Annotated in this window: 51 protein-coding genes, 1 tRNA gene and 1 pseudogene; 31 read left to right on the top strand and 22 right to left on the bottom strand. The window is 67.2% G+C overall.

Going from position 1 to position 57,513, the window contains the following annotated elements; translation table 11 throughout:
* The first annotated feature begins 179 nt into the window (after positions 1–179).
* The gene (locus IWX75_RS14975) at positions 180–1,253 is read left to right on the top strand and encodes a lipid II:glycine glycyltransferase FemX (protein WP_196823053.1); all 1,074 of its coding nucleotides are present in this window, start codon (positions 180–182) and stop codon (positions 1,251–1,253) included.
* A 43-nt stretch (positions 1,254–1,296) separates the two neighbouring features.
* Positions 1,297–2,988 carry a threonine/serine ThrE exporter family protein gene (locus IWX75_RS14970; protein WP_196823052.1) on the top strand — a complete coding sequence of 564 codons (1,692 nt, stop codon included), beginning with the start codon at positions 1,297–1,299 and terminating at the stop codon, positions 2,986–2,988.
* A gap of 23 nt (positions 2,989–3,011) precedes the next feature.
* Here the strand turns inward: IWX75_RS14970 and IWX75_RS14965 are convergent, their stop codons facing one another.
* The gene (locus IWX75_RS14965; RefSeq protein ID WP_196823051.1) at positions 3,012–3,731 is read right to left on the bottom strand and encodes a uracil-DNA glycosylase; all 720 of its coding nucleotides are present in this window, start codon (positions 3,729–3,731) and stop codon (positions 3,012–3,014) included.
* Between the two features lie 137 nt (positions 3,732–3,868).
* On the opposite strand from IWX75_RS14965, the gene IWX75_RS14960 reads away from it, so the two are divergent.
* The gene (locus IWX75_RS14960) at positions 3,869–4,171 is read left to right on the top strand and encodes a DUF3263 domain-containing protein (protein ID WP_196823050.1); all 303 of its coding nucleotides are present in this window, start codon (positions 3,869–3,871) and stop codon (positions 4,169–4,171) included.
* Positions 4,172–4,197: 26 nt separating this feature from the next.
* Positions 4,198–4,770 carry a LytR C-terminal domain-containing protein gene (locus tag IWX75_RS14955; protein ID WP_196823049.1) on the top strand — a complete coding sequence of 191 codons (573 nt, stop codon included), beginning with the start codon at positions 4,198–4,200 and terminating at the stop codon, positions 4,768–4,770.
* 74 nt (positions 4,771–4,844) lie between these two features.
* On the opposite strand, the gene IWX75_RS14950 is transcribed toward IWX75_RS14955, so the two are convergent.
* Positions 4,845–5,393, bottom strand: a complete 549-nt coding sequence (locus IWX75_RS14950; RefSeq protein ID WP_196823048.1) for a TM2 domain-containing protein — start codon at positions 5,391–5,393, stop codon at positions 4,845–4,847.
* 352 nt (positions 5,394–5,745) lie between these two features.
* On the opposite strand from IWX75_RS14950, the gene groL reads away from it, so the two are divergent.
* On the top strand, positions 5,746–7,383 hold the full coding sequence (groL, locus tag IWX75_RS14945; protein WP_196823047.1) for a chaperonin GroEL: 1,638 nt from the start codon (positions 5,746–5,748) through the stop codon (positions 7,381–7,383).
* Positions 7,384–7,456: 73 nt separating this feature from the next.
* On the opposite strand, the gene IWX75_RS14940 is transcribed toward groL, so the two are convergent.
* From IWX75_RS14940 to IWX75_RS14915, 6 genes are all read right to left on the bottom strand, one after another.
* Positions 7,457–7,747: a WXG100 family type VII secretion target gene (locus tag IWX75_RS14940; protein WP_196823046.1), complete on the bottom strand. Its 291-nt coding sequence runs from the start codon at positions 7,745–7,747 to the stop codon at positions 7,457–7,459.
* A gap of 102 nt (positions 7,748–7,849) precedes the next feature.
* On the bottom strand, positions 7,850–9,319 hold the full coding sequence (locus IWX75_RS14935) for a sensor histidine kinase (protein ID WP_334684383.1): 1,470 nt from the start codon (positions 9,317–9,319) through the stop codon (positions 7,850–7,852).
* 12 nt (positions 9,320–9,331) lie between these two features.
* The gene (locus IWX75_RS14930) at positions 9,332–10,051 is read right to left on the bottom strand and encodes a response regulator transcription factor (protein WP_196823045.1); all 720 of its coding nucleotides are present in this window, start codon (positions 10,049–10,051) and stop codon (positions 9,332–9,334) included.
* Positions 10,052–10,113: 62 nt separating this feature from the next.
* Positions 10,114–11,754 (bottom strand): DNA repair helicase XPB, encoded by a 1,641-nt coding sequence (locus tag IWX75_RS14925; protein WP_196823044.1) that lies wholly within the window; start codon positions 11,752–11,754, stop codon positions 10,114–10,116.
* Positions 11,747–14,248 carry a helicase-associated domain-containing protein gene (locus IWX75_RS14920; RefSeq protein ID WP_334684382.1) on the bottom strand — a complete coding sequence of 834 codons (2,502 nt, stop codon included), beginning with the start codon at positions 14,246–14,248 and terminating at the stop codon, positions 11,747–11,749. The genes IWX75_RS14925 and IWX75_RS14920 overlap by 8 nt, the downstream gene beginning before the upstream one ends.
* Before the next feature lie 29 nt (positions 14,249–14,277).
* Positions 14,278–14,571, bottom strand: coding sequence for a hypothetical protein (locus IWX75_RS14915; protein WP_196823042.1), 294 nt, complete (start codon positions 14,569–14,571; stop codon positions 14,278–14,280).
* A 190-nt stretch (positions 14,572–14,761) separates the two neighbouring features.
* Between IWX75_RS14915 and IWX75_RS14910 the strand changes: the two genes are divergently transcribed.
* Genes IWX75_RS14910 through IWX75_RS14900 form a run of 3 tightly spaced genes read left to right on the top strand, consistent with a single transcriptional unit; the run spans position 14,762 to position 17,041 of the window.
* Positions 14,762–15,145, top strand: coding sequence for a cold-shock protein (locus IWX75_RS14910; RefSeq protein ID WP_196823041.1), 384 nt, complete (start codon positions 14,762–14,764; stop codon positions 15,143–15,145).
* A gap of 7 nt (positions 15,146–15,152) precedes the next feature.
* Positions 15,153–15,734 carry a DUF3027 domain-containing protein gene (locus tag IWX75_RS14905; protein ID WP_196823040.1) on the top strand — a complete coding sequence of 194 codons (582 nt, stop codon included), beginning with the start codon at positions 15,153–15,155 and terminating at the stop codon, positions 15,732–15,734.
* Positions 15,735–15,772: 38 nt separating this feature from the next.
* Positions 15,773–17,041 (top strand): MFS transporter, encoded by a 1,269-nt coding sequence (locus IWX75_RS14900; protein ID WP_196823039.1) that lies wholly within the window; start codon positions 15,773–15,775, stop codon positions 17,039–17,041.
* Positions 17,042–17,124: 83 nt separating this feature from the next.
* Here the strand turns inward: IWX75_RS14900 and serC are convergent, their stop codons facing one another.
* The gene (serC, locus tag IWX75_RS14895; RefSeq protein ID WP_196823038.1) at positions 17,125–18,252 is read right to left on the bottom strand and encodes a phosphoserine transaminase; all 1,128 of its coding nucleotides are present in this window, start codon (positions 18,250–18,252) and stop codon (positions 17,125–17,127) included.
* Positions 18,253–18,468: 216 nt separating this feature from the next.
* On the opposite strand from serC, the gene IWX75_RS14890 reads away from it, so the two are divergent.
* The 7 genes and pseudogenes from IWX75_RS14890 to IWX75_RS14865 all read left to right on the top strand — a co-directional run bounded on the left by IWX75_RS14890 (position 18,469) and on the right by IWX75_RS14865 (position 23,251).
* Complete coding sequence (locus IWX75_RS14890) at positions 18,469–19,173, top strand: metal-dependent transcriptional regulator (protein ID WP_196823037.1); 705 nt, start codon at positions 18,469–18,471, stop codon at positions 19,171–19,173.
* Positions 19,174–19,194: 21 nt separating this feature from the next.
* Entirely contained in the window at positions 19,195–19,608 is a 414-nt protein-coding gene (locus IWX75_RS14885; protein ID WP_334684381.1) for a hypothetical protein, read from the top strand.
* A gap of 2 nt (positions 19,609–19,610) precedes the next feature.
* Positions 19,611–20,428: pseudogene (locus tag IWX75_RS14880) on the top strand (nitroreductase family protein).
* A gap of 130 nt (positions 20,429–20,558) precedes the next feature.
* Positions 20,559–21,056 (top strand): HNH endonuclease, encoded by a 498-nt coding sequence (locus IWX75_RS14875; protein WP_196823036.1) that lies wholly within the window; start codon positions 20,559–20,561, stop codon positions 21,054–21,056.
* Complete coding sequence (gene mobA, locus IWX75_RS14870) at positions 21,053–21,772, top strand: molybdenum cofactor guanylyltransferase (protein ID WP_334684380.1); 720 nt, start codon at positions 21,053–21,055, stop codon at positions 21,770–21,772. The genes IWX75_RS14875 and mobA overlap by 4 nt, the downstream gene beginning before the upstream one ends.
* Positions 21,735–21,995, top strand: coding sequence for a DUF6457 domain-containing protein (locus tag IWX75_RS17770; protein ID WP_334684379.1), 261 nt, complete (start codon positions 21,735–21,737; stop codon positions 21,993–21,995). The genes mobA and IWX75_RS17770 overlap by 38 nt, the downstream gene beginning before the upstream one ends.
* A complete protein-coding gene (locus IWX75_RS14865) occupies positions 21,992–23,251 on the top strand; it encodes a molybdopterin molybdotransferase MoeA (protein WP_196823035.1) in 1,260 nt (419 codons plus the stop codon). The genes IWX75_RS17770 and IWX75_RS14865 overlap by 4 nt, the downstream gene beginning before the upstream one ends.
* 9 nt (positions 23,252–23,260) lie before the next feature.
* Here the strand turns inward: IWX75_RS14865 and IWX75_RS14860 are convergent, their stop codons facing one another.
* Complete coding sequence (locus tag IWX75_RS14860; protein ID WP_334684378.1) at positions 23,261–23,386, bottom strand: hypothetical protein; 126 nt, start codon at positions 23,384–23,386, stop codon at positions 23,261–23,263.
* Between the two features lie 32 nt (positions 23,387–23,418).
* Positions 23,419–25,794 carry an FdhF/YdeP family oxidoreductase gene (locus IWX75_RS14855; RefSeq protein WP_196823033.1) on the bottom strand — a complete coding sequence of 792 codons (2,376 nt, stop codon included), beginning with the start codon at positions 25,792–25,794 and terminating at the stop codon, positions 23,419–23,421.
* Between the two features lie 81 nt (positions 25,795–25,875).
* Here IWX75_RS14855 and fdhD point away from each other — a divergent pair, with 81 nt between their 5' ends.
* Entirely contained in the window at positions 25,876–26,703 is an 828-nt protein-coding gene (fdhD, locus tag IWX75_RS14850) for a formate dehydrogenase accessory sulfurtransferase FdhD (protein ID WP_196823032.1), read from the top strand.
* A gap of 108 nt (positions 26,704–26,811) precedes the next feature.
* On the opposite strand, the gene IWX75_RS14845 is transcribed toward fdhD, so the two are convergent.
* The 3 genes from IWX75_RS14845 to IWX75_RS14835 are packed head-to-tail and all read right to left on the bottom strand — an operon-like array spanning position 26,812 to position 29,102.
* Positions 26,812–27,588: an amino acid ABC transporter ATP-binding protein gene (locus tag IWX75_RS14845; protein WP_196823031.1), complete on the bottom strand. Its 777-nt coding sequence runs from the start codon at positions 27,586–27,588 to the stop codon at positions 26,812–26,814.
* A complete protein-coding gene (locus tag IWX75_RS14840; RefSeq protein WP_196823030.1) occupies positions 27,575–28,234 on the bottom strand; it encodes an amino acid ABC transporter permease in 660 nt (219 codons plus the stop codon). The genes IWX75_RS14845 and IWX75_RS14840 overlap by 14 nt, the downstream gene beginning before the upstream one ends.
* A 40-nt stretch (positions 28,235–28,274) precedes the next feature.
* Entirely contained in the window at positions 28,275–29,102 is an 828-nt protein-coding gene (locus tag IWX75_RS14835; RefSeq protein ID WP_196823029.1) for an amino acid ABC transporter substrate-binding protein, read from the bottom strand.
* A 148-nt stretch (positions 29,103–29,250) separates the two neighbouring features.
* Between IWX75_RS14835 and IWX75_RS14830 the strand changes: the two genes are divergently transcribed.
* On the top strand, positions 29,251–31,158 hold the full coding sequence (locus IWX75_RS14830; protein ID WP_196823028.1) for an ABC transporter ATP-binding protein: 1,908 nt from the start codon (positions 29,251–29,253) through the stop codon (positions 31,156–31,158).
* Between the two features lie 34 nt (positions 31,159–31,192).
* Here the strand turns inward: IWX75_RS14830 and IWX75_RS14825 are convergent.
* A tRNA-Arg gene (locus IWX75_RS14825) sits at positions 31,193–31,266 on the bottom strand.
* Positions 31,267–31,497: 231 nt separating this feature from the next.
* Between IWX75_RS14825 and IWX75_RS14820 the strand changes: the two genes are divergently transcribed.
* The 7 genes from IWX75_RS14820 to IWX75_RS14790 all read left to right on the top strand — a co-directional run bounded on the left by IWX75_RS14820 (position 31,498) and on the right by IWX75_RS14790 (position 41,312).
* A complete protein-coding gene (locus tag IWX75_RS14820; protein ID WP_334684377.1) occupies positions 31,498–33,054 on the top strand; it encodes an alanine/glycine:cation symporter family protein in 1,557 nt (518 codons plus the stop codon).
* Positions 33,055–33,175: 121 nt separating this feature from the next.
* Positions 33,176–35,632, top strand: coding sequence for a DNA helicase PcrA (gene pcrA, locus IWX75_RS14815; protein WP_196823027.1), 2,457 nt, complete (start codon positions 33,176–33,178; stop codon positions 35,630–35,632).
* A gap of 144 nt (positions 35,633–35,776) precedes the next feature.
* Positions 35,777–36,943, top strand: coding sequence for an ADP-forming succinate--CoA ligase subunit beta (gene sucC, locus IWX75_RS14810; protein WP_196823026.1), 1,167 nt, complete (start codon positions 35,777–35,779; stop codon positions 36,941–36,943).
* Positions 36,944–36,955: 12 nt separating this feature from the next.
* A complete protein-coding gene (sucD, locus tag IWX75_RS14805; protein WP_196823025.1) occupies positions 36,956–37,858 on the top strand; it encodes a succinate--CoA ligase subunit alpha in 903 nt (300 codons plus the stop codon).
* A gap of 165 nt (positions 37,859–38,023) precedes the next feature.
* Positions 38,024–39,079, top strand: coding sequence for a zinc-dependent alcohol dehydrogenase family protein (locus tag IWX75_RS14800; RefSeq protein ID WP_196823024.1), 1,056 nt, complete (start codon positions 38,024–38,026; stop codon positions 39,077–39,079).
* Positions 39,080–39,208: 129 nt separating this feature from the next.
* Positions 39,209–40,816 (top strand): MDR family MFS transporter, encoded by a 1,608-nt coding sequence (locus tag IWX75_RS14795; protein ID WP_442858992.1) that lies wholly within the window; start codon positions 39,209–39,211, stop codon positions 40,814–40,816.
* A 37-nt stretch (positions 40,817–40,853) separates the two neighbouring features.
* Positions 40,854–41,312, top strand: coding sequence for an SRPBCC family protein (locus IWX75_RS14790; RefSeq protein WP_196823023.1), 459 nt, complete (start codon positions 40,854–40,856; stop codon positions 41,310–41,312).
* 92 nt (positions 41,313–41,404) lie between these two features.
* Here the strand turns inward: IWX75_RS14790 and IWX75_RS14785 are convergent, their stop codons facing one another.
* Complete coding sequence (locus tag IWX75_RS14785; RefSeq protein WP_196823022.1) at positions 41,405–42,502, bottom strand: VIT1/CCC1 transporter family protein; 1,098 nt, start codon at positions 42,500–42,502, stop codon at positions 41,405–41,407.
* Positions 42,503–42,653: 151 nt separating this feature from the next.
* Between IWX75_RS14785 and IWX75_RS14780 the strand changes: the two genes are divergently transcribed.
* Complete coding sequence (locus IWX75_RS14780) at positions 42,654–44,420, top strand: long-chain-fatty-acid--CoA ligase (RefSeq protein ID WP_196823021.1); 1,767 nt, start codon at positions 42,654–42,656, stop codon at positions 44,418–44,420.
* The gene (locus tag IWX75_RS14775; protein WP_334684376.1) at positions 44,417–45,754 is read left to right on the top strand and encodes an AI-2E family transporter; all 1,338 of its coding nucleotides are present in this window, start codon (positions 44,417–44,419) and stop codon (positions 45,752–45,754) included. The genes IWX75_RS14780 and IWX75_RS14775 overlap by 4 nt, the downstream gene beginning before the upstream one ends.
* 91 nt (positions 45,755–45,845) lie before the next feature.
* Here IWX75_RS14775 and IWX75_RS14770 read toward each other — a convergent pair whose 3' ends face one another.
* Complete coding sequence (locus IWX75_RS14770; protein ID WP_196823020.1) at positions 45,846–47,405, bottom strand: sodium:solute symporter; 1,560 nt, start codon at positions 47,403–47,405, stop codon at positions 45,846–45,848.
* A 160-nt stretch (positions 47,406–47,565) separates the two neighbouring features.
* On the opposite strand from IWX75_RS14770, the gene IWX75_RS14765 reads away from it, so the two are divergent.
* Entirely contained in the window at positions 47,566–48,144 is a 579-nt protein-coding gene (locus IWX75_RS14765) for a cupin domain-containing protein (RefSeq protein ID WP_196823019.1), read from the top strand.
* On the opposite strand, the gene uvrA is transcribed toward IWX75_RS14765, so the two are convergent.
* A complete protein-coding gene (gene uvrA, locus IWX75_RS14760; protein WP_196823018.1) occupies positions 48,133–50,712 on the bottom strand; it encodes an excinuclease ABC subunit UvrA in 2,580 nt (859 codons plus the stop codon). The two genes, IWX75_RS14765 and uvrA, sit on opposite strands and share 12 nt — an antisense overlap.
* Positions 50,713–50,876: 164 nt before the next feature.
* On the opposite strand from uvrA, the gene speB reads away from it, so the two are divergent.
* The 3 genes from speB (at position 50,877) to IWX75_RS14745 (ending at position 53,843) form a co-directional block, all read left to right on the top strand.
* Entirely contained in the window at positions 50,877–51,866 is a 990-nt protein-coding gene (gene speB, locus IWX75_RS14755) for an agmatinase (protein ID WP_196823017.1), read from the top strand.
* A complete protein-coding gene (locus IWX75_RS14750; protein WP_196823016.1) occupies positions 51,867–53,558 on the top strand; it encodes a thiamine pyrophosphate-binding protein in 1,692 nt (563 codons plus the stop codon).
* Between the two features lie 81 nt (positions 53,559–53,639).
* A complete protein-coding gene (locus tag IWX75_RS14745) occupies positions 53,640–53,843 on the top strand; it encodes a DUF2945 domain-containing protein (protein ID WP_196823015.1) in 204 nt (67 codons plus the stop codon).
* A gap of 24 nt (positions 53,844–53,867) precedes the next feature.
* Here the strand turns inward: IWX75_RS14745 and IWX75_RS14740 are convergent, their stop codons facing one another.
* Positions 53,868–54,215: a DUF3140 domain-containing protein gene (locus IWX75_RS14740; protein WP_196823014.1), complete on the bottom strand. Its 348-nt coding sequence runs from the start codon at positions 54,213–54,215 to the stop codon at positions 53,868–53,870.
* 140 nt (positions 54,216–54,355) lie between these two features.
* On the opposite strand from IWX75_RS14740, the gene IWX75_RS14735 reads away from it, so the two are divergent.
* Positions 54,356–54,892: a hypothetical protein gene (locus IWX75_RS14735; RefSeq protein ID WP_196823013.1), complete on the top strand. Its 537-nt coding sequence runs from the start codon at positions 54,356–54,358 to the stop codon at positions 54,890–54,892.
* Between the two features lie 197 nt (positions 54,893–55,089).
* Here the strand turns inward: IWX75_RS14735 and IWX75_RS14730 are convergent, their stop codons facing one another.
* The 3 genes from IWX75_RS14730 to IWX75_RS14720 all read right to left on the bottom strand — a co-directional run.
* Positions 55,090–56,226 (bottom strand): FAD-dependent oxidoreductase, encoded by a 1,137-nt coding sequence (locus IWX75_RS14730; protein ID WP_196823012.1) that lies wholly within the window; start codon positions 56,224–56,226, stop codon positions 55,090–55,092.
* Positions 56,219–56,944 (bottom strand): class I SAM-dependent methyltransferase, encoded by a 726-nt coding sequence (locus IWX75_RS14725; RefSeq protein WP_196823011.1) that lies wholly within the window; start codon positions 56,942–56,944, stop codon positions 56,219–56,221. Before IWX75_RS14725 ends, IWX75_RS14730 begins: the two co-directional genes overlap by 8 nt.
* On the bottom strand, positions 56,941–57,513 hold a 573-nt coding region (locus IWX75_RS14720; RefSeq protein ID WP_334684375.1), incomplete at its 5' end, for a 3-oxoacyl-[acyl-carrier-protein] synthase III C-terminal domain-containing protein. The genes IWX75_RS14725 and IWX75_RS14720, both read right to left, overlap by 4 nt.

Below are 57,513 nucleotides of genomic sequence, written 5' to 3'. Positions count from 1 at the left end.
CAGGCGCACCCCGCATAGCGCGCGGAAGGGAGCCGGACCTCCCCGAAAACCGTGGTACACCGGAGCGGCAATGAGGTTTGCCGGCCCGTACCCGGTACAGTTGACTGCGTCATTCCCGCTGGTACCCCGCCATTGATCGTCCCGCGCGTTCCAGGCCGCACCCCACTGATAGAGGAAATTTGGTCAACTTCACGGCGCGGTTCGCCACGGACGCAGAGCGCGAGAACTGGGACTCCCATGTGACGGCCAACCCGGCCGGCGGCAACGTCCTGCAGTCCGCCTCCTTCGCCGAGGTGAAGTCCCACCATGGGTGGAAGCCGCTGTTCCTGGTGCTCCGGTCGGAAGGCTATTCGAGCTACAACCTCGTGCTGGAGAAGTCGTTCCCCGCGCTGGGGCGGCTCTGGTACCTCATCAAGGGGCCGGCGGTGGAGACGGCCGACCAGATGCCCGCAGCGGTTGACGCCATCCGGGACTTCATCGCCCGCTCGAAGCTCCCGGTCTTCGCGGTGAAGATCGAGCCGGACATCGAGGACACCCCGGAAGCCCGGGACATCTTCCGGGGAGCAGGTCTCCAGAAGACCTTCGACCTGCAGCCCAACGACCACACCGCCATCCTCGACACCACGGCGGAGCCGAACCAGCTGCTGCGCAACCTTCATTCGCGGGGGAGGAATGCCGTGCGGCGGGCCATCCGTGAGGGCGTCGAAGTGCACCGGGTGGAGCCCACCGAGGAGAATTTCCGCATCATGTACGGCCTGATGTCCCATATCGAGGACCGGTCGAGTGCGCGGCTGCGTTCCTTCGAGTACTACAGCAGGTTCTGGAACAACTTCGTGAAGGCGGGCCAGGGCCGGTTGTACTTCGTGTACGAGGACGGTGAGGCATCAGTGGGTGCCTTCGTGCTCAACTATGGAACCAAGGGAACCTACAAGGACGGCGGGTCGAAGCCCGGGCGCTCACAGTACGGCGATTCCCATCTGCTGCAGTGGACCGCGATCAACGATCTCCGGACCGAGCACGGCATCGTGGAGTACGACTTCTGCGGGACGCCCCCCAGCGACAGGCTCAAGGACCCGTCCCACCCCCACCATGGCCTCGGGCTGTTCAAGACGAGCTTCACCAAGACCGTGACCGATTTCATCGGGTGCTACGACGCCGTGATCAGTCCCCGGAAGTACCGCCTCTGGAACATCGTCGGGGAACGCGTTGCACGGCAGATCTACTGGCGGCGGCACCACCAGCCGTTCTACTGAGCAGGCAGCCCCGAGGGGAGAAACACGCACAAGGGGTTTAACCATGAAAGACGGCACCGAGCCCGGAAACGGCCATTCGCCCACCACCAATCCTTCGCCGATGGCGGAGTCGTTGCCGGTCATCCAGCGGCCCTTCGACCCGTCCGACGCCGAGAAGGAGAAGTTGTCGGCAACTCCGCGCACGGAGGTGAAACCGACGATCCAGCCCGCCTCGCGACCGCCAAGGGCGCCGAAGGTGCAGCAGAAAGCAGCACCGAAGGCTCGGCAGCGGCAGCCGGGCTCCCGCCCTACCGATGCGTTGCCGACCACGCCGCGGGCCGTCCGTCCGGACCGGTCCAACGCCGCTGCGCGCAGCATGCTGAGGCGGCTCGTCCAGGGGGAGGCGCCTCCTACCCAGGCGATGAGCATTGTGGAGCGGCTTGCCGGAAGCCCCTATGCGAACCCGATGGTCCAGGCCGCCGGGCCCGACGCGAGCGTCCGCAAAACCCTCGATTTCGCCCTGAGCCTCGCCGAGACGATGTTCCGGTACGGGGCCGGTGCCCTCGAAGTCGAAACGAGCATCATCGCGGTCACGGCAGCTTTCGGCGTGGACCACGTGGAAGTGGACATCACCAACCAGTCGGTGATCCTCAACTACTCGGCCAAGGACCAGACGCCCACCACCGTGCTGCGCGTGGTGCGTTCGTGGACCAACAACTACGCCGGTCTCACCGCCATCCACCAGCTGGTCTCCGATATTGCCGACGGCGGAGTGTCACGTCCGGAAGCGAGCCAGCGGCTCGAGAACATCACCAGGCGACCCAAGCCCTTCCCCCGCTGGATGGTCACGGCGGCTTTCGGTATCTTCGCAGCCGCGATCGTCGGATTCATCGGTGGAGGGCCGCTCGGTTCCCTCCTGGGGCTGGGGAGCTGCATCCTCGTGGACCTGCTGTCCCGCCAGCTCGGCAAGTGGCGCGTTCCGGAGTTCTTCGCCGTGGCGACGTCGGCCGGAATGGTCACCCTGATCGCCATGCTCTTCTGGTGGCTGGAGCTGCCCATCGCGCCGTCGCTGGTGGTGGTGGGCGGAATCCTGCTCCTCCTTCCCACCGGGCGCCTGGTGTCCGCCACACAGGACGCCATCAACGGTTTCCCCGTGACCGCCGCGGGCCGCTATCTCTCAGCCGTCCTGGTGTTCGGTGGAGTGGTCTCGGGCATCGCCGTCGCCCTGGTCGTCGGTTCCATGATCGGCATTCCGCCACTCGACCTCCTGCAATCCCCTGAAACCGTCTATCCATGGCCGGTGGTGGCGGTCCTCGTCTTCATCGCCGTGGCGATGATCTGCATCTCCGAGCAGACCGACATCAAGCTCGTGGTCCCGACATCCCTTGTCGGTGTTGCCGGGTACCTGTTGTGGATCTCCCTCATCAACGCGGGGGTGGGATACCGCCTGGGGCCTGCGCTCGCCGCGGTGCTGATCGGAGGGCTCGCGCGCGTCGTGGCGTTACGGATGGGGGCTCCGCAACTGGTGGTCGCGGTGCCCGCGGTCATGTTCCTCTACCCGGGGCTGACGATCTTCCGTTCGATGTACTCCCTCACCCTCGATCCCGCGATGGTGGACGACGGCGCGATCGGGCTCTTCAATGCACTCACCGTGATCCTCGCCATCGCGGGTGGAGTGGTGCTCGGCGACAACCTCGCTCGGCCTTTCACCCAGGGACTCAGCAGCAACGAGCGACAGCGGAGCCGTCGGCGCTGAGCTGACTCGCGACGGTTCCTGGTTCAGCTGCCGAGCCAGTCGACCGGTTCCGCGCCCTGCAGCCGTAATAGTTCGTTCACCCTGCTGAACGGCCGGGATCCGAAGAACCCCCGTGACGCCGACAACGGGCTGGGGTGGGCAGATTCCACCGTCGGGGTATCGCCGAGCAGGGGCTTCATCTTCAATGCATCCCTGCCCCACAGGACGGCCACGAGCGGCCCGCTCCGGGCCGCGAGGGCCGTCAGCGCAGCATCGGTCAATTCTTCCCAACCCAGGTTCCGATGTGAGGCCGACTCGCCGGCCCGCACGGTCAGCACCCGGTTCAGCAGCAGGACACCCTGCTCCGACCAGAGGGAGAGGTCACCCGAGGCCGGTACGGTTCGGCCGAGGTCCGATGACAGCTCCCGGTAGATGTTGACGAGACTCCGCGGCAGGGGCCTCGTCCCGGGATCGACGGCGAACGCGAGTCCCACCGAATGGCCCACGGTGGGATAGGGGTCCTGCCCCACGATGACCACCTTGACCTTCGCCAGTGGGTAGCTGAAGGCGCGGAGGATGTTCGCGGGCTCCGGAAGGATCCGCTGCCCGGCGCGGGCGTCCCTCGTGAGGATTCCGGCGAGGCGGTGCAGCGCGGGCTCCACAGGAGAAAGAGCCTCAGCCCAGTCAGGGGCCATCAACTCCCTGATGGGAGTCGGAGCGGCGAAGGTGAAAGGGCTGCCGCCATGGCCATCGTCGGAATCCATGGTTCCATTCTTGCCGATCGGATGTGTGTCGACCCTCCAAATGACACTGTTGAAATTCGCAACTACCATGGATAGGTGGTCCTGCCATAGGCAGTGACCGGAATTTCTGGAATGGACGGATCGGGGCGGTGGAGTCGATGGGTGAAGCACTGGGTGCAGCGGGCAACCCGCCTTCCCCTACCGACGCACTCGTTCTCGAGGACCGCGACCGGCGCATGCTCGCACTCGAACGTGAATGGTGGAAGTACTCGGGAGCGAAGGAACAGGTGATCCGGGAGCTTTTCAACATGTCAGCCACCCACTACTACCAGATCCTCAATGCGCTGATCGACACGGAGGCGGCGCTCGCCCACGATCCGATGCTTGTCAAAAGGCTGCGTAGACTTCGTTCAACCCGGCAGCGTGCCCGCTCGGCACGCCGGCTCGGCGTCGACATCTGACCAGCAGCCAAGGACCGCACACGCATATGACGAAATATCCCGCGGACGAGTTCGACGACATTCCGATCAGCGTCGATCGGCAGGGAGTCCACCGTGAGCGGTTGATGCCCGATCGTTCCAATGGACTCGCCCTGAAAATCCTCGTGGGAGTGCTGGCGTTGCTCGTAGGACTCGCCGCCTACTTTCTGCTTCCGAGGCTCGGGCTGGAGGCGGTGCCCAGCGGCAGCACCGCTTCGGCAGCGGATGCCTCCGGGGTCCCTACCCCGGATCCGGATCCTGCAGAGGCGGGCTCCGGGGAGTCGGCGTCGACCTCCCCGGCTGTGGTCGACAGGAGCCAGGCCCTCAACGTGCTCAACGCCACCGGAACGGCAGGGCTCGCCACGACCGCGGCCGGCCGCCTGGCGGCGGAGGGCTGGTCTGGAGCGATTGCCGGCAACTGGGCCGGGCCGCCGGTCCAGGCGTCCACGGTTCTCTACGGCGACGCCGACCAGCAGCCCGCCGCCCAGGAACTCGCCGCTGACCTCGGCATCGCAACCGTGATGGCCAGCCCCGACGTCGCGCCGCTGATCACGGCGGTGCTTGGACCGGATTTCGAATAGGAACCCTCGCCCGGTCGGCCGGCTAAGGTTCCATACGGCGCGCTACTCCTTCGGCGGATTACTCCTTGAGCGGATTACTCCTTGAGCGGGATGCCGCGCGCGTCCCTGCTGAACGTCTGCGCTCCCACGAGGATCAGAATGCCCTCGATGAACCCCCAGAGCGCTCCGAATCCGAAGGTCACGAAGGTGACGATGATCTGCACGACACCGATGGTGGTATAGCCCAGGTAGAAACGGTGGATACCGAGCGATCCCAGGAGGATACCGAGCAGCCCTGCAACGAGCCGTGATTTCTGTTCGGGGTACCCCTGGCCGTAGGGGCCCTGCTGGAACTGGCCCTGCTGGTACGGATTGGGCTGGTACGGGCCCTGCTGGTATTGATTCGGCGGGTACCCATTCGGCTGTTCGGGGTACCCCTGACCGTAGGGACCCTGCTGCTGGTAGGAATCGGGTTGTTGCGGAGCTGACCCGTACGAGCCGGACTGGTGGACGCCGGACGGGTCGAAGCCGGACGGATATTGTTCGGGGGGCCGACCGGTGTCCGGTGACGCCCCGGGTCCGGGCTGGTTCTTCCCGTCCGGATCCGAAAAGGGATCCGGCTGGTGCTCTGGGTTCGTTGACACTGCGCTCCTCCTGTTGTGCTGTCCGACCCCAACCTATGCCTCCTTTCCGCCGCACGCCATCGGGTAGGTCCCTGTCTTTTTCCGGACCGGCTCAGGGACGGCCCGGGGGCGTCACCACGGGAATCCCGGCTTGCACTCGCCCTGCCGGAGTGCTAATTATTGAGTTAGCACTCGGGCCGGTTGACTGCTAAGCAGCGGGTACCGGGTGAAGCAGGCAGACCTCTGTGGTGAGGGTGAACGCCAGGACGTAAAGAGATCGTTCCCGGCCCAGCCCGTCCGTCGCGGGCATCGCAGATCGGTAGGCATTCGTATGCTGACATGCACAACCGTCCCCGAAAGGACCTAAGCCGTTATGGCCAAGATCATTTCTTTTGATGAAGAGGCCCGTCGCGGCCTCGAGCGTGGATTGAACATCCTCGCTGACGCCGTCAAGGTAACGCTCGGCCCACGCGGCCGCAACGTCGTCCTCGAGAAAAAGTGGGGCGCCCCCACGATCACCAACGATGGTGTTTCCATCGCCAAGGAGATCGAACTCGACGACCCGTTCGAGAAGATCGGCGCCGAGCTGGTCAAGGAAGTTGCGAAGAAGACCGACGACGTGGCCGGCGACGGCACCACGACCGCCACCGTCCTCGCGCAGGCCCTCGTCAAGGAAGGCCTCCGCAACGTAGCCGCCGGTGCGGATCCCCTGAGCCTCAAGCGCGGTATCGAGAAGGCAGTTGCCGCCGTCACCCGGGAGCTCCTGGCTTCCGCCAAGGAGATCGAGACCAAGGAGGAAATCGCGGCCACGGCTTCCATTTCCGCCGGTGACACGCAGATCGGTGACCTCATCGCTGAAGCACTCGACAAGGTGGGCAAGGAAGGCGTCATCACCGTCGAGGAATCCAACACCTTCGGCCTCGAGCTCGAGCTGACCGAAGGAATGCGCTTCGACAAGGGCTACATCTCCGGTTACTTCGTCACCGACGCAGAGCGCCAGGAGACGGTCCTCGAGGATCCCTACATCCTGATCGTCAACTCGAAGATCTCGAACGTCAAGGACCTCGTTGCCGTCCTCGAGAAGATCATGCAGTCCGGCAAGCCGCTGCTGATCATCGCCGAGGACGTCGAGGGTGAGGCTCTCGCCACGCTCGTCGTGAACAAGATCCGCGGCACGTTCAAGTCCGTTGCCGTCAAGGCACCCGGCTTCGGCGACCGCCGCAAGGCCCAGCTGGCCGACATCGCCATCCTCACCGGTGGCCAGGTCATCGCCGAGGAAGTCGGCCTCAAGCTCGAGAACGCCACGCTCGACCTGCTCGGCACTGCCCGCAAGGTGGTTGTCACCAAGGACGAGACCACGATCGTCGAAGGTGCCGGCGACGCCGACGCCATCGCCGGCCGTGTGGCCCAGATCCGTGCCGAGATCGACAACTCCGACTCCGACTACGACCGCGAGAAGCTGCAGGAGCGCCTGGCCAAGCTGGCCGGCGGCGTCGCAGTCATCAAGGCCGGAGCCGCAACCGAGGTCGAGCTCAAGGAGCGCAAGCACCGCATCGAAGATGCAGTGCGTAACGCCAAGGCAGCCGTCGAAGAGGGCATCGTTGCCGGTGGCGGCGTGGCACTGATCCAGGCCGGTGCGAAGGCATTCGCCACGCTCGACCTGACAGGTGACGAGGCAACCGGAGCGAACATCGTCCGTGTCGCCATCGACGCCCCGCTGAAGCAGATCGCCTTCAACGCCGGCCTCGAGCCTGGCGTCGTGGTGGACAAGGTCCGCGGACTGCCTGCGGGCCATGGCCTCAACGCTGCAACCGGCGTGTACGAGGACCTCCTGGCCGCCGGTGTCAACGACCCGGTGAAGGTCACGCGCTCCGCGCTGCAGAACGCGGCCTCCATCGCCGGGTTGTTCCTGACCACCGAAGCTGTCGTCGCGGACAAGCCCGAAAAGGCTGCTCCCGCCGGCGGCGGCGGCGATGACATGGGCGGCATGGGCGGAATGGGCGGCTTCTAGCCCCTGCTCCCAGCCGTTTTGCGCTGATCCGACAAAGGCGGCACCCCGAAACGGGTGCCGCCTTTGTCGTGTCTCAGCGCAGGAACAACCTCGCGTTACTCAATTCTGCCTCCGCATACTGGGTCGTGGCGACGGCCAGGGCTTCATTGATGCCCACCAGGGATTCCTCCACCTGTGCCTGGGTGCCGCGCCACTGCGTGATGAGCTGCTGGAAGTTCGCCGAGGCCTGTCCTCCCCACAGCGCCTCGAGTTCACGAAGTCCCGCCTGCATACTGTTCACCTCGGACTGCAGGCGGAGAATAGTGCCCTGCACCTGGCTGCTTTTCGCCGCCAGGCTGTCGGTGTCCACAGTGAAGAATGCCATCGGTCCGCTCCCGGTTCGCTAGGGAAATGTCTTGTCATCCGACGGTAGGCAGTGGAGCGCCGCGGCAGGGGACTCAGCGGGTGGATGTGGACAAAGCGTCGCTCACGCGTCAGCGGCAGAGGGGGATTCCGACGCCGTCGACGGCAGGCCGTCCGCGTGCGGAAAGCGGACCGATAGTGTGGCTCCGCCGCCGGGAGTCTCCTCGAGCCGCACCGTCCCGTCATGTTGCGCGACAAGAGCCGCCACGATAGCCAGGCCGAGGCCGGTGCCGCCGGTCTCCCGGTGTCGGGAGGAGTCCGCGCGGTAGAAGCGCTCGAAGACGCGGGCGGCGTCCTCCTCGGAGATGCCCGGTCCATGGTCCCGCACTTCGAGCACCGAGTTGCTGTGCCCGGACAGCACGGGTGCCACGCCGACCGCGATCTCGATGGGCGTGCCGTCGGGGGTGTATCTCAGAGCATTGGTGATCAGGTTGGCCACGACCTGCCGGATCCGTGACTCGTCCCCGATGGTCGGTGCGGGCTGGGGTCTGCCGCCGTCGAGCCCGATCACGGTGATCCGCCGGTCGGGGGCGATGGCGCGGGCGTCGAGGGCGGCGTCATTGCCCAGCACCATGAGGTCGACCGGCTTGGCGTCGAGAGGCCGCTGCTCGTCGATCCGCGCGAGCGTCAAGAGGTCCTCCACGAGCTGGCCCATGCGGATCGCTTCGCTCTCGATCCGGCCCATCGCGGCTGCCACGTCCTCGTCCTTCTCCAGGGCGCCGTGTCGGTAGAGCTCGGAGAAGCCGCGGATCGTGACCAGCGGGGTCCGGAGCTCGTGGGACGCGTCTGCGACGAAACGGCGCATTTTACGCTCCGACGCGGTCCGGGCGGCGAAGGCCGTCTCGATATGGGCGAGCATCGCGTTGAGTGACCGGGAGAGCCTGCCGATCTCGGTGGTGGGCCGCTCCACCTTGACGCGCCGGGAAAGATCACCGGCGGCGATCGCCGCTGCAGTCCGCTCGACCCTCGCCAGGGGCCGGAATTGGCGGGTGACGGCGGCGAACGCGATCAGTGAGGCGACCACGGTGGTCAGGAGCCCCGACGTGAAGATGATCTCCGCCGCCTCCTGGACCGAGTCGTTGACCGTCGAGAGCGGGGACGCAACGGCGAGGTGCCCTTCCTGGTTGTTGAAAGGAACCAGCTTCACCCGCCAGCCCTGGCTCGTCGAGTGGGTGCCCGGAACCTCGAACCCACTTCGGTCGACCTGCCGGATGCGCTCCTCGGACAGGCCGTCGAGGTCCGGGGCGTCGGCGTTGTCGGGCAACTGGGTTTCCCCGATCACCTCGCCCTCCGAGTCGAGGATCGCGCCGTAGAACCGGAGGAGGGCGCCGTCACCGGGAAGTGATGATGCATAGAAGGTGCGTGCCACCACCTGGGCGTTGGACTCGAGGTCGGTGTCCATGCGCTCGATGAGTCCGTCCCGCAGCAGCGAGACGGTGGCAAGACCGGTGATGCCGACGGCGACCGCCATCAGCAGGGTCGTGATGGCCACGAGCTGCGACCGCAGCGAGGCCGATTTCCAGCGCCGAATCACCGGGTCGGAGACCTACCGCTTGTCGGGGGTTCGCAGCAGGTACCCCACACCGCGCTTGGTCTGGATGAGCGCGACGGCGTCAGGGTTGCGGTCGATCTTGCGCCGCAGGTAGGAGATATAGGACTCCACGATCGACGCATCCCCGTTGAAGTCGTACTCCCAGACGTGATCCAGGATCTGGGCCTTCGAGAGCACCCGGTTGGGGTTCATCATCAGGTACCGCAGCAGCTTGAATTCGGTGGGGGAGAGGTCGATCGTCTCGCCGGCCCGCCGCACCTCGTGGGCGTCGTCGTCGAGCTCGAGATCAGCCACACGGATGACGGCGTCGTCGTCGTCCATCGGCTGGGTGCGACGCAGCACCGCGCGGATGCGGGCCACCACCTCGTCGAGGCTGAAGGGCTTGGTCACATAGTCGTCGCCGCCGACGGTCAGGCCGGTGACCTTGTCGTCGGTGTCGTCCCGTGCGGTGAGGAAGACGACGGGGAAGTGGCGTCCGGCCGCCCGTAGCCGCCGCGTGACGGTGAAGCCGTCCATGTCCGGCAGCATCACGTCGAGCACCGCGAGGTCCGGGTTGTGGGTTTCCGCTGCGGCAAGGGCTTCACGGCCGTTCGCGGCGGCGACGACGTCGAACCCGGCAAAGCGCAGGGACGTCGAGAGCAGTTCACGGATATTCGGTTCGTCGTCGACAACCAGCAGTTTCGCTTCGGGGCCTGTTTTCTTCACGCCTGCCATTGTTCCGCCGCTCTCTGGGAATCTGCTGGGAGTCCGCTGGACGCCTCCGGCTGAGCTGCCCGTCATCCGGTCAGCCCTGCGGCGTCGAGGATGCGGTACGCGTAGCCCTGTTCGGCGAGGAAACGCTGCCGTTTGGCCGCGAAATCCTGGTCGAGGGTGTCGCGGGCAACGACAGTGTAGAAGCGTGCAGCGCGCCCGTCGGCCTTCGGGCGCAGCAGCCGCCCGAGGCGCTGTGCCTCCTCCTGACGCGAGCCGAACGAGCCGGATACCTGGATGGCGACCGAGGCCTCGGGCAGGTCGATCGAGAAGTTGGCCACCTTGGACACCACGAGGGTGCTCACTTCGCCCTGCCGGAAGGCCTCGAAGAGCCGTTGGCGTTCCTTCACCGGGGTTTCGCCCTTGATGACGGGGGCATCGAGGCGGGCTCCGAGATCATCGAGCTGGTCGATGTACTGGCCGATCACCAGGAGCTGTTCACCGGAGTGCGCGGCGACGAGCTTCTCCACCACCGCCGACTTGGTGTCGGACGTCGCGCACAGCCGATACTTGTCGCCGTCGTCGGCCATCGCATACGCGACGCGTTCATCCCGGGGGAGGTCGACGCGCACCTCCACGCAGTCCGCCGGGGCGATGTACCCCTGCGCCTCGATGTCCTTCCAGGGGGCGTCGTAGCGCTTGGGGCCGATGAGCGAGAAAACCTCGCCCTCCCGGCCGTCCTCACGGACGAGGGTGGCGGTGAGCCCCAGGCGGCGCCGCGCCTGGAGGTCGGCGGTCATCTTGAAGATCGGGGCGGGCAGCAGGTGCACCTCGTCGTACACGATCAGCCCCCAGTCGTTGGCGTCGAGCAGTTCGAGGTGCGGGTACAGGCCCCCGCGGCGCATGGTCAGGACCTGGTAGGTGGCGATCGTCACCGGCCGGACCTCCTTCCTGGCGCCGGAGTATTCGCCGATCTCGTCCTCGGTGAGGGAAGTCCGCTTCAACAGTTCGTCCTTCCACTGCCGGGCGGAGACGGTATTGGTGACGAGGATGAGCGTGGTGGTCTTGCTGGTGGCCATGGCGGCGGCGCCCACGATCGTTTTTCCTGCACCGCAGGGAAGCACCACCACTCCTGATCCGCCGGACCAGAAATTCTCCATCGCAAGTTTCTGGTAGGGGCGCAGCGTCCAGCCGTCCTCCTTCAGGTCGATCGGATGCGGCGTCCCGTCCACATAGCCGGCGAAATCCTCGGCGGGCCACCCCAGTTTCAGCAGGAGCTGCTTGAGCGCTCCGCGCTGCGAGGAGTGGACCACCACGGTCTCGCCGTCGATCCGGGGCCCCAGGAGGGGTTGAATCTTCTTCGCGTGAAGCACTTCCTCGAGTACGGGGTAGTCGGTGGTGCGCAGCACGAGCCCATGCTGTGCATCCTTCTCGAGCCGGAGCCTGCCGTACCTCGACATCGTGTCCTCGATGTCGATGAGGAGGGCGTGCGGAACCGGGAACCGCGAGTACTTGAGCAGCGTGTCGAGCACATGCTCGGCATCGAGACCTGCTGCCCGCGCGTTCCACAGGCCGAGCGGGGTGAGCCGGTAGCTGTGGACGTGCTCGGGCGCGCGTTCGAGTTCGGCGAAGGCAGCGATGGCATGGCGGGCCTCCGTCGCCAGCTCGTGGTCCACCTCCAGCAGGATGGTCTTGTCGCTCTGCACAATCAATGGACCGTCAGTCATCGGTCGGTGTTCCCTCCACTATTTCCACATCCATGACCCGGTGCACCGAGACAACTTTCTCCACCTGCTTCTGCGGGTCGTATACCCGCACCCGACCCCCGGACACTGATAGGGGAACGAGGATCTGCCGGACGGAATTCCCCTGGCTGTCGGCGGTGCCCAGCCGCACCGGTACTTTTCGGCGGATGGCTGTCCTCAGGGTTTCGAGCCCGAGGAGAACCTCGCTTTCCTGCCCCTGTCCCGGGGAACGGTCCACCGGGCCGGCGCCCCGGAGCCGCAGGGAGGCCAGCTGCGCTTCGATCTCCTCCTCGCTGAGCGACCACGGGTTGAGCCGTGCGCGGGAGGCCGCAATCGACGCGGGCGACGAGGCAGCCGGCGACGACGGCGACTGTGATGGAACGGCTGGAGCGGCGCCGTCGGGAGAAGGCGAGTCCGGGGAGCGCCGCGTGCCGCGGCCCGGTGTCCCGGGGCGCACCTCGGGTGCCGGCGCGTAGCCCAGGTCGCGCAGGAGGGAGGTCAGCTCCGCGGGACTCGCCGGGGAGGCGATCACCGTCGGGGCCAGCTGGACGAGCCCGAGGGTGGCCGCGCGCGGGTCGGCAAGCAGTGCGGCCACGACGGCGTCGTCCTCGGTCCGGACGTAGCTGGCGGCCCGACCCACCCGGAGGCTGCCGTACCTGCCCGCCGTGTCCTCGACGAGGTAGGTGAGAGCCTGTGGCACCTCGGTGGCGGAATGCTCGGTGAGGAACGCGGTGATGGACGCGGCGTCGTGGCCGGCATCCAGGGCCCGCCGGATGGAGTCCGCCGAGAAGCGGTAGGTGGTGGCGGGCCCCTGGCCCTCGGGTGTCGAAAGCGCCAGCAGCTCGCGCGCCACGGCGGGTTCGAGGTAGCCAGGAGCGATGGCGGTGAGGTCAGCCTGCAGGACGACACGGCTCACCGGGGCGGGAAGGGCCACCCCGACTGCTGCTGCGGCGTCGTCGAGGAGACCCTGTTCCACGAGGAAACCGATGGCGGTCAGCACGCCGCCTCCGAAAAGCCCCAGCGCGGCGGCCTCCGTCAGCATTCCGGGAACGAGGCGCTCGAAGCGCCGTCGGAGTCGTGGCTGGTGCCAGGAAAGCCATTCGACAAGGTCATGCGCAGCGAAGCCGGCGGCCGGCAGGGACTGTGCGACATCCGGTCCTTCACCGGCAGGCCTTCCCACCAGCTCTACTGCGGCAGTGAGCAGCCGACGGCGGACGAGGGGCGCATCAGGCCTCGATCCTTCGGCTGCGAGCGCGTTGATGGCGCTGCCGTCGGCAAGTTTCGAACCGGTCAGCGACGGCGCGCGGTCCAGTTCGAGCCAGCCGCGCAGAAGGATCAGCCACTGCTCATGCCGGCTGCGGGAGTCCCACGCGGCCGCCGACGGTTTCCACCGGGAATCATCGACGTCGAGGGTCAGCAGGCCCGCTGCGGCGGCCAGTTCAAGGAGCCACGGCGTTTCCCCTGCCTCGCACTGCAGGGACTCGGTCAGCCGGCGGAGCTCACGGACTCCGACTCCGCCCGAGCGGAGCGTCGCGACAGGGATTGCCGAGGCTGCGGCCAACAGCGCCGACGCTCCGCGCAGCAGTTCGGCGACGGCGCTGAAAGCGGCGTTGTCCCGAAGGCCCCCACGCACCACCAGCCGGTTTCCTCCAGGGGGCGTGGCATCGAGTGCGGGGAAGACCGTGTGCCCGCGCACTGCCTGTCCCACCGCGCGCGGCAACTCGACGTGCTTCGCGTCCAGTGGGGCGAGAAGTGCCCGGTGCAGCAGCCACGGGACAGGGGTGGAGATATCACCGCCCCTCCCTTCAGGCGTCGCGCCCACGGGCGAGGCGGCAAGCCGCTCAAGCACGGCGAGCGTGCCCTCGGGGGCCGACGCCATCAGCGCAGCCCAGGCCGACGGCGAACTGATCACCTTCTCGAGGGCCTCGGCGGCGGAGGCCGGTGTGTGGACCGGCCCGGCGGGCTCCCGCTCACCGGGCGCCTGGCCCACCACGGATACCGCTTCGATGAGCCGCGGGCCATACGTGGGGATACTCCGCGCCAGGGATTTCAACGGGCGGCCGAGGCCTGCGGGGTAGGGGCCCAGGGCGTCCCCGAGGGAGCCCACGGGCAGGTACGTTGCCGGATCCCCGGCGCTGCGGTACAGCAGGGCGAGGTCGCAGAGCTGGTCGGCGATGGTGCGGAGGGTGTCGGCGTCGGCCTCCCCGAAGGCGTCCTTCAGCTGGGCCGGCCCGATCCCCGTCTCGGGGGCGGAAGGATTCTCGGCCACCAGTACGGCCTCCAGTACCTGCTGCTGCGGTACTGCGATGTTCTCGAGCGCCCGCTGCAGACTGCCACGCGTGGAGGCCCGAGCCGCCAGTGCAGGGAAATCCGGTACCGGGGGAAGGATCAGATCAGGGCGCGCTGAAAGGAGCTTGCGCAGCTCGGAGTCGGTGCGGGAAGCCAGCTGGTCGGCCAGGGCACGGATTGCGGACATTGCCTCAAGATTACCGGTGGCCTGAAGGATCAACTACCCCGTCTGGCCAGGACTCCGGCGAATACCACGACGGCCATGAGCAGGAACCCCACCGGGAGGCAGGCATATGCAAGGAGCACCCAACCGGGCCAGAGTGGGGCCTGGAGCCACGCAGCGCCGAGGATGACGATCAGCGCAACAAGCCCCGTCCCCGCGAAGACCACAGCAAGGACCAGGAGCACGAGCCGTACGGGCGGGCCCTCGGTGGCCGGGGCGGGCACGGCGTCCGCCGGGGAGCCGTTCGGTCGGGGCGCGGCAGGTCCGCGGGAGTCGTTGGGGATCATAGCCCTTCCAGCCTACAAGAACGGCGGCGCAGCCCGGCACTGAAAAGAGGATAATCTAGGTGCTACAAAGACTTCTCCGGCAGGGGCCGCGGCAGGCCGGCGGCACGACTGCCGCCGGCGGTGGCATCGGCCGGAACCCAAAGGACAGCGCGTGTTCAGCGCCGCCGCAAGCTAGGAAAAGGTAACTGACGTGCCCATTGGCAAGGTGAAATGGTTCGACACCGAAAAGGGATTCGGCTTCCTGGCAACCGACGAGGGCAAGGAGGTCTTCCTTCACGCCTCGGCGCTTCCCGCCGGAGTGACCGAGGTGAAGCCGGGAACCAAGCTGGAATTCGGCGTCGCTGACGGCCGCAGGGGCCCGCAGGCGCTGTCAGCACGGATCCTCGAGGTCCAGCCCTCGATCGCCAAGGCCACGCGCAAGAACGCGGACGATATGGCCGTCATCACCGAGGACCTGATCAAGCTCCTCGACGACGTCTCCAACGGTCTTCGGAAGGGCCGTTACCCCGAGAAGTCCCACGCCACCAAGGTGGCCGCCGTCCTGCGCGCTGTCGCCGACGACCTGGACGCCTGAGGCTCCCATGATTCCCAGCGGCCAGCCCTCCTCCGAATACGACGACGCTTCCCCCACGGCCGAAGCCGTTCCTGCTCCGGTGGTGAAGCGACGCGCTCCGAAGCGGCCCGCGAAACCGGATGCACTGCTCGAAGCCGCGGTCGAGTTCGCTCGCGCAGCAGTGCTTCAGGTCGCGCCCGCCGACCAGGTGGGCCGGCACGTCACCTCCTATGCCGACGGTGAGCGGCTGCTCACCCACCGGTTCGAGGCGTTCGTGCCCGGTTACGGCGAGTGGGAGTGGTTCGCGACGCTCGCAAGAGTTTCGCGCGGCAAGGAACCCTCCGTCTGCGAAGTAGGCCTCCTTCCCTCCGAGCGGGCGCTGCTCGCTCCTGAGTGGCTGCCGTGGTCGCAGCGGGTGAGGCCCGAGGATTCCCAGGACGACGCCGAAACGACTCCTGCCGTCGTCGAGAAGCCGATGGTGGTGGAGGACGGTGCGCTGGTGGAGGGCTCGCAGGAGGAGCCGGCGGAGGATGTTGCAGAGGGTGCCGAGCGCACGGACGCTGTAGATGAAGGGTCGCCGGAGGCACGAGGAACCGGGGCGGACAGCTAGTTGGGGCGGGACCGGGCAGGGGAGGAAGCGGCAGCCGGATGAGCACCTTCCGGTCCTTCGGTATCCGCAACTACCGCCTGTGGTTCATCGGTGCGATGGTGTCGAACATCGGGACCTGGATGCAGCGCACCGCGCAGGACTGGCTGGTCTACGACATCCTGACCGAGCAGAACGCCTCGGCCCTCGGCATCGTGATGGCGCTCCAGCTTGGTCCGCAGCTCCTCATCGCTCCCTGGGCCGGCCTGGTCGCCGATATCGTGGACCGCAGGAAACTGCTCATCCTCACCCAGCTCCTGATGGCTGCCCTGGGGGTGGGACTCGGGCTGATGGTGCTCGCCGATGCCGCCGAGCTGTGGCACGTCTACGCCTTCGCGCTCGCGCTCGGCGTCGTTTCCGCATTCGACGCCCCCGCGCGGCAGGCTTTCGTGTCCGAACTCGTCCGCGACGACTACCTTCCCAATGCGGTGGCCCTCAACAGTGCGTCCTTCAACGGTGCCCGGCTGGTGGGACCCGCCGCGGCCGGCCTGCTGACGGCCGGCGTCGGGCCCGGTTGGGTGTTCCTGATCAATGCAGTCACCTTCGGTGCGATGGTCTACGTGCTCCTGGCCATCCGGTCCTCCGAACTCCGTGCCCAGCCGAAGGCACCGCCCGGCAGGGGCCGCATCCGGGCGGGGTTCCGGTATGTCCTGAACCGGCCGGACCTGATGGTGGTGATGCTGGCCATCTTCATCGTGGGCACTTTCGGGTTGAATTTCGCCGTGTACATCGCCGCAATGGCACGCACCGAGTTCGGCCAGGGCGCCGGAGTGTTCGGGCTTCTCTCCTCGGTGATGGCGGTGGGCTCGGTGGCAGGAGCGCTGCTCTCCGCGCGCCGCGCGAAACCACGGCTCCGCTTCATCTTCGGAGCGTCGGCGGCGTTCGGCCTTGCCTGCGCAGGGGCCGCCGTCGCGCCGACGCTGTGGATCTTCGGCCTCGCCCTGGTGCCGGTGGGACTGTTCGCCCTGACCCTGATGACGAGCGCCAACGCCTACGTCCAGACCACCACCGAGCCGGTCATGCGTGGGCGGGTCATGGCGCTGTACTTCGCGATCTTTCTCGGCGGAACACCGTTGGGCGCGCCCGTGGTGGGGTGGGTCTCGGATGCCTTCGGCCCGCGCTGGAGCCTGGGCGTTGCTGCCGCGGCGGGCTTGATCGCGGCCGCCGCCGGCATTTTCTGGGCCTGGCGGTACCACGACGTGCGGCTGCGCTACGACCGCTCCGTTCCCCGCCGCCTGCGCATCGGCGGCGCTGCGGGCGACGGGTACTGACCGCGCAGGAGATAGGTCGTGGCTCCGGCAACGTTGGCACTGGGGCACATCACCAGTTTCGCGCGGACCTCCAGGGCCGTGCTCTAGATCTTTCCCATCACATAGTCGATGCACTCGAGCAGGGCGGAGACGTCGCTCGGGTCGATGGCCACGAAGGTGGCGATGCGCAGCTGGTTCCTTCCGAGCTTCCGGTAGGGCTCGACGTCGACGACACCGTTGGCGCGAAGCACCTCGGCAACCCTGGCGGCGTCGACGGAGTCCGCGAAGTCGATGGTCGCGATGACGTTCGACCGATCGTCGGGGTCCTGCACGAAAGGTGTTGTGAGCGGCGACGCCTCAGCCCAGGAGTAGATGCGACCGGCCGAATCGGCGGTGCGCGCCGCGGCGAAGGCGAGCCCGCCGCTTTCATTGAGCCACTTCACCTGCGCATTGAGGGTGATGAGCGTGGCGAGCGACGGCGTGTTGTACGTCTGGTTGAGGCGCGAGTTGTCGATGGCCGTCTGCAGGTTCAGGAAATCCGGGATCCAGCGGTCCGAGCTGTTGAGTGACGCAGCCCGCTCGAGTGCGGCGGGGGAGAAGAGGCCGAGCCACAGGCCGCCGTCGGACGCGAAGTTCTTCTGCGGCGCGAAGTAGTACACGTCCGCCTGGCTGACATCGACGTCGAGGCCGCCCGCGGCGGAGGTGGCGTCGATCAGGGTGATGGCGCCGTCGTCCGCCCCGTCGACCCGCCGGACCGGAGCGGCGACACCGGTGGAGGTTTCGTTCTGGGGCCAGGCGTACACGTCCACGCCCTGCTCGGGCCGGGACGTGGGACGCGTACCCGGCTCGGAGGTGAGAATGCTCGAAGCCTCGAGGAACGGCGCCTTGTCGGTGGCCGAGGCGAACTTCGAGCCGAATTCCCCGAAGGAGAGGTGCTGGGCGCGGGACCTCACCAGACCGAAGGCCGCCACATCCCAGAACGCCGTGGAGCCACCGACGCCGAGAACCACCTCATAGCCATCGGGTGCCCGGAAGAACGTCGACAGGCCCTCACGGACCTCGCCCACCAGGTTCCGGACCGGCGCCTGGCGGTGGGAGGTGCCGAGAATCGACTGCCCCCCGTCGGCGAGGGCGGCAAGCTGGTCGGCGCGGACCTTCGAGGGGCCGGCTCCGAAGCGGCCGTCCAGAGGCAGCAGGTCGGCGGGGATGCGGATGGCGGCGTTGTCGGTCATCGCTTCATTCTGCCCCAACGATGTAGCGCCGACCCATTTGTGACCCGCAGGCCCTGCCTGCCGGCTTGGCCCGGGATCGGAGCACTTTCCGTGGGTGGCATCGCTCGTCGTAGGAGGAAAAGGCGCGGAGTGGGGGTGCTGACGCATGGGTTAACCTTGGGAGGGGGCGCTGGCCTTCCGTCCCGCACCCCGCACTGCATCAAGGAGTTGAACCGCATGACGGATCTCATCGATACGACCGAGATGTACCTGCGGACCATCCTCGAGCTCGAGGAAGAAAGCATCGTTGCCTTGCGGGCGCGGATCGCGGAGCGGCTCCGCCACTCCGGACCCACTGTCTCGCAGACGATCGGGCGGATGGAACGCGACGGACTCGTGGTCGTCTCGGGGGACCGGCACCTCGAGCTCACCGAACTCGGACGGCGCCGGGCAACCGAGGTCATGAGGAAGCACCGCCTTGCGGAACGGCTGCTGAGTGACGTCATCGGACTCGACTGGGCGTACGTCCACGACGAGGCCTGCCGCTGGGAGCACGTCATGAGCGAACGCGTGGAGCGCCGCCTGTACGAGCTGCTCGGCCAGCCCACACAGTCGCCGTACGGCAATCCCATCCCGGGCCTCGAGGCGTTGGGTGGAGTGTCGACGGATTTCCTCACCGACGGTGTCGTGACCCTGCTGGCGGCCATGGAGACGTACAGCACCGGCTCCCGGGTCACCCTCCTGCGTCTGGCGGAGCCAATCCAGGTGGATCCCGAACTGCTCACCCAGCTGGACGAGGGCGGGTTGCGCCCCGGAGCGTCCCTGAGCCTCGAGTCGGTGGGCGGGTACGTGTCGGTGCGGGTGCCCGGGGTCGAGGGTGCACTCGAACTGCCGCCCGAGGTCGCTGCCCATGTCTTCGTCTCGGTGGGCGCGCCGGCCTAGGACGGCGCATACGATCGAACCGTGGGACGGCAACGGCACGCATCCGCGCAGGGCACAGCCACGTGCGGGACAACCCGCGCCGCGGTCAGCGCCGCGGTGGGATCCTATGCGGGAAACGCAGCGCTCGGCACCGCCGTCCTGTTCGGGTTGATCGACACCTCGCGGATCCGGTGGGTGCACCATCTGCTCTACGTAGGGACGTGTCTGACCACTGCTGTGGCGATGCTCGCCGCAGCAGCCGACCCGCACGGCAGGCGTATCTGTGGTGCGTTGGCCCCGGCCGTCCTTCCGCTGGCAGTCATCCCTTTCGCCGGTACCTCTGGCCGCCGTCATCCGGCGGTGGCGCTCGCGGCTGCGCCCTTCTACGCGGCTGCGCTGGTGCGGGTCTGGAGGTCGGACGTGGACTCGGACGTGGACGTAGGACATGGGGGTTGAACATGGAGTTCCTTGATGTTGTTCGACGGCGGAAGACGACGAACGGGCCGTTCCTGCCCACACCGGTCAGCGAAGCCCACCAGCGGCTCCTGATGGAGGTGGCGGGCCGGGCCCCCTCGCAGCTCAACAGCCAGCCGTGGCGGTTCGTGGTGATCGAGGACCGCGCCACCATCGAGGAAGTGGCGTCCATCAGCGGCGGCAGCATGACGGCCGCGATGTCCAACGGCACGTTCTTCGAGCGGTACAAGCCCTACTTCCGCTTCAGCGCCGAGGAAATGGCCACGCGGCGGGACGGTATGCTCTTCGACCGGTTGCCGCCCCAGCTCAGGCCTTTCACCAGACAGGTGTTCACGCGGCGCGGGCAGAGGATGATGAACGCGCTCCGCGTGCCGCAGAAGCTGGGCGAGGAGAACCGGCGACTCGTCGCCGGTTCTCCTCTTCTGCTCGGAGTCCTGCTGGACCGCTCCGAATACCGGCCCGGCGAGCTGTCCGCCTTCTATTCGGTGTTCAGCATGGGGGCGGCGATGGAGAACATCTGGCTGACCACAGTGGAGCTCGGCATGGGCATCCAGTTCATCTCCTTCCCGATGGAGGTGCCCGGCAGGTGGGAACAGATCGCCGGACTCCTGGCAGTTCCCGACGAGCTCGAACTGATGGCCGTCTACCGGCTCGGTTACCTTCCCGAGGGCAGCGCCGTCCGGCCATCGACTGGTCGAGCTCCGAGCGCAAGCTGCCCTCGCAGTACGTGTTCCGTGAAACCTGTGCAACACCCCAGCAGGGCTGGGACGACGGCGGGAGCGGACGTCCGGCGGGCGGCTGAAGCCGGCGGCCGGCCGCGGATTCGCCTGACAGCGCCCGGCGGCTTACCCTAGCATTGTCAATTCGGAGAACTTCTCCTGAGCGCGGGACGGCAACCGGTTCTCGGGACGTAGTCGCAAAGAGGCCCGTGCATGCGCACTCTCGTTCTGAATGCAGGATATGAACCGCTGGCGGTCGTCACCTTCCGCCGGGCGCTGGTGCTTGTGCTGACGGGCAAGGCGAGCGTGGTCGCCGAAGACGACGACCCGGTGATCGGCCCCAATGAAGTGCTGGGACGCCCCTCCGTGATCCTCCTCCACCGGTACGTCAAGATCCCCTACCGGCACGATGTCACTGCCACCCGAAGGGGCGTTCTCCGGCGGGACAACCACCTGTGCGCCTACTGCGGCAAGACGGCCACCACCATCGACCACGTGTACCCGCGCTCACGCGGGGGGTCGGATACCTGGGAGAACCTCGTGGCCTGCTGCCTCCGTTGCAACAATGCGAAGGGTGACAAGACTCTCGTGAGCCTCGGCTGGAGCCTGCGGACCGTGCCGCTGCCGCCCCGTGGGCCCCTGTGGCAGCTGCGGGAGCTCGAGAAGCCTGCGCCGCAGTGGAGTGAGTTCCTCACCGAGTGGGCCGCGTGAGCTTTCCGCGGATCCGGTTCGACGCCGTCGTCCTGGCCGGGGGGCGCTCCTCACGGCTCGGCGGAGTCCCGAAGGCGAACCTCACGGTCGAGGGTCGGTCGCTCCTCGAGATCACCTGCCGCGCTGTGGCCGATGCAGACCGGATCGTCATCGTCGGGCCGAACTCGGCGGTTCCGGGAACAATGACGGAACTGCTCGGCACCGGGGGCCCCGAGCTGCGCGTGGTGCGCGAGGATCCGCCCTTCGCGGGTCCCGCCGCTGCGCTTGCCGCAGCCCTGACCACACCCGGCGCACTCGGCCCCGCCGACAGCTCACCGGCCTGGCTGGCCGTGCTGGCCTGCGACATGCCGCGCGCCGGACAGCTCCTGGAGCTCCTGCTTGCCGCCGTCGCCCGGGATCCGTCGGTGTCGGTCGTCGCCGACGATGCGGGCAGGACCCAGCCCCTTGCGGCCCTGTACCGGCGGGAGGCTCTCGAGGCTGCCGTCGCGGGCACAGCCACTACGGGCGGGGCCGCGAATCTGTCGATGAAGAAGCTCCTTGCTAGGGTGAGCACCAGAGAAGTCCCGGTTCCGCCGGGCACAACGCTCGACGTCGACACGTGGGACGATGCACGCGCCCTGGGCGTCGACGTCGTCGAGGAGACCCCGGAGGGCACAGATGGACGAGCGCGAAAAATTGTTGACCGAGTGGTGCGCCAGGCTGCTGAAGGCCTATGAGCTCGAGGATTCGACGGTGGACATCGACGCCGTCCTGGCCCTGGCCGGAAAGGCCGCCCATGGCGTGGTGCGCCCGGCGGCGCCCCTGACCACCTTCATCGCCGGATACGCGGCAGGCCTCGCTGTGGGAACCGGGCAGGCCGGGGAGGAGACCGCCATGCGCTCGGCCATCGGGCTGGCGGATGCGCAGTGCCCGCCCGCCGGCCAGGAGACGACGGCGTGAGCGAAGCTGGTGGGAACCGGAACCTCGACTGGGGAACTGCACGGGAGGCGGCGCACGACGCCGCCCGCCCGCTGCCCCATCAGACGGTGACCCTCGCCGACGCGCTCGGGCAGACGCTCGCCGAGGCGGTCTCCCCCCTCCAGCCGATTCCGCACTACGCTTCCTCGGCCATGGACGGTTGGGCCGTCAGCGGCCCGCCGCCGTGGACCCTCGTCAGCCCCGAGGTGCACGAGGACCACCCGTGGCGCCGGCCGGCTCCGCACAGCGATTCCGGCTCGGTGGCACTCGAGCCGGGCCAGGCAACCTTCATCCTCACCGGGGGCGTGGTCCCGGGCGACACCGACGGCGTCCTGCGGACCGAGCACGGCCAGATCCGCGGCGACCTGCTCGACAGGAACGAAGCAGCACGACCGGACGAGCCGGTCCGCGGCGAGCACATCCGGCCCGCCGGCGAGGAGGCGGAGAAGGACATCGAGGCCATCCCGGCCGGAGTTGTCCTCAACCCGGCGCAGATCGCCCTCGCGGCGGTGTGCGGCCACGACACCCTCGCGGTGCTGCGCGCGCCCCGGGTGTCACTCCTGATGACCGGGGACGAGGTGATCGAGGCGGGCCTGCCGCATGCGGGCCAGGTGCGCGACACCTTCGGGCCGCAACTGCCGGCCTTCGTGGCGATGCTGGGCGGACACGTCGACGTCGCGGGACGGGCCAAGGACGACCTCGACGACGTCGTTGCCGCCATCAGCGCGGAAGCCACCGACGGGTTCTCGCTGGCGAGGGCCTCCGGAGACGTACTCATCACCACCGGCGGCACGGGAAGTTCCTCGGCGGACCATATCCGCCGGGCCCTCACAGTGCTCGACGCCGAGATGATCATCGACGGCATCGCCATGCGGCCGGGCCATCCCACGTTGCTGGCCAAGCTGCCGGACGGGCGGTTCCTCGTGGGACTGCCGGGGAACCCCCTGGCGGCGATGATGGCGATGCTGACCGTGGTGGGTCCCCTGCTGGCCGGGCTGCGGGGGGCTCCGCTGGAGGAACCCCAGCAGGTGCTGTGCGGCGAGCAGTTCGAGCCCCTGGAGGGGCGTAGCCGCCTTGTCCCGTTCCACTGGGCCGAGGGCCGCGCGATGCCCAGCGGTCACCAGCGCTCAGGGATGCTCCGCGGTCTCGCATCGGCGGACGGCGTCCTGGTGGTGCCGGCCGAGGGCTGCACCGTCGACCAGCCGGTGCCGGCGGTCAGGCTCCCCTGGGTACGTTAGCCGGGTACCTTAGCTGGGTACGTCAGGACGCTGACCGGGGGCCGGAAGGGCCGCGAGCCGGTGGGCGTTCCAGAGAACGACGAACGCCCCGGAGATGAAACCGGGGCGTTCGTCGTTCGCCGGGCGTTCGCGCATTCCCAGCGTGTCAGCCGCGGCGCCGGCTTCCATCAGCCGGCGGGCTCGAGCGCTTCCTCGGCTGCTTCGTCAGCCGCCACCTTCTCTCCTGCTTTCTCCAGCCGGAGGATCACCGACTTCGACGTCGGAGTACCGCTGATATCCGCCGTGGAATCCAGGGGAACCAGCACGTTCGTCTCCGGATAGTACGCCGCTGCGCAGCCGCGGGGCGTGGGATAGGCCACCGCGCGGAAGTTCTCCGCCCGCCGTTCGACGCCGTCCGCCCACTCGGAGACCAGGTGCACCGAATCTCCGTCGACCAGACCCGCGTCCGCGAGGTCATCCGCATGGACGAGGACCACCCGTCGGCCGCCGTGGATGCCGCGGTAGCGGTCATCCTTGCCGTAGATCGTGGTGTTGTACTGGTCGTGCGAGCGCAGGGTCTGCAGGAGGAGGCGTCCTTCGGGGACCTTCGGGTACTGCAGCTCGTTGGCCGTAAAGTTCGCCTTGCCGGTGGTGGTGGTGAACGTCCGACTGTCCCGCGGGCCGTTCGGCAGGACGAAGCCGCCGGGCCTGTCGATCTTCGCCTCGAAATCGTCGAACCCCGGAACGACAGCGGAGATGTGCTCCCGGATCACGCGGTAGTCGGCCTGCGCCGCGATCCAGTCCAGCTGCGGAGCGTTGTCGGTGTAGGGGCTGTCCGCCCGGGCGAAGAGCCGGTCGGCGAGCTGGCAGACGATCTCGATCTCCGAGCGCATCTCGGTGCTCGCCGGCTTCAGCCGACCGGTGGAGGCATGGACGGCGCTCATCGAGTCCTCGACGGTGACCCGCTGGTCTCCACCGGCCTGGGTATCGCGGTCGGTGCGGCCGAGCGCGGGAAGGATGACCGCGCGACGGCCCGGAATGAGGTGCGAGCGGTTGAGTTTGGTGGAGACCTGCACGGTGAGCCGCGTGTTGCGCAGCGCCTGGTCGGTGACGTTCGAGTCGGGGGTGGCGCGGACGAAGTTTCCGCCCATCGCCATGAAGACCTTCGCGCCGCCGTCGCGCATGGAGCGGATCGCTCCCACGGTGTCGAAGCCGTGGCGGCGCGGTGAGGAGAAGCGGAAGCGCTGATCCAGCGCGTCATGGAACGCCGTCGGCATGCGCTCGAAGATGCCCATGGTGCGGTCGCCCTGCACGTTGGAGTGCCCGCGGACGGGACACACCCCGGCGCCCGGCTTGCCGACGTTGCCCTGCAGCAGGAGCACGTTGACGACGTCGCGCAGCGTGGCGACGGAGTGCTTGTGCTGGGTGAGGCCCATCGCCCAGCACACGATGGTGCCGGGGGAGGCGATCATCCGGTCGCCCACCTTGGTGATCTCGGCCTTGCTGATGCCGCTCGCCTCGATGATCTCGTCCCAGGACGTGCTTCGGAGGCTCTCGAGATAGTCCTCGAGTCCCAACGTGTGTTTCGCGATGAAGTCGTGGTCGAAGACGGTGCCGGTGGCCTCCTCCTGCTCGAGCAGGTGCTTGCCGAGTCCGCGGAACAGCGCCTGGTCGCCGCCGAGGCGGATCTGCAGGAAGTCATCGGCCAAGGACGTGCCGCCACCGAACCGGGTCCCCAGCAGGCCCATCGGGTTCTGGGGATTCTCGAAGCGCAGCAGCCCGGCCTCGGGCAGCGGGTTGATCGCGACGATCGCCCCGCCGTTCTTCTTCGCCTTCTCGAGCGAGGTCAGCATACGCGGGTGGTTCGTGCCCGGGTTCTGGCCGGCGACGATGATCAGGGGCGCGGTATCGACGTCGTGCAGTGACACAGTGCCTTTGCCGATGCCGAGCGTCTCGACGAGCGCCGAGCCGGAGGACTCGTGGCACATGTTGGAGCAGTCGGGCAGGTTGTTCGTACCGATGCCGCGGACCATCAGCTGGTACAGGAAGGCCGCCTCATTGGAGGTCCTGCCGGAGGTGTAGAAGACGGCTTCGTCGGGGCTGTCCAGTGCCGCGAGCTCTTCGACGATCACCGAGTACGCCTCGTCCCAGCCGACCGGCCGGTAGTGGGTGGCGCCGGCGTCGAGCAGCATCGGGTGGGTGAGGCGACCCTGCTGGCCCAGCCAGTACTCGTCGTGGGACATCAGGTCGGAGATGGAATGCTCGGCGAAGAACTCCGGGGGAACGGTGCGGCGGGTGGCTTCCTCTGCCACGGCCTTGGCTCCGTTCTCGCAGAATTCTGCGGTGTGCCGCTTGTCGCCCTCGGGCCAGGCGCAGCCCATGCAGTCGAAGCCCTTGACCTGGTTGACCGCGAGGAGGGTCTGGGCGCTGCGGAGCGGGCCCATCTGGTCGATCGAGATCTTCAGGGAGTTGAGAACCGCCGGAAGGCCGACGGCCTTCGTCTTCGGCTTCCCCGTGGTGATCCGGGATTCGTCAATGTCGTTCTTCGGTGCCTTCGATGCCAAGGCCGTCACATCCTCGTGTTGGGAGCAGACTGTACGGTCAGTCAACTAACCTCATCTTAGGCCGATGGTGAGGAGTGGTTGATGAACAGGGTGACGCAGCGCCGCCGCATAACGAAGTTCCGGGTGGGCGGCACCACGGGGCACCGCGAGGATGTGCTCGCCGGCGAGGAGCCACTGGAGATCCGTCTCGACGGCCGGGCGTTCACGGTCACCATGCGGACGCCCGGCGACGACTTCGACCTCGTGGCGGGCTTCCTCGTGTCCGAGGGCGTGGTGTGGGAGCCGGGCCAGCTGCCGAGCCTGCGGTACTGCGCGGGAGTGGACGACAACGGGCAGCAGACCTTCAACGTGGTCGAGGCGCAGCTCCGTCCCGGCGTCCAGCTCCCGGATACCGCGATGGAACGCCATGTCTACACCTCGAGTTCCTGCGGGATCTGCGGGACGGCGTCCATCGACGCGGTCCGTAAATCCTCACGGTTCGAGCTCACCGGCGATACCGCACGCGTGGAGCTGTCGGTCCTCGCCGGGCTGCCCGATCGCCTGCGGGAAAGCCAGAAGCTGTTCGACCGCACGGGCGGCGTCCACGCCGCCGGGCTGTTCACCCGCGACGGCGAGCTGTTGTGCCTGCGCGAGGACGTGGGACGCCACAACGCGGTGGACAAGGTCGTGGGCTGGGCCCTGCGGGAAGGGATGCTGCCCCTCGCGGGCACCATCCTGCAGGTCTCCGGGCGGGCGTCCTTCGAGCTGGTGCAGAAGGCCCAGCTCGCAGGCATACCGGTACTCGCCGCGGTCAGCGCGCCGTCGTCGCTCGCCGCCGACCTCGCCGACGACGCCGGACTCACCCTCGTGGGCTTCAGCCGTGGCAGTACCCTGAACTGCTACTCGCACCCCGAGCGCATCAGCGCCTGACGGGTGGGCTCGGATGCGGCTGGCGCGGGTTGAGGAGCCGGTCGGACGTCCCGGTGCCGCTGCAACGGCTCGGATACGGCGGAACGGCTCGGATGCGGCTCGGTGCCACTAGAACGGGTTGAGGAGCCGATCAACGAACCTGCGGGTCCGCTCGTGGACCGGGTTGCGGAGCACCTGGTCGGGGTGACCGTGTTCCACCACGACGCCGCCGTCCATGAACACCACCTCGTCGGCCACCTCGCGGGCGAAGGCGAGCTCATGGGTGACGATCACCATGGTCCAGTCCTCCTCGGCCAGTTCCTTGATCACCGTGAGGACCTCGCCCACCAGTTCGGGATCCAGGGCGGACGTCGGCTCGTCGAACAGCAGCAGGTCCGGCTGCAGTGCCAGCGCCCGCACGATGCCCACGCGCTGCTGCTGTCCGCCGGACAGCTCGAAGGGATGCTGGTCCTTCTTCTCGGCGAGGCCCACTCGTCCCAGTAGCCGCTCGGCGTCGGCTATCGCGTCTTTCCTCGGCCGCTTCTTGACCTGTACCGGGCCTTCGATCACGTTCTCCAGCACTGTCCGATGCGGGAAGAGGTTGTAGTTCTGGAAGACCATCGCGCTGCGGTCCCGCAGCGAGAGTGCTTCCCGCCTGGACACTCGTGCACCGAAGTCGACGGCGGGTCCGCCCCGGAAGGCGACGGTGCCGCCGTCGGGCACCTCGAGTCCATTCAGGCACCGCAGTACCGTGGTCTTGCCTGAGCCCGAAGGGCCGACGAGCGCCACCACCTGCCCCGATCGGACCGACAGGTCGATGGACTTCAGGACCTGATTGCTGCCGAAGGACTTCTCGAGTCCCGTGACGGTCAGGAGGGGTGCCGAGTCTGGTTCAGCGGGCAACATAGCGGTCCAATCTCTTCTCGAGGACTGACTGGCCGCTGGAGAGGACGAGGCAGAACACCCAGTACACCAGTGCGGCCTCCAGGTACAGCATCATGAACTGCTGCGAGAACGCGGCGATCTGCTCCGCCTCGCGGAACAGTTCGGTGACCAGGATGAGCGAGGCCAGGGAGGTGTCCTTGACCAGGCTGATGAACGTGTTGGACAGCGGCGGAACCGAGACACGTGCGGCCTGGGGGAGGATCACGCGGCGGAGTGTCACGGCGCGCGACATGCCGATCGTGTGGCCGGCCTCCCACTGCCCCTTGGGCACCGACAGGACGGCTGCGCGCAGGATCTCCGCCGCATAGCCTGCCACGTTGAGGGAGAACGCGATGATCGCGCTCGGCCACGGATCGATCACCAGTCCGATCGAGGGCAGGCCGTAGAAGATGACGAACAGCTGCACCAGGAGCGGCGTCCCCCGGATCACCGAGATATAGCCGCGCGCGATCCCCGAGAGGACGCGCCTGCCGCTGATCCGCAGAAGCGCGAGCACCAGCGCCAGGGCGAGCCCGAGGACGAAGGACGCGAGGGAAAGGGGAATGGTTCCGGTCAGGCCGCCGCGGACGATCGGCCAGAACGAACTCCGGAACAGCTCCCAGTCCACGTGCTCATCCTTTCAGCAGTTCCAACGGTTCCAGCCGAAGTTACTGGCTCACGTCGGTTCCGAAATACTCCTCGGAGATCTCGGCGAGGGTTCCATCCGCGCGGAGTTCCCCGAGGGCGGTATTGACGGCGTCGACCAGTTCGGTGCTGCCCTTCCGAAAGGCTACAGCGCTGAGGGACTGCTCCTCGGTCTCTGCGGCCACCTTGATCGAGGTATCGTTGCTGGTTTTCTGGTAGTCGAGGTAGGTCAGTTCGTCATTGATGGTGGCGTCGACGCGGCCCTGCTGGAGGAGCGTGATGGACTGAGCCCACCCTTCGACCGATTCCACGTTGGCGCCGCTCTCCTGGGCGAGCTCGTACCAGTTGCTGGTGAGTGACTGCGCAGTGGTCTTGCCCTCGAGGTCCTCGAAGGACGTGATCTCACCGTTGTCGGCGCTCGTCACGATGACGCCGTTGCTCACGGTGTACGGGTCCGAGAAGTCGTAGGCCTCCTGCCGCTCGTCCGTGATGGACACCTGGTTGGCGACGGCGTCGAAACGGCCGGCTTCCAGCCCGGCGAAGATGGCATCCCACTGGGTCTCCTCGAACTCCGCCTCCACCCCGAGCTTTTCCGCCACTGCGGTGATGACCTCGACGTCGTACCCGGTGAGCTCGCCGGTCCCGTCCTCGTGGAAGCTGAAGGGCTTGTAGGTTCCCTCGGTGCCCACCGTCAGGACGCCGGCGTCCTGGATCTGCTGAAGGGTCGACGGCGCCGCTGATTCACCACCGCCATCGGCTGCACCGGACGGGGACGGAGTGGACGATGCGCACCCGGCGAGTGCCAGGGTGATCGCTGCGGTTGCGCCGAGAACGGACAGGCGTGACTTCATGGTTCGGGTTCCTTAGATATTCGCCGGGGTGGGCTCCGAGGCCTCCCTAGGTGAACACCGGCGCCCCCGCTAATTGTTCCGGGATGCCCTGTCGGGGTTCGGCACTTCCCGGCCTAAGCTTGGGGAAGCTCGAACTGGAGGAATTTTCATGAGCATGGAAGGCGCGGCCTGGAGCTCCCTGTACCGGATCTCCACCGCCAAGGACAGCAGGAACAAGTTCTCCCGGGAGACGCTGAAACGGATCGTCGCTTTCGCCGTGCCCTACCGTGCCCAATTGGCGATCTTCATGGTGCTCTCCGTGGCGGGGGCCTTCCTTGCAGTGGCGACGCCCGTCCTGGCCGGTCAGGTGGTGGATGTGATCGTCGCCAACGGCGAGACGGCCACGGTGGTGCGCCTCGCCGCCGTCATCGCCCTCGTTGCCGTTATCGACGCCGCTGTGTCGATGATCACCCGGTGGTATTCCTCGAGGATCGGCGAGGGGGTGATCCTCGACCTCCGCACCGCCGTCTTCGACCATGTCCAGAAGATGCCCATCGCGTTCTTCACCCGAACCCGCACGGGGGCACTCGTAAGTCGCCTCAACAACGACGTGATCGGCGCCCAGCAGGCATTCAGCGGAACCCTCTCGGGAGTGGTCACCAACCTCGTGGCGCTGATCCTCACCCTGATCGTGATGCTCAGCACCTCGGTGCTGGTGACGGTTCTCGCCATCATCATGCTGCCGATCTTCCTCATCCCCGCCCGCCGGATGGGCAGCAGGCTCGCGGCACTCCGGCGGGAGGCCGCGGACCACAACTCGACCATGAGCACCCAGATGACGGAGCGTTTCTCGGCTCCCGGAGCCACCCTGGTCAAGCTGTTCGGACGCCCGGACGAGGAGTCCGACGAGTTCCGGGTACGCGCGGCGCGCGTGCGTGACATCGGTGTCCGGACGGCAATGCTCCAGTGGATCTTCTTCACCGCGCTGATGCTCGTCTCGGCGCTGGCGCTCGCCCTGGTCTACGGGCTCGGTGGCAGCCTCGCGCTCGCCGGACAGCTCGATACCGGCGAGGTGGTCACGCTGGCACTCCTCCTGACCCGCCTGTACGCCCCGCTGACCAGCCTCGCCAATGCGCGCGTCGAGATCATGAGCGCACTCGTCAGCTTCGAGAGGGTCTTCGAGGTCCTCGACCTGGTGCCACTCATCCAGGAGAAGCCCGGTGCCGGTTCCGTGCCCCCGGGGCCGGTCTCCGTCGAGTTCGACGACGTCCGTTTCGGCTACCCTTCCGCGGACAAGGTGTCGCTGGCCTCGCTCGAGGAAGTGGCGACACTCGACACCCGTGGCGGCGAGGAAGTGCTGCACGGAATCTCCTTCCGCATCGAACCGGGCCAGACCGTGGCCCTGGTCGGCACCTCCGGCGCCGGCAAGTCGACGATCGCCCAGCTCCTGGCCCGGCTGTACGACGTCGACGGCGGCGCGGTGCGCCTGGCCGGCGTCGACGTGCGGGACGTGACGTTCGAGTCGATGCGCTTCACCCTGGGGATGGTGACGCAGGACGGCCACCTGTTCCACGAGACCATCCTCTCCAATCTGCGCCTTGCGCGACCCGAGGCCACCGAGGATGAGGTGTGGGACGCCGTGCGCCGCGCACGGCTCGAGCAGCTGGTGAGGTCCCTGCCCGACCAGCTCGACACGATGGTGGGGGAGCGCGGCTATCGGCTGTCCGGCGGAGAGCGGCAGCGCATGACCATTGCGCGGCTGCTGCTGGCGCAACCGCGCGTCGTCATCCTCGACGAGGCGACGGCGGCACTCGATTCGACGTCGGAGGCGGCGGTCCAGGCCGCGCTGAGCGAGGCCCTCCAGGGCCGGACCGCCATGGTGATCGCCCACCGACTGTCCACCATCCGCACCGCGGACCTGATCCTGGTGGTCGAGGACGGTTGCATCGTGCAGCGCGGGACCCATGACGAGCTATTGGCGCGGGGCGGACGCTACGAAGAGCTGCACCGGACGCAGTTCGCGGTGCAGAAGAACATTGCGGTGGACGAGGAGCCGGAGGCGCTCAGTCAGGTCTAGGGGCGCCGAGGCGCTTTCGTCGCCTATCCGTCGGTGCCCCTGGCCGGAATCGAACCGACGACCTTCCCTTTAGGAGAGGGACGCTCTATCCTACTGAGCTACAGGGGCCTGCTGCCGCGGCGGATACCTTCGCCGCGTCGAGCATGCCCAGCTTACCCGTTCGTCAGGATGAGAGAAAAAACCGGGAAATCCAGCGGCAGGACGGGGAAGTATCACCGGCCACTCCTGCACCCCGGCAGTCCGTGCACCCAGCGGTGCATTATGGTTGGAACTTTGGCGGGCACACCATGTGATCGCCAACACAAACGGAAACCGGTTCCCTGGAGGGATGGCAATAACATGGCACTACCTATGGCGAGCGTCACCGAGGATGTCGGATGGCTCGCAGCGATCGACAACGGCATCAACTCGGTGTTCGAACCCATCACGGAAGTCTTTTCCACGATCGTGTTCTTCCCCATCACGATCGGCGACGTAAGCTTCCCGTTCGTGGTGGCCTGGCTCATCGCAGCAGGCGTGATCTTCACGATCTACTTCGGTTTCGTCCAGTTCCGTGGACTGAAGGTCGCGTACGAAGTGGTACGCGGCCGCTACTCCTCGAAGGACGACCCGGGGGAGGTGCCCCACTTCCAGGCGCTGACGTCCGCACTGTCGGGGACGGTCGGGCTGGGAAACATCGCCGGTGTCGGTGCGGCCATGGCCCTCGGCGGCCCGGGAGCCACCTTCTGGATGATCCTCGCCGGGCTCCTGGGCATGGCGACGAAATTCGCCGAGTGCACGCTCGGTGTGAAGTACCGCGAGGTCCACGCGGACGGGTCCGTCAGCGGCGGGCCCTTCAAGTACCTCCCCATCGCCTTCAGCAAGTTCGGCGCCATCCCCGCGAAGATCCTGACCGGCATCTTCGCCGTCGCCATCCTCATCTTCGGCGTGGCCGGCGGCAACATGTTCCAGGCCAACCAGACCTTCGCGCAGGTGCAGAATGTGACCGGCGGCGCTGACGGCTTCCTCGGAAGCGCCGGAGCCGCCCTCATCTTCGGCCTCGTGCTCGCCGGCCTCGTAGCCGTGGTGATCCTCGGTGGTATCAAGTCCATCGGAGCCACCACCAGCAAGCTCGTGCCGGCCATGGGCATCGTCTACGTCACCTCCTGCCTGCTCGTCATCCTCGTGAACTTCGGACAGGTTCCCGCTGCCATCGCGTCGATCTTCGCAGGAGCCTTCAACCCCGAAGGGATCGCGGGAGGAATCCTCGGCGTCATGATCGTCGGTTTCACCCGTGCAGCCTTCTCCAACGAGGCAGGGCTCGGCTCCGCCGCGATCGCGCACTCGGCAGTGAAGACCCGCCGCCCGGTCAGCGAGGGCTTCGTCGCCCTCTTCGAACCGCTCGTCGACACGGTGCTCATCTGCACGATGACGGCACTGGCAATCATCATCGCGGGCGCACCGAGCCTTCAGGCCGGAATCGACCAGGTGCAGGCAGGAGAGGGGACGCCCGACGGCGTCATCCTCACCTCGGACGCCTTCGCCACCGTGTTCCCCTGGTTCCCCGTGGTGCTTGCCATTGCCGTTGCACTGTTCGCCTACTCGACCCTCATCACCTGGTCCTACTACGGACTGAAGGCCTGGGAATTCCTGTTCGGCCGCGGCAAGACCTCGGAGATCATCTTCAAGGTCATCTTCCTGTTCTTCACCGTTGCCGGTTGCGTGCTGACCTTCAGCCAGGTCATCAGTTTCGCCGATGCCGCCCTGTTCGTCTGCGGCTTCGTGAACCTGCTGGGCGTCTACCTGCTCCTGCCCGTCATCAAGCGGGAGATGAAGGAGTACCTCGCCGACCGCAAGAGCGGGAAGCTCGCCATCCTCGGCATCGAAGAGGATGAGATCCGCAGCGACAAGGGTTAGTCCTGCTTCGGGAGCGCCCGGCGTTCCTCCTTCCGCTCGTCACTGAAGCCCCCGGCGCTGCCGGGGGCTTCAGTTCTGGGAGCGATGAGTGTCACAGGCACCGCCTAGACTGGAAAGCACAATGGATATGCTTTTCGACCCGTACTTCGACCCCCGCCCCGCCCGGAATGCAAGCAAGACCGAGGGGAACAGGCCGGCGTCCCCGCCCGACCCCTCCGATCCGGCCCTGGGCTCTGCCCCCGGATCGAGGGGGGTGGATGAGCAGCGGGCCTCCGAGCTGCTCGAAGGGCTCAACCCGCAACAGGAGGAAGCGGTCCGCCATTCCGGCTCACCTCTGCTGATCGTCGCCGGAGCCGGCTCGGGCAAGACGCGCGTCCTCAGTCACCGGATCGCCTATCTTCTGGCCACCGGGCGGTCACATCCAGGCCAGATCCTCGCCATCACCTTCACCAACAAGGCCGCCGCGGAAATGCGCGAACGGATCGAAGCTTTGGTGGGCGACGTCGCCAAGCGGATGTGGATCTCCACGTTCCACTCCTCCTGCGTGCGCATCCTGCGCCGCGAGGCAGCATCGGTGGGACTGAATTCGAACTTCTCGATCTACGACTCGGCGGACACCCTGCGCCTGGTCACCCTCGTCGCCAAAGGCCTGGACCTCGATCCGAAGAAGTTCGCGCCGAAGGCCATCCAGCACAAGATCTCGGCGCTGAAGAACGAACTCATCGACGAGGAGACCTACGCGGGCGCCGTCAGCCTCTCCGACCCGTTCGAGCAGGCCGTCTCCGAGGTGTACACGGGCTATGCGCAGCGCATGCGCCAGGCCAACGCCATGGACTTCGATGACCTGATCGCCCAGACCGTCTTCATGTTCCGTGCCTTCCCAGGGGTTGCCGACTACTACCGGCGGCGCTTCCGGCATGTGCTCGTGGACGAGTACCAGGACACCAACCACGCACAGTACGCCCTGGTGCGGGAGATCGTCGGAGTTCCCGGCGAGTCGACCGACGACCCCGCCGAACTGACGGTGGTGGGCGACTCGGACCAATCCATCTACGCATTCCGTGGTGCTGACGTGCGCAACATCGTGGAGTTCGAGAATGACTATCCGAGTGCTCGGACCATCCTGCTGGAGCAGAATTACCGTTCCACGCAGACCATCCTGAGCGCTGCCAATGCCGTCATCTCGCGCAACCCCAACCGGCCCGAGAAGCGGCTGTGGACCGCCGAGGGCAACGGCGAGAAGATCATCGGCTACGTCGGTGAGAACGAACACGAGGAAGCCCGGTTCATCGCCGAGGAGATCGACCGGCTCCAGGACGAGGACAACCTGCGGCCGGGGGACGTCGCGGTGTTCTACCGGACCAACGCGCAGTCCCGATCCATCGAGGAGATCCTGATGCGTGTCGGCCTGCCCTACAAGGTGGTGGGCGGCACCCGATTCTACGAGCGCAAGGAGATCAAGGACGCGCTGGCGTACCTGCGCGTGCTGGTGAACTCCGACGACGTCGTGAACCTGCGCCGGATCCTCAACGAGCCCAAGCGTGGAATCGGCGACCGCGCCGAATATGCGGTGGCGGCCCTTGGTGAACGCGAGCGGATCAGCTTCATGGCTGCCCTCCGGCGTGCAGGTCAAGCGCCGGGCATGGCGACCCGTTCCGTCAATGCGGTGGCGGGTTTCGTCAAGCTCATCGACGATCTTGCCGAAGTGGCTGCCGGGTCGGGTGCGTCCGCAGCCCTGGAGGCCGTGCTGGAGCAGACCGGCTACCTCGAACAGTTGCGCACCAGCAATGATCCGCAGGACGAATCGAGGGTGGAGAACCTCGCTGAGCTGGTGGCCGTGGTCCGGGAGTACGAACGAGACAACCCCGACGGCACGCTCGGTGACTTCCTCGAGCAGGTGTCATTGGTGGCGGACGCCGACCAGATTCCGGACGCACCGGAGGGTTCTCCCGCCGAGGTGGAGCGGGCGGTGGCCGAGGCGCGCAGGCAGGGCGTGGTGACCCTCATGACGCTGCACACGGCCAAGGGACTCGAATTTCCAGTGGTGTTCCTGACCGGCATGGAGCAGGGCATCTTCCCGCACCAGCGGTCGGCAACGGACCCCAAGGAGCTCGCCGAGGAGCGCCGGCTCGCCTACGTGGGCCTGACGCGCGCGAGGGAACGGCTGTACCTGACGCGGTCCGAGGTCCGGAGCATGTGGGGCCAGAGCCAGTACAACCCGGCAAGCCAGTTCGTGGGCGAAGTGCCGGAGGAGCTGATCGTGTGGAAGCGGGAAGGTGCGGCGAAGCCGGCCTGGACCACGGGTGGAAGCATCAGCGGGCCCCGTTTCAGCGGTTCCTACTGGGGCGCAGGCGGAGGTGGTACGTCGTCGGCCCCGGCGAAGGCCATCGGCCGCGTGCAGCCGCAGAAGGAAGTGGTCTCCGTGGGGGTGGGGGACCGGGTCAACCATGCGAGTTTCGGCAACGGCACAGTGCTCGCCGTCGAGGGATCGGGAGACAAGACCGTGGCCAAGGTGAAGTTCGACGCCGGCGAGAAGCGGCTCCTGCTGCGGTACGCGCCCCTCACCAAGGAAGCCTGAAAGCTCTAGCTCATGCGCCGGTTTTTCTACAACTCATAGAACTGTGTGCTTACTCACTAAAGGGCTAGTCTTGAAAAGGCCTCCCGCGCCAAGGGACTAAAGTTCCCTGTGTAAACCTACTTCGACGTAGAAGGACACTAATCCGTGGACCTGTTTGAATATCAGGCGCGCGATCTCTTTGAGGCACACGGAGTACCCGTGCTCGCCGGCATCGTGGCGCATACCCCTGAAGAAGCAAAAGCAGCAGCTGAGAAAATCGGCGGCGTTGTCGTCGTCAAGGCCCAGGTCAAGGTTGGTGGCCGAGGAAAGGCCGGCGGCGTCAAGGTCGCCAAGACCCCTGAGGAAGCTCACCGCTATGCCTCGGACATCCTCGGTATGGATATCAAGGGCCACACGGTCAACAAGGTGATGATTGCGCAGGGCGCGGACATCGCGGAGGAGTACTACTTCTCCGTCCTGCTCGACCGTTCCAACCGCAACTACCTCGCCATGTGCTCCGTAGAGGGCGGCATGGAGATCGAACAGCTCGCGGTGGAGCGTCCCGAAGCCCTGGCCCGCGTGGCTGTGGACCCCGGCGTGGGAATCGACCAGGCGAAGGCCGACGAGATCGTCGCCACGGCAGGCTTCGCACCCGAGCTTCGGGCCGACGTCGCCACCACGATCCTCCGGCTGTGGGACGTCTTCGTGAAGGAAGACGCCACGCTCGTCGAGGTCAATCCGCTGGTGAAGACCGGTGCCGGTGACATCGTCGCGCTGGACGGCAAGGTCACCATCGACGAGAACGCCTACTTCCGCCACGATGACCACGCGGCCCTCGAGGACAAGGACGCAGCGGATCCGCTCGAGGCCAAAGCCAAGGAGCACGACCTCAACTACGTCAAGCTCGACGGCGAAGTGGGCATCATCGGCAACGGCGCCGGTCTTGTCATGTCGACGCTCGACGTCGTCGCGTACGCCGGCGAGGCGCACGGCAATGTGAAGCCCGCGAACTTCCTCGACATCGGCGGTGGAGCCAGTGCGGAGATCATGGCGGCGGGACTCGACGTCATCCTGAACGACTCCCAGGTCAAGAGTGTGTTCGTCAACGTCTTCGGCGGTATCACCTCCTGTGACGCAGTGGCGAACGGTATCGTCAAGGCACTCGAGATCCTCGGCGATGAAGCGAACAAGCCACTCGTGGTCCGGCTCGACGGCAACAACGTCGAAGAAGGCCGCCGCATCCTCTCAGAGGCCAATCACCCCCTGGTGACCCTCGCCACCACCATGGACGAAGGCGCCGACAAGGCCGCCGAGTTGGCTTACGGAAAGTAAAGGTTCCTCTCTATGTCTATCTACCTGAATAAAGACTCAAAGGTGATCGTCCAGGGCATCACCGGCGGCGAGGGCAGCAAGCACACCGCCCTCATGGTTGCAGCAGGAACCCAGGTCGTGGGAGGCGTGAACGCCCGCAAGGCCGGAACCACCGTCACCCACGGCGATGTCACCCTGCCGGTGTACGCCACGGTCGAGGAAGCGGTCGCCGAGACCGGCGCCGACGTCTCCATCGTCTTCGTTCCACCCGCCTTCACCAAGGACGCCGTCGTCGAAGCCATCGAAGCAGGCCTCGGCCTCGTGGTGGTCATCACCGAGGGCGTCCCGGTACAGGACTCGGCCGAGTTCTGGGCACTGGCGCAGACCAAGCTCGACGCCGACGGCAAGCAGGTCACCCGGATCATCGGGCCGAACTGCCCCGGCATCATCACCCCGGGGGAGTCGCTCGTGGGCATCACTCCGGCGAACATCACCGGCAAGGGCGGTGTCGGCCTCGTATCGAAGTCCGGCACCCTCACGTACCAGATGATGTTCGAGCTGCGTGACCTCGGCTTCTCGACCGCCATCGGCATCGGTGGCGACCCAGTGGTCGGCACCACCCACATCGATGCGCTCGAAGCCTTCGAAGCGGATCCTGAGACCAAGGCGATCGTCATGATCGGCGAAATCGGGGGTGACGCGGAGGAGCGCGCCGCCGAATTCATCAAGGCCCATGTCACCAAACCGGTGGTCGGCTATGTTGCAGGGTTCACGGCGCCTGAAGGAAAGACGATGGGCCACGCGGGCGCCATCGTGTCCGGTTCCGCCGGCACAGCACAGGCCAAGAAGGAGGCCCTCGAGGCAGCGGGCGTGAAGGTCGGCAAGACGCCGTCCGAGACGGCAGCCCTCCTGCGCGAGGTCTACGCGGCCCTCTAGGCCGCCGCCCGTTTCGCTACGGGCCAGGCACGACGCCGCCCCGGATGCCACCTGGCAGCCGGGGCGGCGTCGTGTTCCCGGCCGGAGATCCCACGCCCGGATCCTGGCGCGTAGGGTTGGATCCGGGGAAACGACCGACAGCTCTACGAACTCCGAGGAGAACCCATGCGCGCCACAATCATCCATGGTCCAGGCGATATCCGCGTCGAGGACAGGGACTACCCTTCCGTCATCCGCCCCACCGATGCCGTCGTGAAGGTGACCGCCTCCTGTGTCTGCGGATCCGACCTCTGGCCCTACCGTGGCGTAGGGAAGGCGAGGGGCCCCAAGGCCATCGGCCACGAGTTCGTCGGTGTGGTGGAGGCGGTCGGCGACGACGTCACGAAACTGTCCGTGGGTGACTTCGTCATTGCGCCCTTCGTCGACAGCTGCGGGGCCTGTCCCCAGTGCCTCAACGGCGTGACAGTGGCCTGCGACCACCTGACGTCCTGGGGAAGCACCGACGAGAACGGGAACTACGTCGACGGCGGCCAGGGAGAGGCGGTCCGCGTGCCGCAGGCCGAGGGCACGCTGCGGAAGGTCGAGGGCGTCACCGAACCGGACGCGGAGCTGACCGCTAGCCTGCTCACCCTCTCGGACGTCATGTCGACGGGCCACCACGCCGCGGTCAGTGCGCACGTCGGTCCCGGACGCACCGTCGTCGTCGTGGGCGACGGCGCCGTCGGCCTCTGCGGGGTGCTTGCCGCCAAGCGGCTGGGTGCCACGCGGATCATCGCGATGTCCCGGCACGAGGACCGGCAGGCGCTGGCCCGCGAATTCGGCGCCACCGACATCGTCGCCGAGCGCGGCGACGACGGCGTCGAGAAGGTCCGGGAGCTCCTCGGGGGAGTGCTGGCCGACTCGGTACTCGAATGCGTGGGCACCAAGGAATCGATGGACCAGGCACTGCGCAGCACGCGGCCGGGCGGAAGCCTCGGCTTCGTCGGGGTGCCGGCCGGCGGCCCCGAGATTCCCATCCGTTACCTCTTCGCGAACAACATCTCGGTGGGCGGTGGAATGGCCCCTGCCCACACCTACATCCCCGAACTGCTCAAGGATGTGCTTGCCGGAAAGATCAATCCCGGCAAGGTGTTCGACGTCGTGATGCCGCTCGACGAGGCAGCCGAGGCCTATAAGGCGATGGACGAGCGCCGTGCCATCAAGGTGCTGCTCAGGCCCTGACCTCCGGGCGGAAGCTGAACAGCGGCGCGGCCTCCGGGCCGTGCCGCTGTGCCGTCAAGGACGTGTGATTTAGGCCGCAGCCGGCGGAATTCGATTGTGGATCCCGGATGCGGGTGCAAGAATAGTTCGGTGAGTCAACTAAAATCCCGCTCGGCTGCCCCCCGACGCACTGCGCCGGCGACGGAAGCCAAATTCGTGCTCGTCTTCGTGGCACTGATGCTTTCCATGCTCCTTTCAGCCCTGAACCAGACCATTCTCGGAACGGCCCTGCCCACGATCGTGGGCGAGCTCAACGGTGCGAGCTCCATGCTCTGGGTCATCACGGCCTTCATCCTCGCCTCGACGATCACGATGCCGATCTACGGCAAGCTCGGTGACCTGGTGGGGCGCAAACACCTGCTCATCAGCGCCATCCTGATCTTCCTCGCCGGCTCCGTGGTGGGCGCCCTCGCACCCGACATGACCTGGCTGATCGTTGCCCGCGTGATCCAGGGGCTCGGCGGTGGCGGACTCATGATCCTCTCGCAGGCCATCATCGCCGACATCGTGCCCGCCCGTGAACGCGGCAAGTACATGGGACTGATGGGAGGCGTCTTCGCTTTCGCCTCAGTGGTGGGACCTCTGATCGGCGGCTGGCTCACCGAGGGTCCCGGGTGGCGCTGGGTGTTCTGGTTCAACCTGCCGGTCGGGGCTTTGGCGCTCGTCGGGGCCACGCTGTTCCTGCGGCCGAAGGCCGTGCGGGTGCGACCAACGCTGGACCTCTGGGGCATGGTGTTCATTGCACTGGCCACCACCGGCCTGGTGCTGGTCAGCAGTTGGGGTGGCAGCACCTATGCCTGGACGAGCCCCGTGATCCTGGGCCTCATTGCGGCGACCGTCGTTTCTGCAGTGGTCTTCGTGCAGGTGGAGCGGCGCACCGCCGAGCCGATCATTCCCCTGTCGCTTTTCCGGGACCGCAACTTCAAGCTCACCACGGTCGCGGGCCTGCTGACTTCCGTGGCGATGTTCGGCTCCATCGGCTACATGCCGACCTACCTCCAGATGGCGACGGGTGCTTCGGCCACCGAGGCCGGCATGCTGATGATTCCCATGATGGGGGCGCTGCTGGTCTCGTCGATCGTCTCGGGACAGCTCGTGTCGCGGACAGGCAGGTACAAGTGGATGCCGATCGCCGGTTCGGCCATCATGGTGGTGGCCCTGGTGCTGATGGGCATGCTCGAGGCGTCCTCCGCGGTATGGCATATCTGCCTCAACCTGGGGATCCTGGGCCTGGGCCTGGGCCTGAACATGCAGATCCTGGTGCTGATCGTCCAGAATTCCTTCCCGCTCAGCCAGGTGGGGACGGCGACGGCCGCCAACAACTTCTTCCGGCAGATCGGCGCCACCCTCGGCTCGGCAGTGGTGGGCAGTCTGTTCGCCACGCGGTTGACGGGGTTCCTCGACGAGCGGCTTCCCGCCCAGGCAGCCGCGGCCACGGAGGGTGGGGACTCCCTGACGCCTGCCCTGGTGCAGAGCCTTCCCGAGGAGCTGCGCAGCGTGATCGTGAACTCCTACAGCGAAGCGCTCATCCCCCTGTTCCTCTACATGGCGCCGCTGGCTGCCATCGCCGCCGTGCTGTGCCTTTTCGTCACCGAAAAGCCCCTGGCCACCACCCTGGAGCACGACGCCGTCCCCGAGTCGGTCGGTGAGGGCAGCGTGGTGATGGGCGGCAGGGAGAACGCAACGGCCTCGACGTAGGACCGGCGCTTCCAGGAGGGTCAGGCACAATAGCGGAATGACTACTGTCTCCGAGCCTCGCCCCTCCGCCTACCTCATCACCCGGACGCGCCTTATCGAAGCACCCGCCGACCGGATCTTCGAGGTGCTCGCGACCCCTGCGCTGCACAGTGTGATCGACGGCTCGGGCACGGTGAAGGGCGAACAGCCCAACGGTCCGAAGCGGCTGGCGCTCGGCACGCGCTTCGGCATGGACATGAGCATGGGGGCCAGCTACAAGATCCTCAACACGGTGACCGAGTTCGAGGAGGGGCGCCGCATCGCGTGGCGCCATTTCTCGCGCCATACCTGGCGGTACACCCTGGAACCGCGCGGCGACGCGACCCTCGTCACCGAGCAGTGGGATGCCCGCGGCGTCCCCTTCAAGCTGGTCCTCCGGCTCACCGGCTTCACCCGGCGGCACCCCGAGAGCATCGAGAGGACGTTGGCGAAGCTCGAGGAGCACATCACCGGCTGATCGGCGGCGCGTGCGCAGGGCAACGACGACTTCGCTAGTCTCGTCCTGCGGGGTCGCGGTGGTCCACGGCTGCCCCGTCGACGGAAGCGTACTCAGACAACCGAGGTGCCGAACAGCAGGCCCAGCACGTAGGTGGCCGCTGCGGCACCCAGGCCGATCGCCATCTGCCGCAGTGCGAGCCGGAGCGGCGAGGTGCCGGACAGCAGCCCGACGACGGCGCCCGTGGCCAGCAGTGCAAGGGCCACCAGGACGCAGGCGGTGACGACGGCGGCCGCGCCCGTCAGGCCGAGCAGGTATGGCAGGACGGGGATGATGGCGCCTGAGGCGAAGAAACAGAAGCTCGACGCCGCCGCTCCGAGACCGGTTCCCACGGCTTCGTGGTCATCGGGAGTGACGTCGTCGTCGGGTTGGAGGGAATAGCTCGGGTCGCAGTCGCAGCCGTAGAGCCCCATCCGCTCGGCGGCGCGGTGCTCGGCGGCTTCCGGGGTCATGCCGCGTGCCCGGTAGACCAGGACCAGCTCGTTCGCCGCGATGTCCAGTTCCGTCGCGGCGGTCAGGGTGATCTGGGTGGGCCGGGTCGCCGAGAGCAGCTCACGCTGCGACCTCACCGACACGTACTCGCCGGCACCCATCGACAGCGCTCCGGCCAGCAGTCCCGCGAGCCCGCTGAACAGGATGAACGACGTCGATACGCCCGTGGCGCCGATGCCCATGATGAGTGCGAGGTTGCTGACCAGGCCGTCGTTGGCCCCGAAGACGGCAGCCCGGAAGTTGCCGGAGAGCCGATTCCTGCCGCGGGTGGCGAGTCCGCGGACCACCTCCTCGTGGATCTGTTCATCCGCGGCCATGGCACTGGTGGCCGAGGGATCGGTGGCATACGGGGACCGTCCCTCGGCGCGCTGGGCGAGGGCCAGCACGAAAACCGAACCGAAGCGCCGGGCGAGGAGCCCGAGAATCCTGTTCCGGACGGACGGCGTCGCGGGTCTGCCTGCCGCGCCGCCCAGCAGGGCGAGCCAGTGCGCCTCGTGGCGACCTTCGGCCTCTGCGAGCTCGAGGAGGATTTCGCGTTCCTCACCCTGCCGCCGCTGTGCGAGGTAGCGATAGGTGGCTGCCTCGGCACGCTCATCTGCAAGGTACTGCCGCCACCGCTTAACGTCCTGTGGACTGGGACTGGCCTCGGGGGCGCTCACTCGGTACTCCTGGTCGGCGGTTCGCTGCCCTTAATCCTAGCGCGGGGGAGCACGCGTCCCCGCGCCGACCGCGCCCCGACGTCGGAAGCGGGCTACCGTGGGGCGTCCCGCACGCGGTAGAGTCGGTTCCGTCCAAACAGGAAGCAGGCTTATGGATTTCGCGCCGCCACGTCCGTGGGTCACCCGGTATGGCCCCGATGTACCCGCGGAGATCGCCGTACCCGGCGGGTCCCTTCCGGATCTGCTGGAAGCGTCCGTCCGCTCCTACGACCGGTTGGTGGCGCTTGAGTTCTTCGGAGCGGAAACGAGCTACCGCGACCTCGGCGATTCAGTACTGAAGGCGGCTGAGGGGTTGCGCCGTCTGGGCGTCGGCGCCGGAGACCGGGTGGCGCTCGTCCTCCCCAACTGTCCCCAGCACGTCGTGGCGTTCTACGCCGTGCTGCGGCTCGGTGCCATCGTCGTCGAGCACAACCCGCTCTACACCGATCGGGAACTGCGCCACCAGTTCGAGGACCACGGGGCCACAGTGGCCGTGGTGTGGGACAAAGTGGTGCCACGAGTCCAGGCGCTGCCGGCCGACGTCGGCGTCGGATCGATCGTGTCGGTCAGCCTCCCCGCGGCGCTGCCCGCAAGAAAGCGGCTCGCCCTCTCCCTTCCGCTGCCCGCAGCGAAGAAATCCCGGGACGCCCTGACGACGTCGGAACGGCTGTCCGGGCCGACGCCCGTGCTCAGCTGGCGCAAGCTCCTCGCCCACCGCCCCCTCCGCAAACAGCACCCCCGGCCCTCGTCGGAAGACACCGCGGTGCTTCAATACACCAGCGGGACGACCGGCCAGGCCAAGGGGGCGATCCTGACCCACCGGAACCTGCTGGCCAATGCCGCGCAGGGCCGGGCCTGGGTTCCCGGGCTCGGGGAGGGGAGCGAGGTCGTCTACGCGGTCCTTCCTCTGTTCCACGCCTACGGGCTGACACTGTGCCTGACGTTCGCCATGAGCATCGGTGCGCGGCTCGTGCTCTTCCCGCGGTTCGACGTCGACCTCGTGCTTCGGGCGGCCCGCAGGAGCCCGCCGACGTTCCTGCCCGCCGTTCCGCCCATCTACGAGCGGCTGGCTGCTGCAGCGAACGCCCGTGGTGCCGACCTCAGTTCCATCCGCTGCGCCATCTCCGGTGCGATGAACCTTCCCGGCGCCACTGTCGAGCTGTGGGAAAAGACGACGGGCGGGTACCTCGTGGAGGGCTACGGCCTCACCGAGACGTCGCCGGTGGCGATCGGCAACCCCATCGGTCCCACACGGCGCCCCGGAACGGTAGGGCTGCCGTTCCCCAATACGGACATCCGCGTCGTCGACCCGGACGATCCCGTCCAGGACCGCGAACCCGGGCAGCCGGGGGAGCTGCTGATCCGGGGGCCACAGGTGTTCTCGGGCTACTGGCGGAAGCCCGAGGAAACCGAAGCCGCCCTGCTCGACGGCGGCTGGTTCCGCACCGGTGACATCGTCCGGGTCGACGCGGACCACTACGTGACCATCGTGGACCGTATCAAGGAACTGATCATCACCGGCGGGTTCAACGTCGCGCCGTCGGAGGTGGAAGACACCCTGTCAGCCCATGCGGACGTGACCGACGCCGCCGTCGTCGGGCTGCCGCGGGCCGGTGGGGGTGAGGACGTCGTCGCCGTCGTGGTCCTGAGGGAGGGCTGCGATCTCGACGCCGATGCCCTCCGCGCGCACTGCCGGGCGGCCCTGGCGGCCTACAAGGTACCGAAACGCATTCTTGCGATCGAGGAGCTGCCGCGCTCGCTGATCGGCAAGGTCCTGCGGCGCGAGGTGCGCTCGCGGCTGCTCCTCGAGGGGACCGCTCCGAACAGCCGGGGACCGGCGAAAACTTTGAAAGTCAACGATCGGATGGGAACAGAGTGAGCAACCAGAACATACACCCCTCAGGGGAGACGGGTCCGTGGCAGGGACCACTCGGCCGTACGAGCATCCGTGTGGCACAGGTGCTCCTGCTGCTCGTGCTCGCAGTCGTGATGGTCTACGCCCTGATCCAGGTGAGGCTCGTCGTGATTCCGATGCTCCTGGCCCTGATTCTTGCCGCAGCCATCGGTCCCCTCGTGCTGTGGTTGCGCAGGAAGGGCTGGCCCAGTGCTGCGGCCACCGGCTTCTCGTTCCTGCTGCTCCTCGTTGCCTTCGGGGGATTGATCACGGGCATCATCTTCGCCATCGTGGGGCAGGCCGGCCAGCTCGTCAGCCAGGCCACTGAAGGCTTCGACCAGATCTACGCTTTCGTCCAGGACGGGCCCATCCCTGTGGACGACCAGCAGATCCAGCAGGCGCGCGACGCCGCCATCGACTTCGCGACGAGCAGTACGGTGGGTGCCGGGGCGATCTCCGGACTGAGTGCGGCCGGCAGCTTCATCACCGGTGCCCTGCTCATGGCGGTCATCCTGTTCTTCTTCCTCAAGGACGGCGAGCAGATCTGGGCCTTCATCCTTCGCGCGTTCAAGGGCAAGCGACTCGTGAAGGCGCGGCGCGTAGGGCACGACAGCCTGCTGGTGCTCGGCGGGTATGTGCGCGGTACCGCGATCGTGGCGCTCGTGGACTCCTTCTTCATCGGCCTCGCGCTGGTGATTCTCGGCGTACCGCTCGCCCTTCCACTCGCGGCCATCGTGTTCGTGGGAGCCTTCATCCCATTGGTGGGGGCAACGCTCGCGGGTGTTCTCGCAGCACTCATCGCACTGGTGGCGAACGGGCCCACCACGGCGCTGATCGTGATCATCGTGGTGATCGTGGTCAACCAGCTCGAGGGCAACTTCCTGCAGCCCGTGGTCATGGGGCGCACGCTCAGCGTGCACGCCCTGGTCATCCTGCTTGCGCTGACTGCAGGGACCATCCTGGCCGGCATCATCGGCGCCATCCTTTCCGTCCCGGTAGCTGCCGTGGGCTGGGCCGCCATCAAGGCATGGAACCGGGAGGACGACAGCGAGATCACTGCCGCCGAGATCGAGCGCGCCGAGAAGGAGACCGCGCTCGATGAAAGCGGCCACGGACTCAGTTCCATGGCCAAGGAAGACCGCCCCTTCCTGGGCAGGATCGCAGCGGTGTCCGTCGCCAGGGCGGCAAAACGGCCCGCCACGGAATCCCGTGCCGATCGGGTCAAGGGCCGCCGCGCCACCGGGGCGGGAGAGGATTCCGGTCCCGGCGGCAGCGACGGCCGGCCGACCGCGGCGGGCAAGTCGAACAATCCGGACTAGGCATTGAAGAGGCCGGCCCGACCCGGGGTTTCCCCTGGTCAGGCCGGCCTCTTTCGGTTCGGGGTGGAGCATCGGCTGCCGGCAGGCAGTCTCAGCGGGCCCGGTGCCCGGTCGACGAGGGCGGTCCGGCAGGCCCTGCGCCGTCGTCGTCGGGCAGGATTCCCGCAACCCGCCGTTCCCACGCAGCCATCACCGAAGCGCTGGTGGCCGGAGTCGCGTAGGACACGAGGACGTAGGCGGCGGCCGAGGCAAGGAGGCCGTAGTAGATCGGCTCGTTGGCGTACACGCCGTCGTACTGGTTTTCCGCGTTGATCTCGAGGTAGGCCATCGTGGCCAGGGTGACGGTGGTGCCCACCGCCATGGAGACGCCGGCGCCGAGGCCGTTCCCGCGCTTCCAGACCAGGCCACCCAGGATGGCCACGAGCAGGCCACCCACCAGGATGTCGTAGGCGATCGTGAGCGCGGCGACGACGTCCTGCACCACGATCGCCAGGGCGATCGTCACGATGCCGAGGCCGAGGACCCACCGGCGGCTCGACGCGACGTCGTGCCCGTCCTCCGCGGCGGCATCGCTTCCCTCCGGGTCGGACGCCGGGTCGATGCCGGGACCCCGGCCGAACCAGCTTCGAACGTAGGGAACGACATCGGTGCGCGCTACGGTCGCAGCAGCGATGAGCGCACCCGAAGCGGTGGACATCATGGCGGCCACGGCGGCCGCCAGGACCAGTCCGCCGACGCCGATCGGCAGGACGTTGATGGCGATGTCCGCATACACGTCGTCACGCGATTCGATGTTCGGCAGGATCACGCTCGCAGCCATGCCGATTACCGCTCCTGCCACTCCGTAGAGGATGCAGTAGACGCCGGCAGCGGCCCCGCCCCACCGGGCGACCACCGGTGTCTTCGAGGTGAAGACCCGCTGCCAGATGTCCTGTCCGATCAGCAGTCCCAGTGTGTAGACCACGAAGTACGTGATGATGCTCTGCAGGCCGATTCCGGTGATGCTGAAGAACTCGGCTTCGGATCGCGCGGCAATGCCGCTGAAGCCGCCCGCCGAGGCCAGGGCGAAGGGAAGCATCAGGGCGAACACCCCGATGGTCTTGATGACGAACTGTGCCATATCGGCGAGGGTGATCGACCACATGCCGCCGATGGTCGAGTAGATCAGCACGATGACCCCACCGAGGGCGATGGAAAGGGCCCGGTCCCAGCCGAAGAGCACCACGAAGATGGTTGCGTAGGCACCGGTGGACGTGGCACAGAGCATCAGCGTGTAGGCAAGCATGACGATGCCGGACACCTTCGTTGCCTCGTGCCCATAGCGGAGGGTCAGCATCTGGGAGACGGTGTAGATCTTCAGCTTCTGGATGGTCGGTGCGAACAACAGGCTCAGCAGCAGGACGCCCGTGCCGATGGCGACGACGAGCCACATTCCGGAGATGCCGAAGGTGTAGCCGAGGCCCACCCCTCCCACAGTGGAAGCCCCGCCCAGCACGACGGCGGCCATGGTGCCGGTATAGAGCAGCGGGCCGAGACGGCGTCCGGCGACGAGGTAGTCACTGGTGTTCTTGGTCCGCGACTTGCCCCACCAACCGAAACCCAGCATGGCAACGAGGTACACGACCACGATCGCGATATTGATAGTCTGCATTTTTTGTCCTGACCCGTGCTTGGTGCTTTGGAGGCAACTAATGTTGCGTAGTAGGCTACTGTGACGCGCCTTACACGTCAACGCAGTAGGCACCCACCAGTGCGGGCGGCACGTGTAATGGTGGATAAGCTCTAAGCCTGCTCCCTGCCGAAAGGATCCCATGAAAGCGTTGCCAGTTGAACCCACCAATGCCCCGGTGGCCATCGGGTCGCGCATTCGCGCGGAACGGCAGTCGCAGCGCATGACCATCGAGCAGGTTGCCGAATCCACGGGGCTGACGAAGGGTTTCCTCAGCAGGGTGGAGCGGGACCTCACCTCGCCCTCGGTGGCGTCGCTGGTGACGCTGTGCCAGGTGCTGTCCATCTCGATCGGGGATCTGTTCCTCGCTCCGGAGATCCACCTCACCAAGCTCAGTGGTGCACCGCGGATCAGTCTCGGCGGCGAAGGAATCAACGAGCGGCTCCTGACGGCCCGTTCGGAGCGTCGGCTGCAGATGATCCGGGCCGTCATCGAGCCACACGGCCGCGGTGAGGACGAGCTGTACTCGGTGGACTGCGAGGTCGAGACCCTCCACGTCATCGAGGGCAGGTTCGAACTGGTCTTCTCCAACGAGCGCTACGAGCTCGAACCGGGTGACACCGTCACCTTCCCGGGGCGGGAACCGCATACCTGGGTGAATCCGACGGATGTCCGCGCGGTCATCCTGTGGACCCTCGTCCCGGCGGCGTCACACGGCTGAATTCCTCCGGCTTCCCGGGCTGGTCGGCGCAAGCCGCTTCGCCAGGTAGGGGGCTGTCCGGCTCCCGCTCGAGACGGCGACGGCGGCAGGTGTCCCCGAGGCAACGATGCGGCCGCCCTCGTTCCCTCCGGATGGGCCGAGATCGATCACCCAGTCGGCCGCAGCCACCACATCCATCTCATGCTCGACCACCACCACCGTGTTGCCGGCGTCCACCAGCGTGTTGAGCTGCTTCAGCAGCAGCCGCACGTCCGCGGGGTGCAGGCCGGTGGTCGGCTCATCGAGCAGGTACAGGGTGTGTCCCCGGCGTGCACGCTGCAGTTCGGTGGCCAGTTTGATCCGCTGCGCCTCACCGCCCGAGAGTTCGGTGGCCGGTTGTCCGAGCCGCAGGTAGCCCAGGCCCACCTCCCGAAGTGTCGCCAGGCTGCGCGCGGCGGATGGCACGTCGGCGAGGAAGTGCGCGGCGTCGTCGACCGTCAGCCCCAGGACCTCGGCGATGGTCCTGTCCCGGTACAGCACCTCCAGGGTTTCGGGGTTGTACCGCGCCCCGTGGCAGGCCGGACACGGCCCGTAGCTGCCGGGGAGGAACAGCAGCTCGACGGCGACGAAGCCTTCGCCGAGGCAGGTCTCACAGCGGCCGCCCGCCACATTGAAGGAGAACCGGCCGGCGTCGTAGCCCCGGGTGCGGGCGACGTCCATGGTGGCGAAGGCCTTGCGGACGGCATCGAACAGTCCGGTATAGGTGGCGAGGTTGGAGCGCGGCGTCCGTCCGATGGGTTTCTGGTCCACCCGCACCACGCGGTCGAGGGATTCCAGGCCCTCCACGCGGCCGACGACGGTGCGGTCGCCCGGTGCCGACTCGAAGTCGTTCCCGGCGTCGTCCTCGGGATCCACCGGTGAGTCGTTGCGGACGTGCCTGCCGACCACATCGGCAAGGACCTGGCTCACCAGGGTGGATTTGCCGGATCCGGACACACCGGTCACCACGGTGAGGACGCGCAGGGGAAGATCGGCGTCCAGATCGCTGAGGTTATGCCGACGGATGCCCTCCAGCCGCAGCCAGCGGTCCGCCTGCCGCAGCGCCCGGGCCGGCACGGTGTTGTCCGGCGCCAGGTCCGGGAAGAGGAACGGCCGCGTGACCGACTCCTCGATTCCCGCCAGGCCCGGCACCGGGCCGCTGTAGAGTACCGCGCCACCGCCCTCACCGGCGCGGGGCCCGACGTCGACGATCCAGTCCGCACGCTGCACCACGTCCATGTTGTGCTCGACTACGAACACGGAATTGCCGGATGCCTTGAGCGCTTCGAGGACGTTCAGGAGCGGTTCGGCATCGGCCGGGTGAAGTCCCGCCGAGGGTTCGTCCAGCACGTAGATGACCCCGAACAGGCCGGACCTCAGCTGCGTCGCAATCCTCAGGCGCTGCATTTCTCCGGGGGACAGCGTGGGGGTCGTCCGGCCGAGGCTCAGGTAACCCAGGCCGAGTTCAAGGAGTATGTCGATGCGCTGCAGCAGGTCGCGGGTGATGGTGACGGCCACACCGGTGGTTTCACCGGATGACGGCGACTGCCACGCGGCGTCGGGTTCCTCCAGTCCGGCAGTGGGCCGGATGACCGCGGCAAGGTCTGCCAAGGACAGGGAGTTGAGCTCGGCAATGCTCCGGCCGGCGAAGGTGACGGCGAGCGCCTCCGGGCGGAGCCCGCTTCCCCCACAGATGGGGCAGGGGCCTGATTCCATGTACTGGAGCACCCGCTCACGCATCGACTGGCTCTTCGAATCCGCCAGAGTGTGCAGGACGTAGCTCCTGGCGCTCCAGAATCGTCCCTTGTAGGGCTTGGCGACGCGGTCCCGCTGAGGCGTCACCTGCACCTGCGGTTGTTCCTCGGTGAAGAGGATCCAGTTCCGGGACTCCTGCGGCAGGTCCTGCCAGGGGGTGTCGACGTCGTGGCCCAGCTCACGGACGATGTCACGGAGGTTCTTGCCCTGCCACGCGCCGGGCCAGGCGGCGACAGCACCGCCGCTGATGGTCCGGGAGGGATCCGGCACCATCTTCTCCTCGGTGACGGTGTGGGCAGTGCCCAGTCCGTGGCATCGGGGACAGGCGCCTGCCGCAGTGTTGGGAGAGAAGGCGTCCGATTCCAGGCGTCGGTCCACTCCGCGCGGGTAGGTGCCGGCTCGGGAGAACAGCATGCGCAGGGAGTTGGAGAGCGTGGTGAGGGTTCCCACGGTGGAGCGTGAACTCGGTGTGCCCCGGCGCTGCTGGAGTGCGACGGCCGGCGGCAGGCCGCTGATGCTTTCAACCTTGGGGTTGTGGCCCTGCTGGATCAACCGGCGGGCGTAGGGCGCCACCGATTCCAGGTACCGCCGCTGCGCTTCGGCGTAGATGGTGCCGAACGCGAGGGAGGACTTCCCCGAACCCGAGACGCCGGTGAAGGCGACCACCGCATCCCGGGGGACGTCCACATCGACGTTCCGTAGGTTGTTCTCCTGCGCCCCGCGGACCCGGACGAATCCGTCCGGGATGTCGGCCGGAGCGCCGGGGTGGAGGGGGACTTCTATTGTCGATGCCATTCTCCTGACTCTAACTGCGTCCTCCGCCCGGCGCTCCGGGCCTCCGGCAGGTTTTCGTGGGTGCTTGACGAGGGTCCCCGCCACAATTAGCCTAGGGTGAAACAGTTGATGCATATTGAGCAACCAGTTGACGCACCCATGGGCGGACGACGGAGAGCGACACCTTGGAAGATATACGGATCACCGCCGGCGGAGCCCTAGGGCCGATCGATTCTGCGCAGATCCCCCGCTACGCGGGAGCTGCGACCTTCGCCCGGCTGCCCCGCCTCGACCAGGTGCCGCGCACCGACATCGCGGTGGTCGGCGTGCCCTTCGACTCGGGGGTCTCCTACCGGCCGGGTGCCCGGTTCGGCGGTAACCATATCCGTGAGGCCTCACGATTGCTCCGCCCCTACAACCCTGCGCTCGACATCTCCCCGTTCGAGCGCGTGCAGGTCGCAGATGCGGGTGACATGGCCGTCAACCCCTTCAATATCAACGAAGCGATCGAGACGGTGCAGCAGAACGCACTGGACCTGACTGCCGGCGGCGCCCGCCTCGTCACACTTGGCGGTGACCACACCATTGCGCTGCCGTTGCTTCGGGCCGCCACCGAGCGTGCCGGTTCGCCCGTGGCGATGCTCCACTTCGACGCGCACCTTGACACGTGGGACACCTACTTCGGTGCGGAGTACACGCACGGTACACCGTTCCGACGGGCCGTCGAGGAGGGCATCCTCGATACCGAAGCCATTTCCCATGTGGGTACGCGGGGCCCCCTGTACGGGGTGAAGGACCTCGAGGACGACCGCCGCTTCGGGTTCGGCATCGTGACGTCGTCCGATGTGTTCCGGCAGGGAGTCGATGAGATCGTCGACAAGCTCCGCACCCGCATCGGCAACCGCCCGCTCTACATCTCGGTGGATATCGATGTCCTCGACCCCGCCCATGCCCCCGGCACCGGGACGCCGGAGGCCGGCGGCATCACGAGCCGCGAGCTGCTCGAGATCCTGCGCGGGCTCCGCGGAATGAACCTGGTGGGCGCGGACGTCGTCGAGGTCGCGCCCGCGTACGACCACGCCGAGATCACCGGTGTGGCGGCCTCCCATGTCGCCTATGACCTCGTCAGCCTGATGGCGGACAACCTTCCGTCGACCAACGGCAAGGAAAACTGAATGGACATCACCGGCGGCGCAGCCTCAGCCCCACCCCAGCCCGTGTCCGGCCAGCGCAACGGCGGCGACCTCGTGGTCGAAACGTTGACGGCCCTCGGTGCGACGACGGTCTTCGGGATCCCGGGCCAGCATGCGCTCGGCCTGTTCGACGCCCTGTCGAGGTCCCGGCTGACCTTCGTCTCCTCCCGCGTGGAGAACAACTCGGCCTTTGCTGCCGACGGCTTCGCGCGTGCGACCGGCGAGGTGGGAGTACTGTTCCTTTCGACCGGCCCCGGTGCGCTCACCTCCCTCGCGGGGTTGCAGGAGGCGTACGCCACAGGTGTGCCGATGGTCGTCATTGCGAGCCAGATCCCCCTGGAGGGCCTGGGTGCGCGCCGCAAGGGAATGCTGCACCAGCTCGATGACCAGAAGGCGTCGGCCGCCAATGTGAGCAAGAGCCAGAGGCTCATCCAGCACGCCTCGGGCATTCCCTCCGCCATCCAGGACGCCTGGACCGAAGCTGTCTCCTCGCCCCAGGGCCCGGTCTGGATCGAGGTGCCGCAGAACGTGCTGCTGGATCCCGTTCTGGTTCCGGCGGTGGAGGATGCCCTGGCGGAGCCCTTCGACAACCCGCCCCGCATCGAACTGGTCCGCGAAGCGCTCGCATGGCTGAATTCGTCGAAGCGGCCCGCCATCGTCGCGGGCGGCGGTACGCGGAGGGGCAACGCCGAGGAATGGCTCCTCTCCATCGCCGAGAAGCTGGGCGCACCGGTGGTGTGCTCGCCCGGAGGCAACGGCGCCTTTCCCTGGCGCCATGAGCTGTCCCTTCAGTCCTGGGTCGAGGACCGGCATGTCACCGAGGTCCTCGAGGACGCCGACCTTCTGCTGGTGATCGGCTCCTCACTGGGTGAGGTGACCTCCAACTACTTCACGCTCGAACCGCGCGGACGCATCATCCAGATCGACGCCGAACCGCGCGTGCTCGAGTCGAATCGCCCGGCGCTGGGCATCCGTGCCGATGCGGGGCAGGCGCTCAAGGCGATCGACGAGGGACTCGCCGACCTGGACCGGAGCCGCACGGACGGGTACGACGCCGTGGCCCTCGTCGCTGAGACACTCGCCAAGGTGCACGCGCGACTGGACTCCCAGGACCTCGGCATGGAGCGCCGCTTCCTGGCCGACATCCGCGAGGCGGCCCCGGACGACATGCAGACGTTCTGGGACATGACCATCTCCGCATACTGGGCCTGGAGCTGCTGGGACGCCCGGTCCGGGCAGTTCCACTCGGCGCAGGGAGCCGGTGGCCTGGGCTACGGCTTCCCGGGTGCCATCGGCGGCGCAGTGGGACTCGGATCGAAGGGGAAGAACCCCCGCGTGCTCGCTGTCTCGGGCGACGGCTCGGCGATGTACTCCATTGCCGAACTCGCCACGGCACGGCAGCACGACCTCGCGGTCACATGGTTGATCGTGGACGACGGCGGATACGGCATCCTGCGCGAGTACATGGAGGGAGCCTTCGGCAAGGCGACCGCCACTGAACTCTCCCGGCCCGACTTCGTGAAACTCGCGGAGTCCTTCGGGGTGCCGGCACGACGCGTGGAACCATCGGGCGTACGGCAGGCCCTCGAGGAAAGTTTCGCGGCCGAGGGGCCCAACGTGGTGGTGGTCGAGACTCTCCTGAGGCTCTTCGCGCCCACCCACCTCGAGGGATAGCCTTCCATCCGGTCTCCACCTGGGGGTAGGGTCGAAAAACGCCCCTACCCCCAGCGGGAGACAACTCAGGAAGGAACGACCATGTCATTTTCCAAGGGAGACAAGGTGACCTGGAATACCTCCCAGGGAACCACCGAAGGCAAGATCGTCGAGAAACGCGTTCAGGAGTTCGAGTTTTCCGACCAGAAGTTCAAGGCGTCCGAGGACGAGCCGTACTACATCGTCGAGAGCGCGAAGACGGGGGCGAAAGCCGCCCACAAGGAAAGCGCCCTCAGCAGGAAGTAGCGTCGTTCCAGGAAGTCCAGCGACCTACTCCAGGGGGTCGTGGCCCCAGTTCATGAGGGAGTAACGCCACCTGGAATGCTCAAGTTCCTCCTTGGCGGGCCGTTGCGCAAGGTGGCGGTGCACGTAGCCGACCACCTTCCTCATGTGCGCCGCGTCGGCGTCCGTCAAGTCCTCCTTCCTGGTGCCGAGGAGCTCGACGATCCGGCGGCCGGAGGCGTGTCCGACCGACTCTCCGCCCTCCTTCTGCCCTACGGCCTTCGATTCCTCGGTGTCAAGCCATTTCTCGAGGGTCGATGCGCTCATGTTCACCGCCTCTTTCCAGTCGGCCCACACCTCATCCACTTTCCTGTGCTGGTGGTCGGATTCTGCCATGGCGTAGCTCCTTTCGCAGGCGACCGATGGGGGACCTGCTCCCCGGCCGCGGGTTTTTCACCTTTCCCGTAGCTTAATCCTAAGCATGCTGATAAATGTAGAGAGTAGGCCGAATCAAAAGATTAAAGGAGCACGACATCATGGCAGGAAACCTTTTGGCACGATCAGCCCACGATCTCGGTGCGGCAGCCTGGTTTGGCGGCACCCTCATGGGCGCCATCGGACTCAACGGCGCCACAGCCAAGGCAAAGGATCCCAAGGAGCGCACCCGGCTGTCGAGCCTCGGCTGGGGAATGTGGACTCCGGTGCAGGTTGCTGCCTTCGCGGCCCACGCGGCCGGCGGCGTCGGCCTGATCATCGGCAACAAGGGCCGTGTCGCAGCACAGGACACTGTCGGATCGAACACCCTGTGGAAGTCCATCATCACGGTGGTGGGCATGGCGCTTTCGCTGTACTCCGGCATCCTCGGCAAGAAGGTCGGCGAACTCGCCGACGAGGGTAGCCAGGGGGCCACGGAGCCCCGCCCCGGTGCATCCGACGAACTTACCAAGGCCCAGTCCCAGCTCAAGATGCTCCAGTGGGTACTTCCCGTCATCAGCGGCATCGTCGTTGTCATGGGTGCCAAGCAGGGCGAGATGCAGCGCCCCGAGAACGTCAAGAAGGGCCTCTTCAAGTAGGCTCCTCCGCAAGGAGAAAATCCCCTGGATCCCTGAAGTGCCGCGCGGGTCGGATCACCTGATGCACGGGCAGCGTTTACGGGAGACGGGGGATTTTCCCTGTCCGGCGGCGGGTCGGCAGGAAGACTGCCGACATGCCACCCGGTCGGAACCGGGGGGTCACGGGGTCCGGGGTCCGGCGTGACTGAATCCGGCAGTCACTGCATGGTGAACGCCCTGGTCACCCCAGCATGCACCGCCGGAATCCGGAGCAGTCCGGCGAAGAGCCGGTTGCGGGGCGCCAGGACGGCTGACGGCAGCGGACGCCCGAGTGCCATGTTCACGTGGGCCATCCGCCGGGCACGGCGCGCCGCCTCCCGCCGTTCGGTAGAAAAGGACCGCAACCTTCGCCCGACGTCCTCGCCGTCCCGCAGCGAGGATGCAATGATCGGCACCAGCCGCTCTGCGTCCAACCAACCCAGGTTCATGCCCTGTCCGCCGATGGGGCTCACTTCGTGGGCGGCATCGCCAACAAGCGCGGTCCGTCCGGAAACCAGCCGACGGGCGAGCCGTGAACGCACCTCGAAGGCGCTGAGCATACTGTTGCTTCCGGGATCGACAGCCATCCCGGTGCGTACCGCGATGAGCGTCGCGAGGCCCTCGGCCGTCGGTCGCTCCACCGGACGCGCCACGCGCACCACCCAGCGGCGGACCGCCCCGGGCAGCGGAAAGGATTCGACGATGCCGCCCGTCTCGAGATACAGCACGGCGGCGGCGCCGTCCGTCGTGGTGTCGGCGAAGTCCCCCATGACGTAGCAGTCGGGATAGGTGAGCCCGGGTGCCCTGATGCCTGCGGCATCGCGGACACCGCTCCGGGCCCCGTCCGCCCCGACCACGAGGGCGGACTCGAGCAGCCTGTCGGCGCCGTCCGTCCGGGTCTCGGCGAACACCCGATCGCCCGTGTCGCGGACCCGGCCCACCGTGACGCCGCGGTGCAGGGTGCCCGGGTACTCGTCGTCGAGCACTGCCTCGAGAACCTCCTCGGTCACCGCCTGCGGTACGGCAAGGACATACCGGTGCTCACCGGGCAGATCTCGAAAAGACACGCCGGCCACGTGCTTTCCGCGGCTCCTGGCGATCCCCTCGCGGATCGGCACCCCCCGTGATACCAGGGCAGCTGCCACCCCGGCGGAGTCGAGCGCCGCGAGTGCGGGAGGATGGATTCCGATGGCGCGTGAATGCCTGCTGCGTTCGGTGCGCCGCTCCAGCACGACGGCGTCGAGTCCGGCCCGTCGGAGCAGCAGCCCCGTGTACAGGCCCACGGGCCCGCCGCCCACCACGACGACGTCATGCATGGTCGTCGCCCCCGCCCTCGTACACCAGCAGATTGTGGAACAGGGGAGCGCCCCGCACGCTCCAGCCCGTGCTGCGCTCCTCCTCGAGGCGGAGCCGGAGCTCCGCGGGCGTATAGCTGCGCCGGATGGACGTGAGCCCGTCCTTACGGATGTAGGAACCGCGCAGGGGAAGCGTCCCGACCGAGAACAGTCCGTACGCCAGACGGTGCCGCGCGATGTCGCTGTGCACGGCGATACCGGGCGAGAGTTGTTCGGTGTCCCGGAGCAAGCTTGAAAAACCGTCAGGGGACAGGTGATGCAGCAGATGATTGGAAATCACTGCGTCGAACGTCCGGCCTTCCGCCACCAACTCTGAGCTGAAGGCCCTGCGGAACGCCAGCCCGGGTACCTTCGGTCGTGCGACAGCGAACGCATGGGCGCGCTCGTCGGGGTCGATCGCCGTGATGTCGAGATCGAGGCCGTCCCTGCGTGCCCACCGGGCGAGAGCCCGCGGCACATCCCCGCCGCCGGAGCCGACGTCGAGCAGTGAACACGACGACGAGGTCGAAAGGCGCGGCCGCAGCAGCGTGACGTAGGTGTGGCGCCAACCCGATACCACTGCATTGACGAGGCCGAACTGACGGTACGTGTTCTCCAGCCGGCCCGGATCGCAGTCGGGTTTGTCCATCTCCTCGACGGCGGTTGTATCCCGCCGCGCCAGGAAGCCCGTAGGGCTCATGCTCCTACTTTGGTGAAAAGCGCCGTCTCCACCGTGAGCCCTGGGCCGAACGCCATGGAACAGATGCGGCCGTTGCCTCCCGACGACGGCTGCTCCAGGATGTGTTTCAGCACGAACATCACGGTGGCGCTGCTCATGTTGCCGAAATTCCGCAGCGTCTCGCGGGCGGGCACGAGCTGCTCTTCGGTCAGGTCGAGTTTCGCCTCGACTTTATCGAGGATGCTGCGCCCGCCGGGATGGATTCCCCAGTGCTCGATGTCGCGGTAGGCCATTCCCTTGAGCGTTTCGTCGTGCGCAAGGAGCGGCTCGAGGGCGCCCACGATGTGCTCGTCGATGATGTGGGGGACATACGTGCCGAGAACCATCTCGAAGCCTTCGTCACCGATGTTCCAGGCCATCGACTCCTCGCCCACCGGGGTGAGGACGGTCTCGAAGTGATCCAGGCTGAGGGCGGGGCCGTCGAGGGGAACGTCCCGCGCGGTGACGATCGCGGCAGCGGCGCCGTCGGCGAAGAGCGACGAACCGACGATGGTGTCGGGATTGTTCGAGGACCGCACGTGCAGTGAGCA

The sequence above is a fragment of the Arthrobacter sp. CAN_A6 genome, from assembly GCF_015751715.1.
Classification (GTDB): Bacteria; Actinomycetota; Actinomycetes; order Actinomycetales; family Micrococcaceae; genus Arthrobacter_D.
This window is presented reverse-complemented; position numbering and strand designations above follow the sequence as displayed.

Coding starts and splice junctions, on each gene's coding strand:
- IWX75_RS14970 (WP_196823052.1), top strand. CDS start 1,297: ATGAAAGACGGCACCGAGCCCGGAAACGGCCATTCGCCCACCACCAAT.
- IWX75_RS14965 (WP_196823051.1), bottom strand. CDS start 3,731: ATGGATTCCGACGATGGCCATGGCGGCAGCCCTTTCACCTTCGCCGCT.
- IWX75_RS14960 (WP_196823050.1), top strand. CDS start 3,869: ATGGGTGAAGCACTGGGTGCAGCGGGCAACCCGCCTTCCCCTACCGAC.
- IWX75_RS14955 (WP_196823049.1), top strand. CDS start 4,198: ATGACGAAATATCCCGCGGACGAGTTCGACGACATTCCGATCAGCGTC.
- groL (WP_196823047.1), top strand. CDS start 5,746: ATGGCCAAGATCATTTCTTTTGATGAAGAGGCCCGTCGCGGCCTCGAG.
- IWX75_RS14940 (WP_196823046.1), bottom strand. CDS start 7,747: ATGGCATTCTTCACTGTGGACACCGACAGCCTGGCGGCGAAAAGCAGC.
- IWX75_RS14930 (WP_196823045.1), bottom strand. CDS start 10,051: ATGGCAGGCGTGAAGAAAACAGGCCCCGAAGCGAAACTGCTGGTTGTC.
- IWX75_RS14925 (WP_196823044.1), bottom strand. CDS start 11,754: ATGACTGACGGTCCATTGATTGTGCAGAGCGACAAGACCATCCTGCTG.
- IWX75_RS14920 (WP_334684382.1), bottom strand. CDS start 14,248: ATGTCCGCAATCCGTGCCCTGGCCGACCAGCTGGCTTCCCGCACCGAC.
- IWX75_RS14915 (WP_196823042.1), bottom strand. CDS start 14,571: ATGATCCCCAACGACTCCCGCGGACCTGCCGCGCCCCGACCGAACGGC.
- IWX75_RS14905 (WP_196823040.1), top strand. CDS start 15,153: ATGATTCCCAGCGGCCAGCCCTCCTCCGAATACGACGACGCTTCCCCC.
- IWX75_RS14900 (WP_196823039.1), top strand. CDS start 15,773: ATGAGCACCTTCCGGTCCTTCGGTATCCGCAACTACCGCCTGTGGTTC.
- serC (WP_196823038.1), bottom strand. CDS start 18,252: ATGACCGACAACGCCGCCATCCGCATCCCCGCCGACCTGCTGCCTCTG.
- IWX75_RS14890 (WP_196823037.1), top strand. CDS start 18,469: ATGACGGATCTCATCGATACGACCGAGATGTACCTGCGGACCATCCTC.
- IWX75_RS14875 (WP_196823036.1), top strand. CDS start 20,559: ATGCGCACTCTCGTTCTGAATGCAGGATATGAACCGCTGGCGGTCGTC.
- IWX75_RS14860 (WP_334684378.1), bottom strand. CDS start 23,386: ATGCGCGAACGCCCGGCGAACGACGAACGCCCCGGTTTCATCTCCGGG.
- fdhD (WP_196823032.1), top strand. CDS start 25,876: ATGAACAGGGTGACGCAGCGCCGCCGCATAACGAAGTTCCGGGTGGGC.
- IWX75_RS14845 (WP_196823031.1), bottom strand. CDS start 27,588: ATGTTGCCCGCTGAACCAGACTCGGCACCCCTCCTGACCGTCACGGGA.
- IWX75_RS14835 (WP_196823029.1), bottom strand. CDS start 29,102: ATGAAGTCACGCCTGTCCGTTCTCGGCGCAACCGCAGCGATCACCCTG.
- IWX75_RS14830 (WP_196823028.1), top strand. CDS start 29,251: ATGAGCATGGAAGGCGCGGCCTGGAGCTCCCTGTACCGGATCTCCACC.
- IWX75_RS14820 (WP_334684377.1), top strand. CDS start 31,498: ATGGCACTACCTATGGCGAGCGTCACCGAGGATGTCGGATGGCTCGCA.
- pcrA (WP_196823027.1), top strand. CDS start 33,176: ATGGATATGCTTTTCGACCCGTACTTCGACCCCCGCCCCGCCCGGAAT.
- sucD (WP_196823025.1), top strand. CDS start 36,956: ATGTCTATCTACCTGAATAAAGACTCAAAGGTGATCGTCCAGGGCATC.
- IWX75_RS14800 (WP_196823024.1), top strand. CDS start 38,024: ATGCGCGCCACAATCATCCATGGTCCAGGCGATATCCGCGTCGAGGAC.
- IWX75_RS14790 (WP_196823023.1), top strand. CDS start 40,854: ATGACTACTGTCTCCGAGCCTCGCCCCTCCGCCTACCTCATCACCCGG.
- IWX75_RS14780 (WP_196823021.1), top strand. CDS start 42,654: ATGGATTTCGCGCCGCCACGTCCGTGGGTCACCCGGTATGGCCCCGAT.
- IWX75_RS14770 (WP_196823020.1), bottom strand. CDS start 47,405: ATGCAGACTATCAATATCGCGATCGTGGTCGTGTACCTCGTTGCCATG.
- IWX75_RS14765 (WP_196823019.1), top strand. CDS start 47,566: ATGAAAGCGTTGCCAGTTGAACCCACCAATGCCCCGGTGGCCATCGGG.
- uvrA (WP_196823018.1), bottom strand. CDS start 50,712: ATGGCATCGACAATAGAAGTCCCCCTCCACCCCGGCGCTCCGGCCGAC.
- IWX75_RS14750 (WP_196823016.1), top strand. CDS start 51,867: ATGGACATCACCGGCGGCGCAGCCTCAGCCCCACCCCAGCCCGTGTCC.
- IWX75_RS14745 (WP_196823015.1), top strand. CDS start 53,640: ATGTCATTTTCCAAGGGAGACAAGGTGACCTGGAATACCTCCCAGGGA.
- IWX75_RS14740 (WP_196823014.1), bottom strand. CDS start 54,215: ATGGCAGAATCCGACCACCAGCACAGGAAAGTGGATGAGGTGTGGGCC.
- IWX75_RS14735 (WP_196823013.1), top strand. CDS start 54,356: ATGGCAGGAAACCTTTTGGCACGATCAGCCCACGATCTCGGTGCGGCA.
- IWX75_RS14730 (WP_196823012.1), bottom strand. CDS start 56,226: ATGCATGACGTCGTCGTGGTGGGCGGCGGGCCCGTGGGCCTGTACACG.
- IWX75_RS14725 (WP_196823011.1), bottom strand. CDS start 56,944: ATGAGCCCTACGGGCTTCCTGGCGCGGCGGGATACAACCGCCGTCGAG.